Genomic DNA, 57671 nt, shown 5'->3' with positions numbered 1-57671 from the left:
TAAACAATAATGTATCCTCTTTATCGCTTTTCCCCATGATCTCTTTCACTACGTTAAAGACTATATTTTCCGGCAACATAGATAGAGGTCCTTCAATAACTGCTTTAGCTAGATCCCTTACTTTATTGTAGTTTAAAGCAATATCATCCCACAGCTCATCAATTAGACTTGATATATAGGCTCCTATACTATCATGAACTCCAACTATGGCGAGATACTCCCATATAGTTAGGAGACCCATTGACAAGTAGAAGTTTTCTTCATGAACAGAAACTATTGTTGTTGGACTCGTGTCCCTCAATAACTTGCCTCTAACTTCTCTCGTGAACATCTTCAATGCAAGCTCGAGTACCTTGTCTTCTTTGGCATTAGCTTTGAACGCCTTGATGAACTCTAGTGCCCATAAATACTCTCTAGACTTTACATCGCTTTCCATGAATATTCTTCTCAGAACCCGGGTAATCTCTTCGATATCGCATCTCTCCTTACTACACTCGAATGCTAGCTCCCACGGGTTTCTATAGGTGATAAAACTAGGCTCCTTCAATGCCTACTAGACACCTTCCCTACGAGACATTGTTTCCTCTGTCTTGTGTTGAAACTATTGCTTTAGAGGATATTAACCATTTAGTTGTAAGTGTTTCTACAATAGCAAGATAAGCATTATTACACCCGGCTTAATCAGAGAATTAACTGGGTCCCCCGCTCCCGGTTGACGTAGCCGCATAGGCTCTGGATGATACCGGGCTTCCTCTCCTCAACACCCTTCTCTATGGTAGTGTAATACCTGGTGGTATCATGTTTTTGTAGAGTGTGTAGAGTGCTGTTATGTATGTAGTGTAGTCTCTTAGTAATTGTCTGCTAGTATCGTTGAGAATGTCTACTAGTGTTGACTGTAGGAAACCCAGCATTATTATCCATAAAATGAGTACAAGGATAACAGTCTTGACGCTGAGAGAGAGTCTTTCTTTCTTGATTATTTTTGATGGGAAAGGCATATGCCATAGATGCTCGAGTACCCTCAAGTAACCATATGATGAAGCAACTGTAGAAACTATTAGAACAGATGCTACAGCATAATTGTTTGCTTCAACTAGTGCTTGGAATAATAGTACTTTGCTGAAGAACCCGCCGAAAGGCGGGAGACCAATAAGATGCAAGAACCCTGCTATCAACGCAAACATGGCGAGCGGGTAGACGTGCCCAACTCCCTCGAGAGCCCTGATGTTTCTCGTCCTATATCTCCTAACGAAGACACCGATGGCTATGAAGGCTAGTGTTTTCCCAATAGCATGGTTCATCAAGTGGTATAATCCAGCTGTGACTCCTAGTATTGTCCCAAGGCTTATACCCATGTATATGAAGCCTATATTCATGACCGTGCTGTAGGCCAGTATCCTCTTTACATCGTCTTCAAACCCCATCATCAACGCCCCATAGAATGTCGCTATGGATGCCAGTAGGAGAGTTATATCACGGACGCTAACCAGTTCCCTGGCGAAAACACCACCATTGTAGACAGTATACGTGATCCTCATGAAGAAGTATACTCCCATATTCACAGCGAGACCAGACAATATAGCACTTATAGGCGATGGAGCCTCGGAGTGTGCATCAGGTAGCCAGAAATGATTCGGAAACAACGCTGATATAAGGAACGATGTCCATAGAGCCATTGCTAGGTAGAACGTGAAATAAAACATTGGGCCATAAACCTCGTTATTGAAAAACGGGTCACCTATAGATCCCATAGTAATGTTCCTCGCCTTAAGAGCAAGACAACCCATATTCAGTGTCCCGGCAACACCATAGAGAAGTACCGTGGAGAAGAAGTACAGTGCTGTTATCGTAGCCGCTAGGATAGCGTACCTAGCCGCTGCCACAAGAGCTTTCCTCTTATGACTATAGAAGGCGACGAGAGGATATGTCGAGAGACCAATTACTTCAAGCATCACATAAATATTGAATACATCACTAGTATACAGGAACCCCATGAACCCTGCTTCAAGAATTAGCACGAGGGTATAGAGCATCAAGTAGTTCTCCATATGCCTACTATACCATTGTATATATAGCGAGACAACAAATATCGTTAAAGCAGTAATGAAGCCCAGTAATGCACTCAGCTTATCAGCAATATACGCTATACCCAATGGAGGAGGCCATCCACCAAAGGGGTAGACAAGGATTATGTTTTCTACAAACACCTTGTAGGCAATAATCGTGTTGAGTATAAATACGATTCCAGTCGCGACTATGAAGTATATGGTTTCGATAACCCTGTTCTTAACGATCTTGCCGAGGAGAGGGAGACTGAAAGCAAAAGCCATTGGGGCTATCGAGGATAAACCGAGAACAATAGATACTTCAACAGCCATGCTCTACACCATGCCCTACTCCTCATAGACTTCGTACTCGCTCTCAACATGCTCTATAGCCTCTCTCTTCAACGCCAAATGCAGGTTAACCGACCCAAACACCTCGTAGAGCCTCAGCGTTATCACGGACAAGAATATTATGAAGCTGAGACTAATCACGATAGCTGTTATCACCAGGGCTTGTGGTACTGGGTCAACACTTTTCTCCAGGAGCTCATACACGTAGTTGGGGTTAGAGGGCTCGAGATAAACAGGCGGCCATGGAACTACCTTTATCCTATAGCCTATTAGGACTGCCGTGATTGATGCTGTATCACTGAATATTGTAAGTGATATAATCTTCTTCACCATATTAGGCTTGAATATGAGGCCATAGAGAGCTATAAACAAGTTTGTCACTAGTGATACAACCAGTATGTTGATGAACAATAGCGTTGAATCCATTACTCTATAATCACCTCTTTCTTCCCAGCAGTATAGAGGATCATTAACAACAACGTGAATGCTGCTAGTACAGTCAAGAACTCGAATACGTTGAACAATAGTATTGTCAGAGATACTCTATAGTCTTCTATCGGATAGCTATACCCTATGGGGGCGTCCTCTTTAGGCTGGTTTTGCAGAATATAGCCATTAGAGCCAAGTAGTAGACCCAGTAGCACCGGCATCAATGCCACCATAGTTATTCCAAGGAGACCGCTCGTCCTCAGTACAAGCATTCTCGTTTGTGTAATACCGCGGATGTAGAGCCAGTATAGAGAGTAAGCCATAGCCATAACGTATACTATTGCTGCCGCAACAGCTCCTCCCTGGAATCCTCCCGCTGGAGTGATATGCCCCTTCAATGCTATGGCTAGTCCTAGTGCTATGGCTATAAACATTGTTAGTTTAACAATAGTCCTGATGATAAGCGACAACCCCCTGCCCTTACGTGGTTTCTCGTAGAAGTACTCGTAGTATATTGTTATAGAGCCTATTACTGCTGCAAACAACACGCTTGTCTCGAAGAACGTGTCAACCCCTCTGTAATCCCATACGACGGCATTAACTATGGCTGGTGTTAGCGACGTGAATAATGGGTATGCTGGATTATATGAGAAGTAGAGAATCCATTTGGACAAGGGCTTTAAGTCACTGTATACAGGGATAAGCGTCATGTTGTTTACTGTAAGCACTATAGACACCGTGACCACGATCGCAACCAATACCATTACTTGAATCCACTTTTTTACATACATACTATCAGCCATTACACTGTATCAAAGAGCCTTCTTGTGCAGAGAAGAGACTTCTGTGTGTAGTAGCTGAAAAATCACCTTAAAAGCATTACTAACATGAACAGCAGTAATGCTAGCGAGGCTAGTAGTGTAAGCCAGTAATTGTCTTCTATGACCTCCAGCTTAGCCACTATACCATATAGTGTCCTCCTTGTATACCTAAGGAAATACGCGTGGTAAACCAGATCAGCTATCTTGTGAAACTCGTAGCTAATCACCTCTATATGCGTCCAGAACCAAAAGCCAACAATAATGGACAACGGGGTTATAGCAATAGCTGCTACAACAGCTAAAACATTAGATATCATGTTGGCCCAGGGCGGGAGATATAATATTAGTATAGGTGTTACAACAAGATGCTCCAGCATAATTTCTTTCAGGACCCCAGCGTGGCTCGAGACACTATTTATCAAGGAGAATGTAAACCCCGTCCATAAGCCGAGGAACATAGTTGTCCCTATGAGGAGGTAGAGCGGGTAAGTCATTAGTTCGGGGATTTTTTCTTTATGTCTGGTAATTATCCCATAGTACTCCGTATGAGGAGCTTCTCTAACAAACCCTTTGTAGATTATTTTCAGTAGATAACTCGTAGTTATTACAGCGGAGAATACTGCTATCGAGACATCAAATACAAGAGCCCCCGGCTCCATCCCCAGGATCGATAAGTGGTATAGAGTCTTTGCTTGGAACCCTATTGCCGGCGGGAGACCTATCATTACTATTGAGGCTAGGACAACAGCTATGTAGTCAAGCTTCATCTCTTTAGCTAAACCACCCATTTTATTGAGGTCACGTGTACCTATATGCGATATTATGTTGCCAGCTATGAGGAACAAAGTAGCTTTTGCCACGGAGTGACTCAACATATACAATAGTATTGAGGAAAGCATTACTACACCAAGTACTTTATGGTACATGTTTTCGGAGCCTATGTTACTATACATGGTTGAGGTCATCATGAACAAGTAGCCCATATGGCTAATGGTGCTATACGCTAGAAGCCTCTTTATATCATCCTGCGCCAAAGCCATGATAGCACCATAGATCACCGAGATCATGCCAATAGCCATTGTTAGCAAAACTATTGTATCAAACACAACACCTATGCTAGTTAAGAGCACAAGCAACCCATAGACACCAGTACTAACAATGAATCCGCTTAGTAGAGCAGAGATAGGTGTTGGCGCTTCAGCGTGTGCACGAGGAAGCCAAGAATGGAATGGTACTATACCCGATTTTATGGAGAAACCAGTTATCCCCAGGAGTAATGCTAGGAAAAGTGATGCAGTTCTTGTTACGGTACTATACCTCATAATGCCCCTTAGTTCACTGAAACTATAAGCATTCACCTCAAAGTATATGATCGACAAGGACATTATTATCAAAGCACTTGCAAGCAAGCCCATTATAATGTATATTCTAGCAGCCGCCCTAGCTTTCACATATGTTCGATCAAAAGCTATCAAGAGACCAAGAAATATTATCAATGCATCGAGTGAGAACAAGAAGACCAAGAAGTTGTCTGACAGCAAGAACACCAAGACGAAGAAGTATGATAGACTCAAGTAGAGCCAGTAATGCCTGGGATCCTCGTGTCTATGATGATGTACCAGGTATTCTAGGCTATAGAATGCTACTGGTATACCTATTAGTGTGAAAGCTAGCAGGAAGACAGCATTCAATGGATTAAGATTGAAGTTTATGATGATACCTCTCCCAAGAGAATCCGTTATAGCTATATGTAGTTCCGTAGAGACATTATTCATAATAGCGTCTATGGACAAAACTCCTGTTATACACAAGTATATTGATATGAGTAATGGCACGTAGACATGGATTCTCCTAATTAGGGATATGAATATCGTTGCTATCGATAGAAACAATATAAACTCCACTATGTCGGTGTAGATGCCTGGCACAGCTACAATTACCCGCCTAGACTATTGTGTTGTAGCAAAATAATATTGTCTAAAATGGTTATTTAGGTGTTTCACCTTGTTTTTATTGATATAATCAAGTCCACATTGTATTTCCTTTTCACGTTCTCAACAATCTCCTCTATAATTCTAGCCACTTCATTTGCACTCATATCCCGGGGGACTACAATGATCGCTTCACCATGGTATAGCCCTTTTAGGATAGTTCTCATACGTAGCCGCTCAACACTATACCCCCTAGACTCGATAATGTTCTTGATCTCCTCTAGTAGCCCTGGTGGCGGAGCCATATCGCTTAGGTAGTAGAACATGTCTTTCGCAACATCGTATACCTCGTAGAAAATGTATGCTGTGAGTATTATCGCGCCCGCGAAGTCTATGTAGAAAGAGTATAGTGCACCGCCGAGAGAAGCCGCTATAACGGTAATGCTCTCGATTAATTCACTGTACGTGAACATGGCGTAGGGTCCGAAGAAGTAGCTTATCCTTTTCGCGACAAGTATTGCTCCCAGGTATAGTATGAAGCCTAGTCCAGCGAATACTGGTGCTAGTATCGATACAGTGTATTCGCGTGTAAACAAGAGATCCACTATAACCACGCCTGCTACAAAAGAATAAGCTAGAATGGATACAAGTGCTCCCCCGAAACCTAGTCTGGAATGCCCGAAGTGATGGTCTTCATCAGGTGGTATGAGGCTTATACGATAGTAGTGTATTGTAGCCACCAAGGCCACGAAGTTCGCTATACAAGTCATTGCATCAACGAAGAGTGCTTTGGAGCCATAGAGTATTCCACCAAGTACTTTCACAATCCCTCCCAAGAGCGATAACGCCAACACCAGTATGATCTGTATGACCGGCGTCTTCCTGGTTCCTGCTCCCGCCACGAAACCTCCTCCATCACTATTGTTTCCCTGTATAAACCACATTAACTAGACTCACTACATAGAAACTATATAAAGCATTACACCGAAACATGTTCAGCTAATCTACATCTATTAGAATAGCCTACCAGCAGATCTGTTCTTACACATGTTCTAGCCAATTCAATAATATCTTTACCGGCGTTTATTTTAGGTACGGTAAAAATCTTCATTCTTTAAGCATCATTTTAACCAATTGTAATAGCATTTACTATATGCAGGGTTCCTGATAAAATCTTCAATATAGCCTACTACAGCTTCAATGAGCTTTAATCCTTGGTTAGGCGAGGCTTTTAAGGGATCTCCAGCAACTCCATACCTACGGGGGTCTCTGCATTTCCTATAGAGATCTAGATTCTTAACGAGATTACTGTCTATGGCCATGATAATGCTTGTTTCCCACATACCTGCATGTTTATCTATGGATGTATCGACTAGATGTAGATCTTTAAGAATCTGTGATATATGGAAGACCGTTATTGTTGCATCATACTTTCTGCAAAGATAATTACATGCATTGACAACAGATTTTTTCATATCAGGGCCTCCATGTCCCATAACTATGATGAACATTCTTTGACCAAATGATATAAAATGTTCGAGAACAGCCTTTAAGTAGTCTCTAAAGATTTCAGGTGGTATATGCACGTTTCCAGGTCTTACGGGGACAGCTATGGTATAGGTTATAGGTGGGAGCGAAACCCAGTTATTTCTTTCAGCAAGCTTATCGGCCAAGAATGTTGCGATTAAGGTATCCGTATCTATAGGAAGATGAACACCATGGGCCTCAACAGAACCTATAGGAAGCACCAAAGGACCCCTACCACTTTCTATATACTCCTTAAGTTCAATCCAAGAAAGACTACGAGGGTACATAGTTTAAACCCCAATATAATTGTCTATAGTATTTCTTAGTAAATTCTCATTCCCCAGCTATGGAGTAACAATATGTTGTATTTACATAATCTAAGATCATTATTCTTCGAGTTTTTATCTAGTTGTCTACGGAATTCTTCAAATCCCTTTACATTAATCTCTAGATACGTTTAGAGAATATCAAGAAGAGAAGTAAAGAGAAAAAGAAAAAGTGCTTGGGGTTAGACAAGGAATTTTTCGAACGGGAATTTTGCTCCGAATTTTTCTCTTGCTCTATCGAGTATTCTCTGTGCTGTCTTCTCTGCTTCTTCCTTTACTTTTTCTTCATCGAATACCTTGACTACACGGTTCTCCATAATGATCTTGCCGTCGACGATAACTGTGTCGACGTCCTGGGCTGTTGCACAGTAGACTATGGCTCCAAGTGGGTCGTGGACTGGGGCTGTATGTGGTGCGTCAAGTCTTATAATGGTTATGTCAGCTTTCTTGCCTGGCTCTAGGCTCCCTATTTCTTTCTCGAGACCAAGCGCTTTAGCACCGTTTATAGTAGCCATTTCTAGTGCATCCCAGGCAGTTATTATTGATGGATGGCTTCTTGCTGCACGGTGTAATAGTACAGCAAACCTCATGGCCTCAATCATGTCGTTGTTATTGTTGCTGCCAGCGCCATCAGTACCCAGTGCAACGTTGGCTCCTGCCTCAAGGTAATCTGGTATCGGGGCGATGCCAGAGCCTAGGTACATGTTGCTCTCAGGATTATGTATGACGTGAGCTCCTGTCTCCGCGATGTACTTTACTTCCTGTGGGCTAACGTTAACAGCGTGGACAGCATGGTATCTTGGCCCAAGGATTCCTAGCTCATATAGCAGCGTTACATCGGTTTTACCATGTAGCTGTACAACGAGTTCCTGGTCTTTCTTGGACTCGGCTGTGTGGGTGTGATAGATTATATCGTATTTATCGGAGAGCTCCTTGGCTTTGAGCAATAGCTCCTTGCTAGCATTGTATGGGTGCATTGGAGCTACAGCAATCATTATTCTACCATTCTCCTTGCCGTGATACTTCTTAACAAGGTTCTCGACGTGATTCAATGCTTCCTCTGGTGTCTCGCGGAGCATGTCGATTAACACGTTTAGCTCATATATGCCTCTAGCAAGAACTGCTCTTAGCCCGGATTCTATGAGGGCTTTTATGACTGCCTCATGTCCACGTGGACCATAGTGGTTCTCAATAATGCTTGTTACACCACTCTTGATGTTCTCTATGAGACCCCATTTCGCAGCGACATAGAAGTCTTCATCGGTGAAACTAGCTAGTGTTGGGTGGATACTGGTTCGGAGCCAGCTAACAAGCTCCATGTCAATACCAATGTTCTTGAGTATACTCTGGAACAAATGGTTATGGGCGTTGACAAGCCCTGGTATGATTACGTGACGATAAGCCTTGATCACCGTGTCGCTATGGTACTTCCTCTTGGCTTCATCTCTCTTGCCAACAAAAACAATCCTATCATCCTCAACGACAACAGCGCCGTCCCTAATTATCTTGCCACGAGGTCTAACAGGAATAACGAAACCTCCTTCTATAATTAATGTACCCAAGAATATCCACCTGCCGAAGATACCTATTCACCTTAATAATAGAGTAGGCACCTATGTAAAAAACATGGTGTCTATAGCTATAATAGTTGCCGGGAAATAGTTTAGCATTCCAAGAATTATATGAACTAATTTACTAGCCAACGTTATTTAGCACGATCGAGTATGTATCCTAGACGGTAACTAGTCATTATTTTCAAGTAGATCGAAGCAGTTGTTTTTCTGCCTTGTAGCCTGTACTTTGTTGCTTTCAAAACATGTTTTGGTAGAGATAATATTTTCCGGAAAGCACTAGCTATTGCAGTAAATTTCCTTTTCTCAACATAGTATTTTATGAAAAACTCCGTGGCTCCTTGACTCCAAGCACGCCTAACTAAGTAGTCTTGCCTAAACCTATAGGGATACACTTTATGATACACTCCAGCTTTATCGTTATAACATATCGTAAAGCCGTTTCTGTAAGCTCTCCTTACAAACTCTGCTTCCTCACCCGACAACAACGTGCCTTTAATACGTCCTAAGTTGGGATTGAAGTAACCTATTTTCTCAAAGACCTCTCTTTTTACAGAGAAGTTTGTACCCCATACCAGGTATTGTATTATATCTTTTCTCGTCCTTAATTTATTGGCTAGATAGTAGTTGCCTATCGATACAAAGCTACCGAATATTCTCTCATCCCACCACTCCGGCGGTTCTTTTACGTAGAGAGGATAAACGGGGCCACCAACAATATCGCATCCAGTTGAATGGCTTTTCATTAATTCTTCAATCCAAGAACTATCAGCTATTGCATCATCGTCAATAAAACTTACAATACTACTTCTCGACAGCTTCACACCTAATGAACGCGCAAGCCCTAGCCCTAGTTCCCGGGGCGTCCTCACAACCCTGATCCTAGTTTTCACTTTTTCAAGAAGATTTCTTATATCATCGTTGATTACAAATGGTGTTTTAGAGTAATCATCAATAACTATTATTTCATCAGGAGGAGTTCTCTGCTTCAATAAACTCTCTATGGTCTCGCAAGCATCCTTATGCCTGTTATGGACTACTAGCACTACTGATACACTCATTTTCATGAATTTTGCACCCATCCAGCTATAGAGGGATTTATTTTTCAGCCCTATTCTTTTTTAGTGATTTAAACATTTTTAGTAATAAAACTAATTAAGTAAGCAAAAGTGATAAGTGTTAAAGGTAATTCTTGCAAAAAGGTGCGATCTAATGGTAACCAAGATTGCTTTAGTGGGTCTTGATGGCGTTGGCCTTGATGCTCTTGGAATGTTTTCTGATTATATGCCATTCCTTAAAAACCTCGTCAGACATAGCCCTGTATTTAAAATCAATACTACGCCGCCGTACACTCCACCAATATGGACGTCTATAGCTACAGGCGTGAACCCGGGAAAACATGGTGTAATAGGTTTCACCCAGGTGAAGTATACTGGTAATAAGTTTGTTCTTCATGCCGCCAATTCTTTTAATGTGAGGTATCCTAGGATCTGGGAGTATCTATCCTTACTGAATAAAAGAAGTATAGTGGTAAATTTTCCACTAACATACCCATTTAACGCAATGTATCTTGACAATAATGTTGTACTCGTCCCCGGATGGGACTCGCCCCGGATTGAAGCACATCCAAGTAATGTAGCTGAACGTTTTCCTGGTCTCCTCGTAGTAGGTAAGCACAAATGGGATAGATTTCTTGTTAAAAACAATGAAAAATATGTAAAAAGCTATTTGGACAGATTGAAGAAGGCTCTCCACATTAGGCTCAATGCATTGAAGAGGCTAATGAGTAGATTTGAACATGAACTACTAGCTTTAATCATTTCTGAAACAGATTGGATCCAACATCTCGTTGTAAGAACCAAAGCAGATATTGAAGAATACAGCACAATAGCCGATATACTGGGTATGATAGATGATTTCCTGAAACACGTCTCTGATGAGTATGACTATGTATTCATAACGTCTGACCACGACCACCATACTTATACTGCATGCTACAACATAATCTACCCACTAGTTAAAGAGAATCTTCTAGAAATGTATATTGAAGTCAAGAATAAGAAAAACAAAGATGCAACTACTCCATTAATACATGTCTTAAACAAGTTCATTAATATCAGTGTGTATAGACGAGTAGCATTGTCAACGATAATACTCAGAAAAGCATTGATTTCTTCAATAGCCAAGCTAGTTCATGGACGTGTAAAGTATAGGAATGTCTTTGTCGCAGAAGAGAACATAGGTCTTTACATGGCACCTGATATTAAAAAGAATATCAATGAGCTAAAAGATCTTTATCGTAGTGAACTAGGCTTAAGAGTCTATACTCCTAGCGAGGTCTTTTGGGGTCCTTACCTTAAAGAACTTCCAGATCTTCTAATAGACTTCAAGAGTCTAAGTAAATCCTATGGACTATTGAATAACCCTGTATGCAAGAAAATCTTTGAAACAAAGGGAAGAGACCATTATCCTGATGGACTGCTCGTGGTTGTGAGCAATAAGGAGAATCTACGAAAAGATAGAGACTATGTTGAACCATGGGATATAGGTGCAACAATCCATGGTTTACTAACGGGTCTTCTGCCGGATGATATGGACGGGGATTGCATGTCTGTATTTGACTGTAGTGTCAGAAGAGCTCCTCTATCAAGAAAGTTGATGTTAATCAAGAAGATTAAGAGATTAAGGAGACGTGAACCAAGATAGAAATTGTAATGAAACCTATTCTCCTATCTTATGATTTGATATATCTCGTTGATAAACAGGCTAGCCAGCTTATCATGATCTAGTTCTTTCGAGAACTCTACGGCACCATACTTTATCTTATTATACAGCTCTTTATCATGCATGAGTAATGTTATTGCTTCACATAATTCGTTTACATTATCAATGGCGTATATGTTGTATTTGTTCTTGAGACCCTTTAATGTATTCAGAGCATTTACTGTGGTAATTACTGGTACACCTAGTTGTAATGCTTCAACAAGTTTTATTGGAACACCATGGCCGTGATGAGGAGCTATACATACGTAGGCGTTTTTGGTAATTGCTGTTACTTCTTCTCTCGACAAAAGACCTGCTATAACAATGTTGTTCTCTTTGGTGGTATACTTGTCTAGTAGTTTTCTAGCAATAGGTGATATACTACCTCCTATGACTAGCTTGTATCCATGCTCTCGTATATGTATCCAGCATTCTAGGATCTTTTTTAAGAAGAATATATTGGGTTTATGTGGAGAGGCGATATAGAAGTAGTAGTTATTCTTCTCGATACCGATTTTCTCAAGGACATCTTCTTGCATTGGTGTTCTCGATATTAGTATTGGTGGTATGTATACTGCGTTAATATTGCCATAGAGCGTTTTTACGGTTAGGAAGTCATTATATGATAATGCATATATTTTACATGCTTTTTTAAGAACACTTTCTTCAAGCAAGCCTATGGTTTTTACAGCCTTCTTTTTTAATAGTTTTACCAAACTACTGATGTACTGTGCTTCAATATTGTGTATACGGACAACATGTTTTACACCAAGTTTCTCCGCCACTTTTTCGGCGAGAAACCCAGGGTAGATAGTTTCTGCAACAACTACATCAGGTTCCCCTAAGTGTTCCCTAGCGATCTTTATTGTATTCTCTACCACCTCTTGCGAAGCATAAGTTTTTGCAAGCCACAACAAGTGATAAAACAAGAACTCGCCCTTGCCTAGTCTCAATAGTGTTCTTGTAATAGCTAACTTCAAGAAAACCTTCAGAGGCTCATTAAGTTCGATATAATCTAGTCCATCAAGGTTCTTCTGCCCAACTTTTTTCTTCGGAACAATAGATACTATACACACCCGGTGACCCTTATCGGCAATAGCCATGTATGTATCAGTGATAACCCTGGAGTAACCGTAGACTGGCGGATATAGTGGTCTATGTGTGAGCACCAGTATATTCAATAGGCTTCATCTCCACTGTATCCATATCCAATAATGCCTTAACGATATATCAACTTATTATAGTACTCGATTGTATACCATAAAGTTTTTGAAAACACACAGACTATAGTAGCTTATATAGAAAACGAAATAAGGTAGATGATTGTTTTGCCCATAGATACAGCAGTCATACCAGCCGCAGGATTGGGTACACGATTACTACCCTACACAAAAGGCATCCCTAAGGAGATGCTACCAATAATAGTGAAAGAGGGCAATGAGGTTCACGTTAAGCCTGCTCTCCAGTATATTTTCGAAGCACTCTATGATTCCGGTATCAGGAAATACTACTTCATTGTCGGCAAGGGTAAACGTGTTATCGAAGACTATTTTACGCCTGATTACCAGTATGTTGAGTTCCTCGAGAATCTAGGTAAAAAAGAACTAGCCTCTATTCTCAAAAGGTTTTATGAACGCATAGAAAACAGTGAAATAATAATGGTCAACCAGCCTCTGCCAAGAGGGTTTGGAGACGCTGTTCTTAAGACAAAATCTTTCATGACAAGCAATGTATTTATCGTCCATGCAGGCGATGACATCATATACCCTAATCACGTTGAAAACATCAAGAACCTTCTAAGCCACTACGAGAAACATAGGCCGAAAATAGTATTCTTGTACGATTACTCAGATCACCCCGAGAGATACGGTGTTGTGATAGGTGAAGAAAAAGACAATTACGTTGTTGTTGAAGATGTTATCGAGAAACCCCGTAGACCCCCATCGAACAGAGTTATTGTTGCCGTATACGTCTTCGATAAAGACATCTACTCAGCCCTTGAATCAACAAGGCCTAGTAAAGGAGAACATCAATTAACCGATGCTATAAGGTTCTTGTTGAAGAAAGGAGAAAAAGTGCATGCATTAAGAGTAAAGGGGAAGAGACTGGATCTTGGTACTCCAGAGTATTATCTAGAAGCACTAAAGGTTTTTGTCCAGGAGAATAAGTAGAACAGGTGAACCACTTTATGCCTATGAAAATAGGTGTTATAGGGCTCGGATTTGTTGGGTTAACTCTTGCTGCAGCACTTGCTTCAAAAGAATACGATGTTGTCGGCATAGATCTAGATGTTGACAAGATTGATAAGATAAAGAAAGGCATAGCTCCATTCCATGAAGAGGGCTTGGAAGAGATCTTAAGGAGTGTTATTGGTAAACATCTCGTTGTGTCAAACGATTACAGCCTACTACGTGATGTTGATCTTGTATTTATAGCTGTTGGTACACCGCCGAGACCCGATGGTAGCCAGGAGCAAAAATATATTGTTGACGCTGTAAGGTCTCTCGCTAGAACATGGAAGAGAGCCAATGGCTATAAGGTTGTAGTGATTAAAAGCACTGTAGTCCCAGGTACAACGAGAAGACTCGCCTCGATTGCATCAAAAGAATCAGGCTTGGTGCTGGGTGAAAATCTAGGATTCGTAATGAACCCAGAGTTTCTACGTGAAGGAAAAGCCCTCTATGACACATTTTATCCAAGCCGTGTTGTAATAGGCTGTACTGACGAGAAATCATGTAGTATTGTGAAAAACCTCTGGGAGGAATTCTACAGAAAAGTAGGCAAGATCCCTCCAATACTAGTTATGAGCCCCGAGGAAGCAGAGCTTGTTAAGTATGCTAGCAACGTATTTCTTGCTATGAGAGTGAGTTTCGCTAACACTATTGCAAACATATGCGAACTAACGCCGAATTGTGATGTAATGAAAGTACTTGAAGCAACTGGCCTAGATCCCCGGATAGGAAGTAAGTACTTGAGGCCAGGGCTGGGCTATGGCGGTTCTTGTCTACCCAAGGATGTTAAGGCCTTAATACATTACTCAACAGAGAAAGGATACGATCCTATATTAATAAAAGCTGTTGATGAAGTTAATGAGAGACAGCCATTTAAGGCTATAGAGTATCTCATGAGAGAATACAGCAGTCTGAAGGGTAAGACCATTGCTATTCTTGGACTGGCATTTAAGCCTGATACAGATGATATACGGGAAGCTGTTTCACTAAAAATAATAAACAAGCTTCTTGAGCTAGGAGCCACAGTTAAAGTACATGACCCTAAAGCCATGGATAATGTCAGGAGGATTTATGGAGACAAACTAGTGTACTGCAACACTCCTGAAGAAGCCATAAAGGATAGTGATGCCGTAGTGATAGTTACAGAGTGGGATGTCTACAAGAGCCTCAAGCCAAGGGTCTTCAAGGACCTTATGCGGAACCCCGTGGTAATTGATGGTAGAAGAATATATGATCCATTAGAGTTTATCGCTGAGGGCATAAAGTTCTATGCAATAGGACTAGGTAGCCATAGCTTGTAGACTACAAGCTATTTTGATAAAACACTTGCAACGACTTCAGAGAATACTTTAGCCCACTTCTTTCTATCATACCTGAGCGCGAGCTCTCTAGCATTCTTTCTCAACCCGTCAGATCTCTCAACAAGCTCTACTAGTTTCCTAGAAAACATCTTCGTATCGTTATCCCATACATAGACGCCAATATTATTTGACGTAATAAACTCTCCATAAGCAGATCCCTTAGGCCCGTAGCCAGCGACAGGTAGGCCTGCAGCAAGGTAGTCATAGATCTTAACTGGTATTGTGTACAGATACTGAGGATTTCTTATGAATGGTCTTCCTACAACTCCTACTCTTGCTCTACACAAGTATCTCGGTAAATCACTATACTTTACTTCGCCTACAAACTCTACTCTATCACTAACGCCTTCCTTTTCAGCGATTCTCTTTAACTCAGCTAGGTATCTTCCACCACCAATAACTATTAGGCTCAAGTCGTTATTGGGGAGTGTATGTAAGAGGAATTCGAGAGCTTGATTCGGGTTGTTGAAATTCCCCAGGTAAACCAGGTCTTTATCTCTCTCGCCATCAATGCACTTTATGACATCGGGGTCGGTGCCATTACTTACGACATGTATTTTTTCTTCTTTTCCTAGTTTGCTGCTATAGTATTCCTTCATCTTGTCTGTTGTAACAGTGATGGCGCTAGCGTATTCAAGTGCTTGATAATAGTATTTTGTTATCAAGTCTATTACATTGAGTTTCGTGAATAATCTCCATGTGGTCTTGGCGTATTCCTCCCAGATATCTCTTATATCAACAACTAATGGTATGTTGTATTTCTTGGCAACACTGTGCCCAATGATAGTGTTTATCAATGGGGGAGAAGTTGTTATTATTAACTCGGCTTTTCCTGCAAGAGAAACAAGGTCTCTAGGTGGTTTCCTTAGTAAATATAATATGTATTTATTGTATCTTGTCACCTTTAGTTTATAGTCCTTGACAGTAAAGCCTTGTTCGACTAATGCCTTCTTGAAGTACTTTGCCCTGATTTCCTCGGCGGAAACATCTTGTCTCCACGTAGTCAAGTATACTATGTCTACAGGCATACTAGTCATCTCTCAAGATCAGTAGCCTATTCTAGTAGTAACTGAGGAGATATAAAATACCTAACCTATTCTACAACTGTCTAGTGAGACAACATTATGGTGCAATATCTTGGTAAACAAGCGAGTCGCGATAATAGGGCTTGATGGAGTACCTTATAACTTCATTAATTTAGCCAGAGATCTAATGCCTAACGTGTACATGCTTGCCAGTAAGGGAGTACACAAGCTATTGTATTCGATATTACCACCATACACTCCACCCGCCTGGACCAGTATTGCCACAGGTGTTAACCCGGGGAAACATGGGGTATTCGATTTCCACATAGTAAAGAAGACGAGCACGGGATTCTTATCAAGGATAGCTACTGCACTAGATGTAAAGTATCCTCGTATCCACGATATGCTTGAAGTACATAAGATGAAGAGTATAGTCTGTAATTTACCATTAACATACCCTCCATGGGTTGCCGGTGGAAAACATAGTATTGTAATAAATGACTGGATGGCCCCCGAGATAAGAATGCATCCTAGGGAGCTGGAGAACAGGTATCTCCATTATTTTAACAAGGGTTTAGAAGCACTGGACCTGAAGGGTAGTAGTGAAGAATCCTTCAGGATAATGGCTGAAAGAGTAGAACACATATCGGCGGGATTACTGGAGCTAATGGATAATATTGACTGGAATTTATTGTTCGTAGTATTCTCGGAACCCGACTGGAGCATGCATGGTAATACAAGGATTGTTAGAGGAGATTTCACGCCCGAGTCAAGAAGGGTTTTCCAGAAAATAGACTGGTTTGTTAGGAAAGTACTCGACTACACGGACAACATCATCATTGTAAGTGACCACGGTTTTACACTTTGCCCTTACATAGTAAATCCTGGATACATTCTCAAACAGCATGGACTTGCTTCTGAGTACAAGTTTAGTGAAACAATGATGCTAGAGATTAAGGGGAAGAAACTCCGTGTACCACCAACAATAATGAGGTTCATTAGGAAGCATAAGAAGCTGAAAGCGTTTATGAGAAAACTGTTGTTCAAGACGTCGAGTAGTTCTAGTAGAGAACGTAGGAGAGAAATTCCTTATCATGAAACAAAAACTATTGTCCCTGATGCAGGTATAATCTATGTCGCACCCGGGTACAAGGATGAAGTCAAGAATCTTCTCCTAAGAGATCCTGAGATAAAGAACGTGTACGAGCCAAGAGACCTGTATTGGGGGCCCTATGTTGATAAAGCACCTGATTTAATCATAGAGCCTGTTCACGATTATTGTATAGGTACTTCAACACAAAAATACATTACAAAGCAAGCGTCCATGCATAGTAGAGACGGTATCTTCATCCTAAACCATGATGACAACAACAGTGATGCTAGGGAAGTCTTGGATAAACTTGACAAGCTAATGTTATGGGATATAGTTCCACTAGCACTCTATGTTCTCGGGCTACCCTTACCCAATGATACAGATAGTGCCCTCTTACAAATGCTTAAGAATATTAGTAAAGAGAATTATCTAGCGAAATACAAGCTTATGATGAAACTGAGGAGAATATAGTTGATTTAATGGTTAGTTTAGCTCTCCGCTAGTGAATTATTGAGAAAAATTTTTGTGTCACCCTTATTGTTGTAATAGTGATTGCAAGTATAATGATATATTAAGTAAATATCGATGTTATGGTGTGAAGTAGTTGAACAGTAATGACGAGCTAGGTGTTAGAGTCAGATACTCCACTATTGTTAATTATATTGGTCAATTATACTGGCTTGTTATGTCAATATTATTCACAATAATTGTGACACGCAAGCTTTCTGTAGAAGAATACGGTTTGTTTACAACTATAATGGCTGTATTCAACATAATAGTGCTTATGTACAATCTCTGGATCTTCTGGGTTCCACGTGCCTATGCTAGGGGGCTCTATGAAAACGTTTCTTCGGCATTTGCATTAAGCCTGTTGTATACTCCCATAGGAGTTGCTATAATGATCATTATCGGTCTTGAGTATAATGCATTACTAGGCTTTGGTTTATCAGCCTTTACTCTGGCAAGTCTTCTTATTGTATCAGAAGCCTTGAATAGGTATTTGCGTGGAGTTGCACTAGGCTCTAAACCGTTTATTAATGGTAAAGTATTGATTGTCAGAGGTACTATGAGAGTAGCGATGGCTTATGTATTTGTTGTAATTCTTTTATACAAGTTAGTAGGAGCTGTTGCAGCAATTATTATTGCTGGCTTTATCGCCTCTGCTTCATACTATATACTGTTAAGGTACTATGGAGTCCACGTTCCAAAGCCTATGGTTTCTAGGAGAGAGTTTAAACGTATTTTCAAAAACAGCTATATACCATTACTAGTGGTTCTCTCGGGGCTAATGGGTTATCTCGAGAGACCATTGCTTACAGTTATAACCGTGAGCACGGTAGCAGCAGCGTACCTGGGTGTCTCATATATTCCACGTAACATAGTGTTTAAGAGCGCTCAGGCACTGGCATCGGGTCTCTCGGCGAAACTCCTTAGGAAACCTAATCGCGTTGATATAGAGGATGTTCTCCGTATAACATTCATCCTAGTTTTCGGCATGAACATCTTCCTCTTAACGCTATCGGTACCAGTGCTCAGCCTGTTTAGGGAAGAGTATGTTAATGCACAACCATTGTTTGTGTTATTTGTTGTTGAATCAATTATTGTAGCATTGGCAAATATAATGGCGTCAATAGCTATGGCTGTCGAGAGGAAAGACGTGTACTTCGAGGGACTAGCTCTTGCTTCAACACCTTTGTTCAGGATACCATTTATCAGGCTTATACGTAACACGCTATCGTTGGTCACAGCAGTTATCGTAATGTACTTGCTGATAATCTCTGGAGTTAAGGACGTGATAACTATAACTCTTCCCTACCCTATTGCATGGCTAGCCTCGTCAATACCATTCCTCTATTATACATACCGTGAAGCACGTAGGAAAATAGAGTTCAGTATACCGTGGAGAGAACTATTCTCAACACTGATAGCCGGCGTAGTTGCTTCACTATACTTGTTCATGACTGGCGTAACGAGCTTCGTGATCAAGAGCTTCTGGGCTGACTCTCCACTCCTAATAAAAGATGTTCTCATCGGAATAGCCATATATGCTGTAGTACTATACCTGTTATCGCCTTGGACAAGAGCTTTCGTGAAAAAATCACTAAAATATTATTTACAGGGGCGTGCCAGCACCTAGGTATTGAAGAGAAAAGCATGCCCCAGATTAAACACTAGTAGCGATCTAGGGTTACTCTATGTAACCTAGCGCTCTTAGTCTCTCCTTGACCTTCTCCTCGTCTTCTTCACTAAATACTTCGCCGCCACCTTCTTCCTCGCTCACAAGCTGCTCCAACACAAAAACAACGAACTCACTGAAACTGCTGAAACCTGCTTCCTCAGCTTTCTTCATAGCCTCCTCATAGAGCTTCTTGGGCAATTCTACCTCGACTTTTATCTTTTCGGACAAACCACTCACACCCGCTTAGGTTCTTGCCTACACTGTATCCACAGTAGAGTAGTTAAGAGTTTCCACCAGAAACACAACTACTGGTTTCAACGGGTTACACCATCCTAGCGATTATAGTCTTAGCCATAATTGCTCTATTGGTGGTATTTATTAGACGTGGAGAAAAGCGGTGGATATAAAAAATAAAGATCTTTCCCTTAGATCCCAGCTGTTTTCCTCTATGTCACGAATGGGTTGTCGAATTTTAGTATTGCTTGTGCTACCTCTGGTCTCATCATGTATTCTGGCGGGGTCTTTCCTTCCTGAAGCATTTTCCTTAGCTTTGTTCCGCTTATCCTGATCCTGTGTTCTTCGCTGTGTGGGCAGATTTTCTCGTTGACCATTCCACCGCATTTCTTGCAGTAGAATGCTTCCCTTATGAACAGCGGGGTTATCCCTAGGTCTGGGAATTCCTGGAAGATCTCCCATGCCTCGTATGGCTTGTAGTAGTCTCCTACGCCAGCATGGTCTCGTCCTACTATGAAGTGCGTGCAGCCGAAGTTCTTCCGGACTATAGCGTGGTGTACTGCTTCACGGGGCCCAGCATACCTCATGTTCATTCGTAGCCCGGCTAGCACCACGACGTCCTTGGGGTAGTAGTTCTTGATCAAGGCTTCATAGGCAGCAAAGATGACTTCGTCGCGGTAGTCGCCAGGCTTCTTCCAGCCTATAAGCGGGTTTATGAACAATCCATCGACGAACGTCAATGCTGCTTTCTGCACATACTCGTGCCCTAGGTGTGGCACGTTTCTTGTCTGGAATCCTGCTATTGTTCTCCACTTCTTTTCTCTGAACAAGATGCGTGTCTCAATAGGCCATAGCACGTACTTGTCTAGAGGATTCGGAACACTATTCACTAAGTCTACAGGCCCACCAATCAGTAGCTCCTTCATACTGTATACCTTGGCTACACCAGGGTGACCGGGATCTGTTGTCTTGTAGACATACCTTGCATACTCTTTCTTATCCCACCCGTATATCTCCTCGATCTTCATTACAGCGATCACGTTGCCATTGTATGTCAGTGCTACATCGTCACCTTCTTTAACACCCTCGATCTCGGTGGGGTCTACGTCGAGGACTATTGGTATAGTCCATGGAATATCGTTGCTGAGCCTCATATCATAGAGTACGTGGAGGTAGTCTTCCTGTACAAGAAATCCCTCTAGAGGACTATAGACTCCATGAGCTATATCCTCTACATCAACTGCTCTATCGAACGACAACTCTATCTTGGGTAGTTCACGGGCTTCCTCAAGCAGGTGTTCTCTTCTCTTACCCTTCACGACACGATCCACAAGCCGGCCTCCATGAGGTTTAGAAACCATACAAACACACCCCCGTTAACGATCATGATCTATATTGGTCTGGATCTTGTACCCATGAGGAATAAGAGCCCATAAGCGTTCAAACAAGTAGTATGCAGGTATTTTCACGAAAAACTCGACTACACTAAACTTGAGCGACAACACTAGGTTCTGTGTGAGAAAATAAGCTATGAGAGGAGTTACCAGGAAACTCTGGTAAACCCTATAGGTAATTGATTTCACAAGAGATCTTTTGTTTGATTCCCTGAATCTGTTCTTCAATGAAATCAGAACCACTAGAAACACCCTTCAGGCATTATTGCTAGATATACCCTAGCCTCTTTAGTTTCTCAATAATCTTCTTACGATCTTCTTCAGTAAACGGCTCCTCATATCGTGCCTCCTCATGAGCAGCAACTACTTCACGGAGAACATAGGTCACATACTGTGATACACTTGTAAACCCAGTGCCCTCAATGAGCTTCTTTATACGGTTGTAGAGAGTTACTGGTATCGATACCGTTGTGTACTTGCCTTTCTTCTCCTCGCTGCTCAACACTTCGCACCCGATCCCATTTAATTAAATCTAATTAATAACCATGTAATTAAATGTAATTAAAGCTTTCGGCTAAACATGCTATTCGGCAAAAACTATATATTGTTCTATTCCGTATATTATACATTCGGGGACGAACAATGGTCGCATATAGAGACGACGACATAGGTGAAAGGATAAGGAAAATAGTTGAGACAAGAATCCCGGCGATAGTATCAGTAATAACATCATCTATACCAAAGCTCGTCGACATCAAGGGGTACTATGGCAGGTACTATATTGAAGAAAAAGAGGACAAGTACAGGATCATAGTCGAGATCCCTGGAGCAAACAAGGAGGACATAAAGATCTATGCTCAGCCAAAGACTATCTATGTGCAGGCAAAAAATGCTGTTGAGACAAAGTATCTGCCGAGAGAATACAGAGTGAAAATCGAGGTTGAAGAGAACATTGATCTCGAGAACACCAAGGCCAAGTACATTAACGGCATATTAATCATCGATGCACCAAAGAAGACTGCCACAAGAGAAATCTCTGTGGAGTAACACTAGTGTTATTCAATAGAAACTTTTTTCCATTTACTAAGTGCTTTCTCTACTTTCTCAAGTTCTTTTTCTAGAAACCTCTTGTAGCCCTCGAGAACAGCCGGGTCAAGTCCACTATAGTCACTTGGCTCTTCTGCAACAATACTCAAAAGCAACATTATATTCTTCAGCCTGTCCACAAGTTTCTTCTTTAAACCAATAAGACCCCTAGTGTCTATTCTCTGTAGCCTAATTATCTTCCTGCCATCGGGAGCTATTGTGACAACTATTATATTCTTCTTCTGAAGCTCATCGACAGCCGTGTATATACTGCTCTTCGGTATCGATAACGAGGAAAGTATTTTCACTATCTCATCAAAATCCTTAACACCCTTATTGACCAACGTTACTATAGCCAGTTGAACCGGCCCTAGCCTCCTCAAGGACATATCGTACAAAACACCTCATTTCAACAAACTATTGTATTCATATAGAGAGTAATAAAGACATTGTATCCTATTTTCCTTTGGTATTCTACTATGATGCCTGTCCAGGACATGTTAATATGTTTAATAAGGTTAAGTTAATCTAGGCATGACTTGCTTATCTTCCTATTGAGGTGATTTAGTGAACAAGAACATTTACTACATAGTCGCCGTTTTGCTTATCGCATCAATAATTATTGCCTTACTCATAGTTACCCTACCAGGTCTAGAAAACCCGACAACAACGACAAGCAGCCCAATAACCACAACTCATGTACAGACAACACCTTCCCTTACCACAACAATATTAACAACGACAACCACTGTAACCACAACAACGACTACAACATATACAACGTATACAACACAGACCACAACACCTCCTTCAGCAACAAATCTTACGAAAAAGTATCTTCAAGTCATACAACTCATAGACAGACTTATCAGAAACAACTTTAGCCTGGTAAGCCCGTACAACTCGACTCTCCTTAGACCAGTGTTTGTTTCCGCCGAGTACATGTATAGAGCACAGCTTCTCTACGATAAGTATGGAGGACATGGGTTAATCCCGCTTGTATCACTTCGCCCTGATGAGATCCTGTACTACTTTAGCCCGTATAGTCTTGAGGTCTCGGAGTTCTCGGCAGAACTCCCATGGATTTATGCTTGGCTATACTGGGTTACAGGAAACACTACATGGCTTAACCTAACAAAGTATAGCGTTGACGCTGTCAAGTACTGGAGTGTAGACTATGTTCCCCTCGGTGGTTGTTGGGGGGTAACAGATCCAATAGTATATGATGAATCTTTGGGGAAATACGTTATTAGATGGAAGCTACTGACATGGTATACTCAAAGCCAGATCTCCTGGTGGTATGACGACTGGTTTAATGAAAGTACATGGCATGCTTGGAACTATACAGCATGGTATGACCCAAGATACGACTGGTACTGGTTTACTCCCTGGGAAATAGTACATTATGGTCCTCCAAGCGAGTACGAGAAATACAAGAGATCATTCATGAGTTTCGTGCACTCATGGATAGACCATAAATGGTGGCTGGACAATGCTCCCTACGCATACATATTCAACGCGTCATCGGTAACGCTCGGTCCCTATGTTTCACGTGACAATGACGAGATCGTGTTTGACTTCGATATACTTCAAACCAGGAGAACCTACGTCGTCGTCAACAAGACTGTTTTGCTGAAAGGTAATGCCGCTTATAGTTTCGTACTAAACCTGCTCAATACAGGCGATGATGTAAACATAACGATGATCATATACAACGATATGAAAGAGTACATCCTCAAATTCCCACGTCTACGCCCTACAAGCGAGTATGTGAACATAACCATGGGAAGCATATTCGTGGATGAGAATAGTGGCGGAGCATACCATGTCAAGATAATTGTGTCTCCCTCAAACACTATTACAGTCAAGTTGAGGATAAGAGGAATAGGGATAGTTGCTACTCCAAACCTTGGTGTAAGAGGTATTATACCATCCTACTGGTTCTGGGGAGACTCCATAGGGCCCTTGGCTACAGCACTTCTCCACTATAGGCCATGGATGCGGGATACCGTGGTGGAATGGGTTTCAAAAGCATTAAATGAAATATATCAATGGAGAACCGATGTAATGTTTTATCCACCGGATAAGAGATGGAGTTTCCTTTACTGGGACAAGGAGCGTCTCGATGTAGGTGTGTTGACAATACCTCGTCGTGGAGTTATTAATTATGCTAGTCTCGAGGAAACTCTTGTAAGTATGATACCACTATACATATTGACCGGAGACCAGAAGCTACTTGATGCCATAGCTCTTAATGCAAGGCTTCTCAACCACGATAACTACTGGAAAGGACTTGGCTACTGGAGTGCCTGGTTCGGCATATGGCTCCACATATGGTTATTTGTGATAACAGGTGATACATGGTACTGGGATGAAGCAAGCTATTACCTGGGAACAATGACACCCTTCAACCAGGCACTACATGAAGAGATCTCTAATGCCGCCAAGTTTATTGAAGCCAATATAGTTGCATACTACACTACAAACGATACCAGATACCTTGAGTTGGCGCGAGAAATGGCTAGAATCCTTCTGGAGGAGTTTGTGGACGAAGACTATGGTTTCCTGAGGACGTATATACGTGAACAAACTCTTGCACGACACGACATGTTCGCGTGGACGATCTCGCCACTCATCAGCCTACACATTGGTACCTGGGCACCAGACTGGATGCTATGGCTCTACCCAATAGCGTTAAACGACAACGGTAGACCCAACGGCTACTTTACACTCATGAACCTCACCTATACGGGCAACGCAATTATAATAAGGCAACGTATAGATGATAGCGTGTTCTTATTCAAGTACAATGGATTCATAATATACCCCTATGGGATCAAGGAGCTTAAGCCCGCGTCAAACGACGTATTCCCCTATGTGGCAATCCTCTATACAGTCAATGACACCTGCCCAATACTAGTTGGTTTCAACAATACATCGGGAACAGTGATTACATCAAGAAGCAACAACACGTTCTCTATAATCAGTGATAGGTCTAGAACATGGATAATATACATAGGCGATAGAGAATTCACCGGGAGAGTAGACGGTGAAGAAATTATCCTTGGAGTTAATGCTGTCCTTTACAAAGGATACTTGATCCTAGAGGGAACATGCATCGAGATAAACTTCAGTAGCCAACAATAGACAGTCACCATGTGATCTCATCAATATTTTCTACACATATGCAAGATTGTTGTATTATGTGGTCAATAAAGATTTATTATTTAAGCACGTGGATAACTAGTATCGTCATGTATTAACTTGGTAAAGGGTGTGCCTTTATTTGACCAAGAAACTTGAGCCGAAAGATTTCTCTAAGATAGTCTTTATCTCGTCACCAAGTATTCATCCAAGAGAAGACAAGGTATTGTTTGTCAGGACTAGGGCTGATCTCGATAAAGACAAGTATTTTAGCCAGCTATGGATCGCTGAGCTCGACGGCGAAGTATATCCTGTTACTCGTGGCGAGAAAGCTGTTTGTGGTAAATGGAGTCCTGATGGGAAGACTATAGCGTTCTTATCTGATGAAAGACCTGGCAAGAAGGAAAACGAGAAAGGTAATGGTCTATGGCTTGTTAAGCCCGGTGGTGAACCCTGGTTTATAGCGTGGTTTGAGAATGGTGTAAACAGGTATTCCTGGTTTAGTGATTCAAGGAGAATACTTGTCTCTTCAGCTAAAGGGAAGATCCATGAGGATGTCAAGGTAATTGACGAGATACCAGTGTGGTTTAACGGTGTGGGATACGTTTACGGCTTGAAGCCTAGGCTGTACATAGTCTATACTGATAATGGCGAGGTTGAGGAACTACAACTACCTATTGATGACAAGGCTAGTGTTATCTTTGGCGAGCCATCGCCTGACGGCAAGAAGATACTGTATGTGCTGAGGAGAGATAACCTTAAGCCTCTTGACAACGAGATTCATGTATACGATCTCGATACAGGCGAGGACATTAGCCTCCTTAGGAAACCCATGCGTGTTATTGAAGCCAAGTGGAGTCCTGATGGAGGAAAAATCGTCTTCAGGGGACATCACAGGGAGCGGGGTACAGCTACACACTACAAGGTATGGATTGTTTCTTCCCGCGAGGAAAACCAGGATCCTGTTCTCCTGGACAACATTGATAGAAACCATGGTAATGGCATGAACTGTGATAGCCGTGGACCCATGTGCCAGGATGACTTGTGGTGGGATACTAGCGGCTACATCTACTATCCATTGGCTGTTGGAGGAGAAGTATGGCTTGTGAGAACTCGTCCCGGAAACGAGCCCGAGGTGATTATACGTGGAGGTGTTGTAGACGAGTTTAGTGTCTCCAACAACAGGGTAGCATACACGTTCATGACTTTTGATCACCCGAACGAGGTCTACATGTATATTGATGGAAGACAGGTAAAGCTCACTGGGTTTAATGACAGGCTTGTCAAGGAGTGGGGGCTACGTAGACCAGAGAAAGTAGTTTTCCGGGCAAGCGATGGCGTGGAGGTTGAGGGATGGGTTCTAAAACCCTATAATAGCAATGGCGGTAAACACCCAGTGATACTAGAGATCCATGGAGGCCCGAAGACTGCTTATGGAGAAGGCTTTATGTACGAGTTCCACATGCTTGCCAGTAATGGCTTTTACGTAGTGTTCTCGAATCCACGGGGAAGCGATGGATATACTCAGGATTTCGCCGACATCAGGGAGCATTGGGGCGAGAGAGACTATATGGACCTCATGGAGTTCATGGACACTATTCTAGCTAGGTATAGTGGTGAAGTTGATGAGAATAGACTTGGCGTTATAGGTGGGAGCTACGGCGGGTTCATGACAAACTGGATTGTCACACATACAAAGAGATTCAAAGCAGCCGTAACACAGCGAAGCATAAGCCTCTGGTTCACTAGCTTCGGAGCCACAGACATAGGCTACTACTTCGACGTTGACCAGATCGGGGGTTATCCATGGCAGATACCAGGCAAGTACTGGGAGAAAAGCCCTCTCCGGTACGTAGAGAACGTGGAAACACCGCTACTGATAATCCATAGCACAGAAGACTACCGCTGCCATCTCGTAGAAGCAATACAGTTATTCACAGCACTAAAAACACTAGGGAAAGAAGCAAAACTAGTAATCTTCCCCGGAGAAAACCACGATCTATCCCGTCGAGGCAAACCAAAGCACAGAGCCGAGAGACTAAAACACATACTAGAATGGTTCAAGAAATACCTTCAAGAACAAGAAGACAAAAGCAAGACCACATAGAGAACATGTTTAACACCATGACTAGAATTATGTATTTTTCCTATACCTCCTCATTTTAATCAACCTTATTTTCATCACAATATCCCTTACCTCCTAAGTGATTTAAACCATAACCTAATAGCTAGATTTGCTGGAGCTAGGGTGCATGTAGTATGCACTGGATTGAAGTTCGTTCTCTTATTAGGGCGCCAGCTATTGAAGACGAGTACAAGAAGAAAGGTATTGACATTAGTTTTGCCGAGAGCAACTGGGTTGACTATGGAGATAAAGTTGTCCGTTTCCTTAAACACGTTGTACTTGAAGTCTATAAGCCTGAGAAAGATCTGTTGGAAGATGTTTATAATGAGCTCCTTGAGGCTCTGCCAAGACTAGATGATGTCTTGTACAAGTTGATGCAAACCTATAGAGACATCACGAGGAGTCTTAGAACAGACCTAGTACTCTACTACACAGTTGACGGAGCTATTGAGACCAGTTATGGAGGATTCCTTGAATGGTTCCACGGCCAAGAACTTGTTAACAACCTGCTTAGAGAACACGGCCTTGAGTTCATAAGAGACTATGATGGTGTGACAAGAATCAAAGTTACCGTCAACAGACCATACACCAGCGAAAACCTGGCAAAAGGACTACATCTCATCGAAACAATGCTCAAACTATACGAGACTATAAGAATAATCCAGGAGGCAGAAGCAGCAAAAACAACGTTAAGTTTCTTGAACACCATAACTAGTATCAACGACTACTAGAATAATGTCCAAGAGATAAAAATAACTATTAGCCAATGATTTACTGAGAAGCCAAATAATATCAGCTTAATGTCCACCCACCAACGCTAAGAGACATGTTGTCACAAGATATAGTTTATCGGGCTCAACAGTAAATGGTATAAGCTCGGATACTTTACCTTTGTAAACTACTAGTTCTCTACTCAATCTACCATGTACAATAAAGTTCCTTAGATCGCGAAGAGTCAGCCTATTGAACTCAATGTATTGTTCAAGTTCTTCTCTTGAAAGCCTTTGTAGGTTACTTAATAGCTTCTCAATGGGATCTACAGGTAATCCAGCACTTTTTAACTGCCTAATTATATGCTTTAGTTCTCCTCTAAACTGCTTAGTTGATGCTCTGGAGTTCTCTTTACTGATTATGCTCTTATATAACTCTAGGATGAATGTTTCAACGGTTTTAGCAGCTTTACCATGATCCTCTAGTTGCGTTAGATAGTCATAGATTTCCTTCTTTAATCTAACAACATATACATTATCCGCCTCCTCGATAAGCTCAGGTATTTTCTTGAAAACCCTTATCTTCTTCACATGACCCGGTAGGTTATTATAGCCCTTACTTAAAGCCTCTTTGAGTGGTTGGCTTAAAAGGGATCTTCCTTTAGGCCCAATATACTCTAGATGATTGAATAGGTTCACGAGAGAAGATAAATATCTTAGTCTATAATAGTCTGTTAGAGATCTCTCTAGAAATACTGTTTTAGAGTCGTTTATTTCTTCAACAACAAGTCCATGGTTGAGAAAGAGTTGTGCTACAAAAGCTATTGCTAGTCCAGAATAGTAGTAGATGTAGGCTATACCAAGTGCTAGGAAAGGACGTTCACTTGGGTGAAATCCGGGCAACATAGTGGTTACTAGAGCTAACGAGTAGAACATTATGATGAGTATTAGTGTGTAGATGAACTGGTCTGCATCATGTGTACGAACATGCTTAGCTAGTCTGATAGCTTTATGAAATAATAACTGGTCGAAAAATAGTAGAGCTGAGGCCATTAGCGATGATATTGTGGATATTACTAGTACTTCATAGATATTCAACGAGTTAAATGGTACGACAAGCAGGTAGACAACAACAGATAATGGTATACCTATAGATGATAGTATTTTGACTAGGTTCTTCACCCGCCTATACTCAAATGATAAGTTACTTGTTATAATCGCCGATGAAACAACCCATATGAGAGCTGAAATAAATATGAAAACACTATAGGTAGTCCATAAGATAATTGGATCACCGATCTTTGCTGTTCTCGGTCTCAAAAGCGTGAGACAACTAAGTATGCTTATGAATAAATACGTGTTAACTATACCCAAAATAGTTGATCTATTCACAACTACCTGTATAAGCATAAGTATAGCTGTCATGATTACTATAAAAACTATAAAGTACATTATCGGCGTGACGTACAGGTATGTATAGATGGCTAGAAGGAGGAGCATTACACCATATACAATACACTTAAGTAAAATCTCCCTGTTCTCAATCATGGTAAAAATATCCCCATTACCATAGACATACATAGGCTATAAAAATAATTTCCCGGGAAAATAATATTTCCAAGTATTTGTTTTGAATAGACTTATTACTCATTTTATTAATTTGCTGGAATCCCTCCAATTCCTAAAACTAATGCGGCAAGAACTGTATTGGCATGAAGCTAGTACAAAACACTATTTCATTGTTTGGACTTAGGCTATAGTAGTATAGGTCATAGTTTTAACGTAAACTTAGAATGATGAAACAATGAAGAGAAAAATATCGCCTAGTATTTGTGGTAAGGGTTTGTCTACATGCCGTGAAGACTTTCTGCTTTCAGGTAGTCTAGCCTGTTTACTTCAGCTATAATTGTTGGCTGTACACCCAGTTTCTTGGAGAGCTCGTCTATGATTTTGTGTGCATAAGATTTTGATGCACCTAGGTCGAAGAAGTCTATGAAACTTTCTCGCCCGCCACTAGTAATTACCTTGACTATTGTCCCTTGGCTGCTCTCTACAACTATAGTCGTTGCTACTAAGCCGCTCTTGGCTCTAAAGTAGTATTTTTCTCCAACAAATACGGCCATACGCGGCTTTGTACTATAGATCTCGCCGAATACGTTAGAGGCTATATTAATACTGGCAACAGCCTGTACTATGTTGTCAAATCCTACAGGAAATTTAACAGCTATACCATGTGCAAGCTTGCCCATGATATCACTCCAAGAAACCTATTGGCTTGTAAATAATGTTTACCTAATACATATTTTATTTTTCTTCTCTTGGAACTAAATAGTTTTTTAGGAAACATGAGTAAAAACGGTTATAAAAGAAAAGCCATTAAAAGACCTCCTGGTTTTATTCATGACCCCATTTTATTGCATATAATGCAATTACTATGCTTATTATAATCCATGTTGCGAATACTGTTGCTACGTATGTAAGTGATTCTGAGACACCGAGGCCCGCTAGTTGTCTTGCTAGTTCAGCTGCTGTTGCCGTGGGGACTAGTAGTGCTATTTTCCTAAGCGGTATGGCGATCCCTAATACCACTACTTGACTGGGCACGAGTTTTGCTGGGTAAAGTACTGGAGGCAGGATCGAGAATATGTTTGCAATAGGGTTTGTTATCGCCGAGACGTTTACTCCTTCACGAAGCTTCATCACTATTGCTATCCCGAGGAGCATTGATATGAATATTAGTGGTATTGATAATAGTAGTCCGACTAGTAGTTCTGTGAAGAACCCTAACATATACGCCATGAAGCCAACGACTACTAGTTCTACACCGAGGAACATCATGCTACTGATGAAGCTGCCTAGTATGTAGCTGAATGGTGTGATCGAGCTTGCTATGTACATGTGTAGTGTTCTACCAACACGGCTCCAACCAATCTCTTGTGCAATAAGGTTTATGCCTGTAGACCAGCCTCCCATTATCAGCCATGCTATGATAAGATTTCTGAGACCCTCAACTCCTCCCCAAGCATACATTATTACTATGAAGCCTAGCATGAACATTACTGACTGAAAGAGCCATGTAGGCTGTCTTATGATCCATCTACTTGTAAGGTAAGCTACGCCCTTAAATGACATAACAAGTCACCCCGATATATTCTTCACAATATACAGGTAGACGTCTTCAAGAGAAACAGTCTGTATAGACACGCTCTCGGCAATAGAGTCAGAAGCTATTGATAATGCTTCTCTATAACTGTTCGTATAGATGATCAATGTGTCTCCTAGCTCGAGAATCCTATCATTATCTATACTTGGTTTCATTCTAGGTTTCTTCAACACCACCTTGTGCGTATAAGGTAGCTTCTTCTTGATCTCACTAGTTTTTCCTTCATCAACTACTCTACCCTTATGTATAAGTACTAATTTATCAGAAACAGTCTCGGCTTCATTCATATCATGTGTTGTAAGGAGTATCGTCCTGCCATCCCTAACAGCTTCTCGTAGAGCCTTCCATACTTTATACCTCCCTTCGACATCAAGTCCAGCTGTAGGCTCATCAAGGAATATTACATCGGCTTCGCTAGCAAGCACCATCGCGACAGCTATTCTCTTGCGTTGGCCACCACTAAGTGAGTATGCAACCCTATTCCTTACATCCCATAGCTCTAGTTCTTCAAGCCACTTCTTTGCATAGACTCTAGCATCAGACTTAGGTATCCCGCGTGCCCACAAGTAGCCTACAACAGCTTCCCATGGAGTCCAGTTAGGGTCTATGTGTACATCCTGCGGGCATAACGCTATCTTCCTACGTACTTCACGTACCTGTTTCACCACGTCATAGCCGGCGACAAGACCGCGTCCACGAGTGGGCTTGAGTATTGTTGTAAGCATGCCTATGGTAGTAGTTTTGCCGGCGCCATTAGGCCCCAGCAGTACCGCTATGCTCCCCTCTCTTACACTAAAAGACACGTCAACAGCGCCCCAAACACCGTTCTTATACTTCTTCCCAAGACCCTCAGCTACAACAGCTTCTAAAACCACTGTGCCACCCGTTTCTAACAATAAGGCTTCTCCACAAGCATAAACCTCTTGTAGAAGCAAATCCACCTGATATGTGGAGAGTAGTCTACCCAATTAGAGCCATGAAAACCATTATTAGCTAGGTTTAGACAGAGTAGGTCAATTCTATAAACCTCTGGTTGTATAGCTTTACAAGCAAAAAAGAGCAGGTATATGATAGGGTGTATAATTGTTGAGGAAAACTGTTGTCATAGGTCTTGATTGTGCTCCCCCGAGGATACTTTATGATGAGATGAAAAACGAGCTTGAGTATCTCGGCAGGATCGTTGGTGATGGCGAGAGATATGTGTTGAAGTCAAGCCACCCTCCTATAACTATACCCGCATGGGCTGTTATGACCACCGGGAAGACGCCCGGCGAGCTCGGGCTCTATGGTTTTAGGCATAGGAAACCTGGGTCCTACGGCGAGATCTATATTGCTAACTCTAGGCTAGTACGCCACCCCCATATATGGGTTGAGCTTGGCCGCCTAGGCTACCATAGTATAGTCGTTGGTGTTCCCCCAAGCTATCCGCCCAAGCCGATCAAGGGGTATCTTATAAGCGACTTCATAACACCTGATGCGACAAAAATGTATACGTGGCCTCCAGGCCTCAAAAGGGAGATAGAAGGGCTTGTCGGCCCATACATCTTCGACGTTGTCTATAGGAGCCATGAGAAAGACAAGATTGTCAAGGAACTATGGGAGATGACTGAGCAGCACTTCAAGGTACTAAAGTATCTCGTGAAGAACAAGAAATGGGATTTCATGTGGTTCGTCGAGATAGGTGTTGACCGTGTACATCATGCTTTCTGGAAGTACTGGGACAAAGAACACCCTAAGTATGAGCCTGGTAACAAGTATGAACATGTCATACCGGAGTACTATAGGTTCCTAGACAAGAAGATCGGGGAGCTTCTCCAAGAGCTGCCGAAGGACACTCTCCTAGTAGTAGTCTCGGATCATGGAGCCAAGGCTATGAAGGGTGCTTTCGCTGTAAACCAGTGGCTAGAAGAAATAGGGTTCCTGAAGCTAAAGAGGAAACCAGAGAAACCATGCACCGACTTGAAGCCCGATATGGTTGACTGGGAGCACACCAAGGCATGGGGCTGGGGAGGCTACTACTCTAGGATATTCATAAACATCAAGGGCAGAGAACCCAAGGGCATAGTGCCCCCCGAGAAGGTTCCGGACGTCATAGCAGAACTACGTGACGAGCTGAAGAAGCTGCGTGGACCAAGTGGTGAGCAATGGAAGAACATGCTCTATACACCACAGGAACTCTACCCTGTCGTCAATGGTGATGCACCTGACACACTAGTGTATCTAGACGATCTGAACTGGCGTGCAGCAGGAACAATAGGCTGGCCAACACCTTACCTAGAGGAAAACGATAAAGGCCCCGATGACGCTGTCCATGACTGGTACGGTGTGTTCACAATATATGACCCCGAAGGCACTATTGAGTCAGGCGACAAAGGTGTGATAGACATAGTTGATGTAAAGAAGAAAATACTAGAAGCCATGGGTGTTAAAGAACTCACTAAAAACGATAACGTGGAGAACTAAAGTTTTTCACATGCCTTGTCTATAACAAATCTATACAAAACAATTTTTAGAGAAAACCACTCTTGATCTAACTAAAACCAAGAAGATACAGTATAGGGTGAATAACCATGAGAACATACCCGCCATGCATACAATGTATCACCGACGTTAGGCTCCGCGACATCAGATCAGCAGCTGCCGACCCAGATGAAGCTATTGAGAAACAACTTGAGCTATTGAGTGTGATACGCAACGAATTTGTCCGCGGCGGCGAGCTCACTATGATTGCCTCAAGGATTTTCTACAGATTGACAAAAATCATGCCAGAAGTAGTCGAGCACTACAGGATCATTAAGAGGAGAGCTATAGATGACTCATGGAAGATGATAAGTAAGTACAAGAAGCTCATAGAGGGGCTTGACGGGTACGACAAGTTCAGGCTTGCCGTGAAGATCTCCATAGCAGGTAATGCAATGGATACAGGTGTTGCTGGACACGAACCCCCTAAAGAGATCAGTGAAGAAACAATACTCTCAACACCCATAACAGTTGACCACACCAGAGAGATCTATAATCTACTTAAAGAAGGAGGACACAGGATACTTTGGTTGTTTGACAACGCCGGCGAGGCCGTGCTTGATACCATACTCATAGGCATTATAAGAGAAATGGGCAACAAGGTTGTTGGCGCCGCAAAAGAAGACCCAGGATTCCAGAACGATTTAACGATAAGTGATGCCGAGTACGCTGGACTCGACAAGTATCTCGATAAACTAATATCAACAGGATACATGGGGTCAAGTATACACCTAAACAGGGTATCAAATGATCTACTCAAAGAGCTGAAAGAAGCAGACATCGTTATAGCAAAAGGAATGGCTCATTTCGAGTACCTGCATGAAATAGATCTTGGTAAACCTACTGTATTCCTACTGATGCCTAAATGCGATATTATAGCACTCGTATCCGGAGGAAAGAAAGGAACCTATGTTGCCCTCCTGTCTAAACCAAGAAAGTAAGGGTAAAGGTTATGACAGAAGTACTTGATGTAGTACAAGGAGTACTTATGGCAGCGGCACTGGTTTCTCTCATAGCAGGATACGTATTGTATGCTAAGAAAAAGAAGGAATACACTGTGACGCTGATTCTTTTCTCAGCGACATTATTCCTCGTAACAACTGCTATTGCATCTTATAGAATCGGGAGCATAGAGTATCTTGTCTATCTAGCTATTGCCTTGTATGCAGGTTACTCATGTATCCAAAGACTTGTCTATACTAAAGGTATTGGCGATAAGAATATTATACGGAGATTGTTGTCTCTACCGCATATACCTTTGGCACTATTATTATTGATAGTTGTCTTAGGTATGGTAACTTGGTTTATCGAAGGATCGCTTGTGGGATTAACGATTTCTGTACTTGTAGGAATACTTGTAGTGATTGTCTTAGCGAGAAGCCGATGACCTATGGTAATCAATTTATGCTGATGCGGTTTTAGACAAAAAATATTGTTATAATTGTTTATCAAAGAAGTGAAAAATTGTTTTGAGGGTCTAATAAGAGATTATGTATCATGTTTTTGTCTCGTTTGTCGTTATTTCTTCTAGTATCTGTTGAAGCTGGTCTAGCTCCTGGTATAGCTGGTCTAGTTCTTGCTGGTACTCCTTGATCTTCTGTTTGATCTGTTCTATACGTTCTATAATCTCTTGCAGTGTTGTCGGCGGCTTTGTTACATTCTCGGGTATTTCTATGATCTGGAACTCAGTAAGCACTTTGGTCATTGTTACTTTTCCTGTCGGCGTTAGACTCAATACTTGATTTGTCTCTGTGTCAACAAGATCTATTGACACTAGTCCTCTACCATCTTTTGTTATTACTGTTACTTTCCAGTACAGTTTACCATTGATTAGTATGGGCAACGGCTCAGCGATCTCGAACTGCTCCCAGTCATATGTGGGGTGAGCCTGCTTTATTATTGATTCAACCTTGGATATACCCATGACTGGCTCGGGGAGAGTATATATCATTATATGTGGCTCGGGGTTGCTTGCATCAACATAGAATATGTATCTTGCCGCATAGGTCTGGCCCGGTGGCTCGACTATAAACACCCAGTATGGTCTGCCTTTCTCATCTACCATGAGATAGGGCTGTGGGTTTCTTCCAACATCTCTTATCTCATAGGTGTTATGGCGTAGTATGACTTCTCCAACACCAGTGTACCACTTGTATATCTCAGTCCATTCACGCGCTATGACGTCGGGGACCAAGGGTATGTTCTTGAATCTCGGATCGTTTCTTGCCTGGTCTACATTGAGAATCTCTATGTTACCGTCTTCGCTTACAACAGCATATCCATAAAGTACTGGCACTGATGTAAACATTGTTACTCTCCAGGTAGCTATTGGTACTAATATGTATATCTTATCGTTATACATGATCTCTATATTACAGTCCATAAGCACTCTTTTATCAAAACCAACACGTACCTTTATTTCTCTATAGAGATTGTTTAAGTAGAAGGGCGTTGCCTGTAAATTATGGAGACCCCACACTAGTTTACGGTTAATAATCTCCACCTTAGGTGGATACACTGAGCCATTTACGAATATAACTCCTTGAGGTGAGTACTTAATAGCGTTCCAAAATCCCTCAGGCTCAATAATCCAATTATAGACGATACTACCGTTAAGATAATAAACATAGGTCTCCTCCTCATAGATCGTATGTGTCGGCGTTTGTAGCATCGAGACAGCATACGCGTAGGCAGTATGAAGCGGGACAAGTCTGGCAGTACTAGTATTTATTGGTGTGTCTAACCTTACAATATTTATCTCATAGGGACTCGCGTCAAGAGTTCTTAATTGAGCAACAATAGAAAACGCTAACCCAGCTACAATAAGCCCTAGCGCCACTAAAACCATTACTCTATGTACGGGTTTAGTTGCAAGAATAGGCTTTAGGTCAGGATTTTTGAGAACCTCGGTGACAGTCTTTATTTTCCATATACTCCATATAATCATTAGGATCAAGCCTACGACAATTAATACAACACCTATTTTTACACTAATTGATAATGACGCCCACCATTCAGCAAACCCTGATACTATTGCAATGAATCCGTAAGATAAATAGAAGATGATGTACAGCACCATTATTGTTGTAACAATAAATGCTGCTTTACCCTTCCTCGTAACGGGGATACTAAACTCCATCTTGATCTTCCTTTTGTCTTTCAAAACAAGTACACCTTCCCCTCTACCACTTGAATAATATTAATTACATGGTCTTGTTTTTAAATATACTAAGAACTATTCCACTATAATACCGTGAGAGAGTAAGTATACAGAGTAGGTGTAAGGATCATTGTCTAGTAATGGAGGAAACATGTTTACGCTATGTTTTCTAGGCGTAACACTGCCCCCATGGCTTATCAAACTCTATGAAGATTCTATAGAGAAAGGTCTTCCCCTGGAAACCCAGCAGGTAAGATTATTTGTAAAACGTCTTGAGAACCGTGAAACTGATTTCTTCGACTACATATTAGAATCTGATTTAGTTAATTGTAGTAGAGTATTCCTTGAGACTATTGACGATGAAACCGTTGCCTGCTCTGTTAATAATAAGTTGCCCCACATGATTGTTTTCGACAAGAATATTCCTATTAAAGGCGAGACACCGCTATCAGAGGTGAAGAGAGAAATTGTTGTCAAAGCACCAAGGTTTGTACGAGAACTTCTTCTCGCACTCTACATGCTTCCCGATGAATATAGAGTTGACATGAATAACATTGTTACAAACCATATAATAGAAGGTAATCCATCAGTTATTGCACGCAGTTTCGTTTTCACGAACATCGTATACTTAAAGACTATAGACGAAATAGAGGACCTCCGCGATATAATCAGGAAACCTGACGCTATAACCGAGATAGGGCTTGTCATACCACGTCGTGAAATGTACTTCTATAGGCTCCTAAGAATACCTAGAATCAAGGGCTGGTCTGTAGAGCATTCCTCATCTATATCAAGAGGTCTGGATACCTATGTGATGAAAATACATTCTAGACCCGAAGACATACACATTGCTCTAAACATACTCCTACTCAACTCCTTGCTAGCATCTGTTAGAACTTATTTTGACATGTTCATAGATGTGTTTAGGCGTGCCCGTAACCTGTATACCAGCACTATAGCAATGCTTTACGAGAAACCTCTTATGAACATATTTATTACAAGCAATATACTAAAGAAAATGGTTAAAATGTATCCAAGCTATACTGACGCAATATCTTATCTCGACAGGTTTATACACGAGACTAAGGCCATGGAGACCCATATATCTGCCCCTATTATGGAGGAAGAAAAGCCAAGCAGTATAGTTGAAGCAGAGTCTCGTGCATTAATGTATGTTAACGAGAAGATACTTGACTACGTGAGAGGATTAAGGGAAGCAGTATCAGATACAGGTGAGACGCTGATAACTCAGATACACAGCCTTGGTACTCTCATCCAGTTACAGAGAACAGTATCAGCACTGATAGTCACCAGCATAGGTATATTAATCAATGTTCTTAGAATACTCCTCATAGAAATCCTCAAGCTATTCTAATGGAACACTAACGACGGCTTTTCTCCAGGGTTTCTATAACAGGTCTGTTTGATTACTCATAGACATCCTGTATATTACTTGAAGGTATTTCCGCGTACTGTATGTTAGCATGGAGTACCAATGAGTAGGGCATTACGGCCCCCATTGTGTATAAAATTAATGCGAACAAATGTATACAATAAAGTTCTTGTATTGAGGTTTATTAGTGTTTTTCTTCAGTTGTTTTAGGTAAAGTTTTTCTACTACAGGGTATCAACTAGCCTTATAGTTGTGATCAAGTAGTAGTGAAGGGTAGTTGTTTCATGAGGCTCTTCCCAAGGTCTACGAGAATAGAATTGAAACTATACTTCAAAATGCTGAGAAATAGAAGGAAGTACACTGGCCTCAGGAACAGCGATGTCGTTGATATATTTGATAGACTAGCCTATATTAGTCCAGAAATGCTTAACGTAGTTAACTGGATTAGAAGAAAACCTGTTGCAGCATTCAATCCTGCAGCCGTGGTTTCTGGAAGGAAGCTCTATGTGTTTCCAAGGATAATATTTGGATACTATCATTACGCATCTGTTGTTGGCGTATTCGAGCTGGACATAGAGGAGCTGCTTAGTGGCGTAAAACCGAGTGAACCTATTGACGCAAGGATCGTGATATACCCTACTGAGACCTGGGAACTTGCCCTCGGGTGTGAAGACCCCCGTGTTGTCATTGACAACAACATGTATATAGTGCTATATACTGGCGTATCCTTCTCCGAGAAGAACATAGGCGATAAACCACACATAGGCATAAGTAAACTGTATAGTCTACAGGCAATAGCTTTTCTAGACAAGGACATGAATATCCTCAGAAAAGACTACTTCAAGATCTCAGGGTACGGCCGATACCACGTGCCTTTAGTATGGAAAGACTCTGCATTACTGGGTAGTGGTATCAAGAGACCAATGCTTACACGTCCAATGGTTTTCGGAGAGGAAATTTGTTGGCGCTGTATAGCCGATCTAGATAAGGCTACAGCTCACATAGATACTTTCGAGCCAATATTCTACAATGAGTCTTGGGAGAGAAAAGTCGGGTGGTCAACAAACGCTGTAGAGCTGTCTTCCAACGAGTATCTTGTTGGATGGCATGGAGTATCGAAAACCGACGGTATATACAGAAACGGGCTAATGATTGTTAACAGAGAAGGCGAGCCACAAATGATATCTAAGTATTATCTACTAGCACCACGTGGTTTAGAGGAGATGTACGGAGATAGGCCAGCCGTAATATTCGGAGATGGTCTCGTGAAATACAAGGAGAAAATAATATGGGTTGGAGGAGTAAGCGACCACGCTATAGGAATATTTGCGGCAGACATTGAAAAAATAATGGAGCACATGAAGGATATTAAGTAGTTACATAAAGTATTCATTAGAAAATAATTAATGATGAAAAGCGTGGTACCGAGAGTTTATTATATCTAGAGACAAGATATAAAACAAAGTACGGTAATAGAGTGTTCCGAAAGAGGAGTAATCAAATGTTTTTGTCTCTAAAAATACTCATACTAACAAACATGATGACTACGCTCAAGACGTGGGTAGAGCCGTATATTATAAAGCTTTACCCCGTATACACTATTGTTATGAGGTCGGCATGCTATGTAAAAACATTATTGTCTTACATGTAATATGACTGGAGTTGGTGTTTTTGGTTAGAGGCTACGAGGTATCCGCTGAAAATATTGAGGACGTAGAGAGACTGTTAATTAAATTGAGAAGAATAATTGACTTTACTTTAGAAACCTACTTCTACAACATGATCATTAAGGCAAAGAAAAAGAAAAAACTAGTCGTTAGAAAACCCTATACTAGTAGGCCAGGGATCTTTAAATTAAAGAGCCTTATCACACCTGATAGAGTCCGGATCCGTATTGGGGAGATTATTACACAAGCATCAATAGCCACGAACCCCACAATAGCTGGATCAAGCAAGAAAGCTGTTCTCTACATAAGAGTCGCCACATTACCAAGTACTATTTCGGAGACCTTCATAGCACGTGCAGTTCTTGATATAAATGAGGAATTCTATGAACTCGTCGTAGAACCATACATCAATAGGGTTCTCCCAGGTGAAAGCATTGAAGATCCCCGTGTTGACCCACTTGATCCTAATTTACTGTATCACGTGAGAAGCTACCATTATTGGGATAAAGACTTTGTCTTCACTTTCAAAGCCTACGTGGATAGAAGGGAGGGACTTAAAATAGAGCCTGTTCTCTTCATGCACCGCGGAGAACCTAAAGCCTATAATGACCTTAGAGACACGTTTCCGCTCAACGATAGGTTCATGATCCTTAGACCATATATAAAAAGAAGAAACATCGGAGCAATATTTATTGGTCCCAGGAAAGAGAATTTCGTAGAGCTCAAGGACACTAATGTTATACCAGAACTTATCCCCCTCAAGTGGGAAGTGAAAACAGGAGGAGGCTTCGTAGCCAAGCTATCACGTGGAGAAAACCTCCTCTTCTACTATAGTGAAGACCCCTATGGAGTTCATAGACTATACGTAGCTGTTCTCAGTGATACAGGAGAATTCCTGGGAGGCACTATAGAGCCAGTGTTAACACCTAATCCATTGGTATACTCCGGTAGACGTGCATCAACAATACTTCCATGCGGAGCCTTAGTTGAAAGAAGAAAAATAATTATGGCGACAGGAATAGGCACTGAAGCTTTAGCATTTTATGAAGCATATATAGATGATCTAATGAACCTTATTACATATAAAAGATAAATTACATTTGTATGCTTAGCTAATTGTGCTTTAAATTCTCTAAGAAGTATACAGGCAATTATTTACTACAAAACTTTATTTTATTAAATGTTTTTAGGTTTTGTATGCCGAAATGAAAGTATAATATTTTACTTCCTTTCAACAGATAAGATATGATCGGTGGATGAAATGAGCTCAACAAGAGTTAAGATCTCATATTTAATTCTCGCTGTTTTAACAAGTATTGCAGCGAGAATTGCTAGTGATGCTCTTCATGTACCCGGTTACTATGATCTAACAGGAGTTGTGCTAGCTTACGAGCTCTTACCATTACCATGGGCTCTGGCAGCATCATTATTGATACCAGCTATACTTATATTATACTATAAGGTATACATGATAGCGTTTTGGATCTATGTAGTCGTGGGTCTTGCCTACTGGATTACTGCTAAGAAAATCAAGTACCTTCATGTATCATTTATTATAACACCGCTGATTTATGCTATATTATGGATTCTACTCTATGCTGTTATGACGAATACTCTTGATTACATGCCGGTCTTACTGAGGATGAAGGGGTTTACAGTACTTATTATGGATGCATTGTTCTCGATAACTATAGTAAGAATATGTACTGAAGTTACCACAAGACTTGGCGAGAAACATTCTTTCTCAATGAAACATATTACGATACCTATCATCATATTAGTAGTAGTCATTGGGATAAGCTACTACGTTGTACTGGATAACGAGTGGAGTGTCACACAAGGATTCAAAGACTACGACTGGCTCCAGAGATTCCATACAAAAATGGATTTCGTGTGGCTTCCACTTGGTGAGAAGGGTATAAACAACTACTATTATCCACACGACAGATTTGAACGTGGCAGTAAAGGATACCAGGTATGGATAGGAATGTATTGGATCCAGGGCAAACACGATGTCGCTGATGTAGGTCTCGTGTCACAGTTTGCAATATGGGACCAGAATTTCTGGCTAGGAGTCCATGGCTGCCCTAAGCCGTATACATATGTTGATGTTGTCTATAACATAACGAAGATAAACTATAAGGGATACGATGCCTGGCTCATGGAGGGAGGCATGATTTCACGTAGTGATGTACAGCCATACGAGGAAGTTAGGTTAAGAGGGTTCTTCATAACATTCTACGATCCAGTAAAAGATAGAACCGCTATAATTTATGCTTGCGCTACTGAAGACAACATAGGAGAACTAAAAGACAAGCTCTGGGAAGTGGTAATGAGCTGGGATATAGGCTGAAAACAAGTATTGAACCAGAGTCTACTTTGGCTAATCTTTTTCTTCCATGTAAAACCATTTGTTGAGTAGCAATAGTATTTCTTCTCTAATCTCATCAGATAACGACGTATCTTCGAGAAATTCCTCTAGCTCTTTCAACCTTCTCAAAACCCACTCTTTATTACCATCTTTTACTGCATGCTTAAGTTCTATGTCAAGAGCTTTTAAGTGGGCTCTCCAAAGGTCTTCTAGTTCTACTTCCTTAAACGTCCGTTCACCTATTTTGTACCCCATTGACTTCAGGAGACAAAGTTCTACAAGAACATGGAGTACATAGTACTTATTCGTTAGGACATCGTCGAGACTTATATTATCCTCGTCATAAGGCAATGTTGCAAGATGCTTCATAAGCTCTCTAGTGGAAACACGGCATTCAATATCATTGATTTTTATATAATACAAACCCCTCTTTTTGTTTATAACCACACGCCGCCCATTTGGTGGACACATTCTTGTCACCGTTTCTACTATTTTTATTAATGTAATCGAGTATCGAAATTACTGCCGTTTTCAGGATTTCTCGTCACTACGACTCAATGAATCTACTATAGTTTTAATCTTTAGCCCAACTATATATTTCTCTTTATACATTTACCAAATCTCTAGATAACTTTATTCCCCAAAAGATCTTCCCATAAGCGTGTACTTCCAAGCATCTTATTCCAATAAATTAATTATCTACTCGTATTCTATTTACACAAACTGCAAAAATTACTAGACACCATCTGCATAAGTGTATAAGTGTAAATGAAAACAAGTGTTTAAAGAAAAATATCTTTATAAGTCTATACACGATTATTTTGTGGTCTTAACTACTTTAGTACATAAATCTTCCTCCATTAATGCTTAATGTTACACCTGTTATGAATCTTGAAGCTGGTGTTGCAAGGAAGTATACTGCTTCAGCAACGTCCTCGGGGCGTGCTATGTCTCTCAAGGGGTGTAGCGCTTTTACTTTCTCTAGCTTCTCTGGTGTATCAATGTATTTCTTCACCATATCTGTTGCCACAAAGCTTGGTGCTACTGCATTAACTCTAATCTTAGGGGCTAGCTCGAGTGCCAACTTCTTTGTCAAGGCTATTACGCCGCCCTTGGCTGCAGAGTAAGCTGCTGATGCTACTCCCGCTGTTTGTCCAGCAAGACTAGCTATATTCACTATGCTTGCCCAAGGAGCTTTCCTCAAGAGTGGCAGGAATGTCTTTGTAACCAAGAATACGCCGGTCAAGTCCACTCTTATCACATGCTCCCATTCCTCAAGAGTAGTCTCATCAATACTCTTGTCATGAAATACTCCAGCATTATTCACTAGCACATTAAGATAAGGGATCTTATCTGCTATCTCCTTGTACGCTTTCTCAACACTCTCAGGATCACTAACATCCATTTGTACATAGAATCCCTCGCCTCCAAGTTTTCTTATCTCTTCAAGAACCTTCTTAGCAGTATCACGGTTACTATGGTAGGTGTATACTACATAGTAACCGCTACGAGCAAACCTTAGTACAATGGCCCTCCCTATACCACGATTGCCCCCTGTTACAAGAACATACCCTTCAACCACAGGAAATCACCAAAACAATATAGTTCCTTACTAGGAAAAAATAATTATTCTAAAACATCCTCAATACTATAAGCCCATTGATTAATCTTAAGAGATGCATAGATAGTAAAAGAACAAGATCATGGTGTAGAAGAAGCCAATAGTACAGAGCCAAACAGAGTTGATACAGCTATTAGGAGGAAACACGTTATTTTCATTATGGTGATAGTGTATGAGTCATAGAGTTATTGACTTAAAATGGGCTTTCCGCCTCCTCCATCCAAGACCAACTGTTATTGTTGTTTCAATAAGTAAGAACGGTGAAGTCAATGGCTGCGCAGTATCATGGATTACTCCTGTAAACGTTGACCCGCCTATTGTAGCGTTCTCTCTGGCGCCACGTAGGTACACTTACAAGTTGTTGAAGGAGTCTGGTGAAGCAACAATTAATATCATGAGCTTTGACCACATGAACCAAACCCATTACGTGGGCTCAGTGTCTGGTAGAGATGTAAAAGACAAACTAGTCAAAGCAGGATTCAAGCTAAAATCCTCAAAGAAAGTTAAGCCACCAGCTATAGAGGAGGCATTAGCAGTACTGGAGTGCAAAGTAGTAAATGAGATCGAGTATACAGACCATAACCTAATACTATGCCAAGTACTATACGCTGAAGCAAAAGAAGGAGTGCTCGAAAACGGGCTTGTACCAGAGGATATAAAACCATTATTACATGTAGGCAAAAATGTATACACTACTACAACAAAACACTATCAAGCAAAGGAATAAAGTAACACAACAATAGCGATTATATCGATAAACATTCATTCAATCCCTGTTATTCAAAATCTAATTAATAGTTTTCTCTCGATCAATGTTCTCCATTAATAATACTCCGTCAATGATCACTGTATTTATTAAGTTGTCGTGTATAAGTTATTTTGTGGTGGTATCTGAATGATATTGTTTGACTGGGGTACATATAATGCATTGAATACTTTGCCTAAAGCCGCTGCTCTCGGCATGAGGCTTACCGAGATCCCGCCGTGGGATTTTTCTCGTAGAACACGTGGACCAGAATACTTTGAAGCTTACAGTGACTTCGGGAAGAAAGCTTTCACAACCATTACTGCTCATGCCCCATACTACAACCTTATAAGTGATAGCCCAGCGATATCAAGCAGGATCCTAAAGATCATGAAGGCCGCCCTAGAGAAAGCCGTTAAGGCTGGTGCCGAGGTTTTCAACCTGCATCTTGGCTGGAGAGTCTATATGGATCAAAGAGACCTTGATGCCGTTGCTGATATCGTTAAGAAACTTCTTGAAGCCGCTCCTGAGAACGTGTACATAAGTCTCGAGACAACCTATACGAGGAGGCAGGTAGGTAGTCTAGATGAGATCAAGGCTATAATAGAGGCTGTTGGAAGCGATCGTGTAATACCCAGTCTGCAGCTAGAAAACATATTCATGTACGAGAAGAAGGTTGACCAGCACGGTAACTTCATAGCAGCCGACAAGGAGGTTACTCCTGAGTTCTGGCTAGACATACTCAAGAAAGACCTTGAGATAAGCCATGGATTCCTAAGCCTAAGGTTCAGCCAAGTAACTGGTGTATATTTCGGCAGGAGACTACTGAAGAAACGTGTACCACTAGGCAAGGGCTACCCAAGCCTAGAGCCGTTGGCAGAGGCGCTAGCTAAGTTCATGGTGCAGGAGGTTAGAAGCAAGAACATACCAATAAGAATGCATATAATCTATACCGGCCCACCCGAGACAAAGTATGAAGACACTATAATGCTTTATGCAGAGATAATGAAGCGTGCCGTACAGCATCTCTAGACTGCTACGATTAAAGTAATGACGATAAGTAAATGCTAGCAATTATTTTTTATAATAAATACTTGTATAGAAAAAGTCTTGAGTAATCTTTATAACGGAAGACAACGTATTTTCTGTTAAGAACATTCCAGACAGGATAGTATTTATTTGGTGTACATCTTGGCCCGTATTATCAATGTTGCATCCAAGACTTATGCTTCTAATGTTAAACATGTCTTCCTTGCTAGTACTATGATTTCAATACTCATCATTACCACCATAGTATATTTAACGTTATTTAAGCCACTTACAACAGGCATAAGTGCCTATCTTGGGTTGGTATCTGCACTTATATTATTGCTTCTCATAACTATAGGCTACCCCATTGTATATACACGGTCTGTAAACAAATACATTGAATTTAAGAGAATGCTTGAGAGAATAAAAATCGATAAAGACAAGATCATAGTTCCATCAAGAGCAAGAGTTAGCTACGGGGTTCTTGAAGCAGGGAGGTATCGTTATGGTGAGAGATCGGAGAAAGAAGTTCTCTCTTTTGAAGAGAAAGGTATTGCTGGTAGTGGTGAAGTAGAGTTAAGGAGTCTAGTCGCTCCATACATCTACTTCTCCTATGAATCCAACATAAGGAAAACGGCAAGCCAATTCTACATACTAAGTAATGCATTGAAGATAACTGAAGGTGAGAACAGTATTTATCTAGCTATACTAGGGCCTGTTGATATTAATGTAGAAAAGAACGTGCTATCAGTAAGAAAAGATGATGACTACGCTGAAGCTGTTATCGAAAAGAAAAACGATAAGATCTATATCAAGCTCAAGTACAACAAGAATAAATCGAGAGCGGCAAGATTAGTACTTTACACTAGGTCTAGAGACAAACTCTTCGATATAACAAAAACTATTGGAGAACTAGATGTTAGTGGAGAAAAAGAATTCGTATTAGACCTAGTTATTCCCAAAGAGATAATGATACTCCCATTACCTGATACTAAAAATGCTTTCCACTTACTCAACATAGACAATTCATGGATTAAACCCGTAATAAGCAAAAGCTATGCCACATACTACATGACAGGATACGAAAATGCTGTCATAAGATTAGTCTTAGATATACCCCATGCCAGAGACATTGTTGACGAAGCACGCATAAGAGCAACTGTGGAGCAAGGACTGCGAGAACTATGAATAAACTAAAAACGTGAAATATACCTACAGTTAATACTGTTCTTAAACAACGAACGTTCTATATCGTAACTCACTAAAACAATAATGGAACTGATGCCACTCATGTTTTATATTTTCTCCAACAATAAACTATGATGTGGAGTGTTGGTATTGGCAAACAAGTTCAAACTACGGGTAAAACCAAGAGATTACCAAGTTGAAGCTGTTGAATGGGCTCTTGAGAGGAAGGGCGCTGTAGTTGTTATGCCAACTGGCTCCGGGAAGACATTGATCGCTGTTCTCTGGGCCAAGAAGCTCTTGGAGACGGGTGAAGCTAAGAGAATACTCTTCCTCGAGCCAACAAGGATCATGGTGGAACAGACAGCAAAGTATATAAGGAATGTCTTGGGCGTTGAGGCAACCCCTATTCACGGAATGTACCCCCGTAGGAAACGTATTGAGCTCTGGAAGAAGGCCGTAATAGCTGTCGCGACTCCCGAGACAGCGTTAAGTGACCACGAGATTGTTGTTGAGCAGGGTTTCGATGGTGTTGTAGTAGATGAATGCCATCACACTACCGGCAAAGATGCTTACGCGGAGTTCATGAAGAAAACAAGGTTTAAACGCAGACTCGGCTTAACAGCGTATATCCCGAGGAGCCGTTGGGATGAGATCAAGGGGTATATTGGCGAGATAAGGGTTTGGAGCTGGGAAGACGAGAGGATAAAGAAGTATGTTCCACCATGGATAGGAGAGATCTATGAAGCCGAGCTCAATGATGCCGAGAAGAAGGTTCTAGACGTACTAGAAGAGACGAGAATGAACTATGCTGGGAGACTGCGTGGTCTCGTAAACACTGCTATCAGGTGGTTTGTACGTGATGGAGCACTTGCTCTCAAGGAGAGCCTTGAAAAGGAGACTAGTTTAGCTGGAATACTAAGTCATGTCAAGCCATTGCTTGAAAACCCTGGTGTCAGACCCCTGCATAAACTCGATGCATTGAAGAGGATTCTCCGTGACCACGAGGGGTTCGATAAGGCTATTATTTTCGTTGATAGAGTCATTGTAGCTAAGACTCTTGTCGAGGAACTGAGTGAATATAGCCCTGTTGCAATCTATGGGCGGGCAAAGATGAAGACTGATGTCAAGGCTGTGTTGGAGAAAGCACGTTTGCCGGACACGAGAGTGATCGTGTCTACTTCGGCTGGGGAGGAAGGAATCGATCTCCCGGAGGCGGATCTACTAGTTATATGGAGTAATGTGGCGAGTCCAATAAGGTTTATACAGAGGCATGGGAGGATCCTTAGGCTGGTCGGCGCCAAGGGGCTGAAGTTTGTTACATACATTGTTACACCAGATACCCCGGATATGGATAGTCTCCTGGACTCGCTTGAAGTTGCCCGAAAAGCTGGTGTAGATGTGCCTGTTGACCAGGAGGTGCTAGAGTCTCTATGGAGGAGGACCACGAGAAGCCGTATAATAGCACTACTTGAAGGAAGACCTATGCCCGCGGAGTGGATCAGCGAGATCGTGAACATGCCTATAGACCTTGTCCATAAGGCTCTGAAGAAACTAGAAGAAAAAGCACTTGTATTCTACATATACACTCACCTAGGCAAAACCTATGCTTTACCACAGGATATAGAAGTGGTTAACGAGCAATATCAAGAATACCTTACCCCTAACAAGGAGCTTAGAGCAAAAATAAAACCATACATAGAAACTAAAGAACTCAAAGCAATCACGGGAACATACGAGACAATACTATCGAGGCTAAGGAGTATACTAAGGAAGTACGGTAAAATAAGCAAACTAACAGCAAGCCTCCAAATACCATTGCCTACTGGTGCACTACAACAAGTAATGTTACATTATACATTCACTATAGAAGACGAGAAAGTACTAGAGACAGTGGTCAAAAATATCTTCTCAGCGGAAAAGTACATCAAATACATATACAAAACACCGTCCGATAAAGACAATACAGGTTAACAACATATAAACATCAGGAAGAGAAGACCCGGGACCCCTATTGCCATTCACACTATTCCACATAGGTCCAGGGTTATTCTTTGGGTTGCTACTGAGAAAACATATTCATCCACCAACTTTCCTCATAGCAAACCTGATAATCGACCTAGAGCCTATCATAATGGTGTTCATACTGGGTCTCGACTATCCACTCCATGGTTATGCACATACATTCCTAGCAGCAATAATCATAGGTATACTTCTAGGATATACAATGTATATACTAGAGAAGTATTTGAAGCCGATCTATAGTGTTTTCCTGGACAACATAGATTATGCAGTTGCCCTCAAAGGCTATATACTAGCCGGGATATTGGGGGCAGTACTACACGTACTATTTGACTCCCCATTATACCCGGACATAAAACCTTTCATTCCATTGCAATATAACTTCCTGTATAATCCATCACTTACCGACGAAATATACATGATATGTATGGCAACTGGACTCATTGGTATAATATATTATCTATTCATTGTTATGAAGTATAAAAAGAAGCCATAATATATTAGATATTTCCTAAGTATGTGGTGTTTAGGTCTAGCTTTCCTTATTCTCGGGTAGATTGTACATGTATATTGTGTCGCTAAGAATTAGATAAAAACTATTGTCTTTCCTGCTGTACAGTATTGGCTTCTTGTAGTGTTTAGCTAGTTTAAACAGTGATTCTATATTTTGTAACGATACTATTGGCTTGCTTCCTTTGTCAACAAGTTCTCCATAAATAATTTGAGAAGAGTGTTTGCTTAAGTAACTTGGCGGTTTACTTGTTAATTTTACCTTCCTTACATATGTTACTAGTGTAACAAGAAATAGGGCTGTAAAAGCTAGTACCATGTACAGAGATGTTTTTCTGGCGTCCACAATAGTCATGCCTATGGGGTTGAATATATTGGGTTTAACGTTTCTCGAATAACTTGAGTATTCTCTGCTTAAATCTTTTGAAGAAATAGATATTCTATTGGCATCTTTATTAAATGAAATTATTATTTTGGGGTTAAGGTTATACGTTTTCAATGCACCATTGCTATATTTCACTCTTACTACAATATTTATTGGGATTTCATACTCGAATTCTCGTGTACGTTGATTGATTTCGGAATCAATTACGTTAACTACTTTTGATATTTTATTTACATCAATACTTATTGTATACGTAAGCGGGTTATCTTTTACCTTCACATAGGTTACATCATAGCTTTTTGCCCATGAACCAGATTTTATTACTGAACCCATTGAGACACTAGTATTTGCGGATACTATCTTCCCCAAACTGGTTTTGCTATTTAATACTGTTTTTACCGATATATTCACCACTATTTCTTTAACTAGATTGTAGTATACTTGATTTGTATTGATAACAGTTCTGTAATCGTATATGAGAGCTGGCTTTACTTTTACAGCACTTTTTACTGTTGCTTTAAGAGACGCATACGTTATAGTATATTTGTTCTCAATATATTCTCTCTGCCTGTAAGCATACACCATTATTATAGAGGAGGCAACCAATGCTATGAGGAGAAGCAAGAGTATAATCTCGATGTATCTCCTAAAGTACAACATTATCTTTAACTCGATATTTTTATTCAAAAACAGTCACCACATCTCTTAGTATGTATATTATGAATAAACCCAGTATAAAAGTTATAGTTACACCAATACCTGTTACAGGACTTTCAAATATTCCAGAAAAAAGTAGCGACGGATATCCCATGTGTGGTATAGTAAATACTTGTTTACCAACAATATTTTCTTTCTTTAAAACCCATGGATCGGGAGCATCATTTGCGTCTCCTTGTGTTATATACATTTGCTCGCCGTTTCTCTGATAAGAAGCAATAACTCGGTGGATAATCATTTTATTTCCTACAATGAAAACTATGACATCACCTTTATTAGCATCTAGATCATTGATATTAATTACAACAATATCTCCTCTACTCAGTGTTGGTTGCATACTATTGCTAGCCACTACTATAGCACGGTATCCAACAAAGAAACCCACCATAAATATTATTGCTCCGATAAGCAGTATCTTGTTAACAATATTAACGAACTTACTTATCTTCGCCTTATAGAATGAGCCCGTAACTTGATCTATGCCTATTGATGTCTTTCTCTCAACAACGTTATATACATAGAATATTGATGCTTGGAGTAATGATATAAATACCAGTAATAACCATCTAATTACTCCAGTTAAATCAGGCATTATTGGTACAAGTTTTATCATAGTAGTATATGGTATACTGAAGAATAACTGAGCTTTAAACCCATATCTCCAAGCAATAATGGTTAATATAAGGTTTTGTGAAAATAATACCATTAACTCGGGAATGTCCTTGATCTCAAGACCTTCAAGCTTAGATAATGATACACTGAGCAATGTTGTTGCCAAGGAAACTAGAAGAAGAAATCTTTGGTTTATCCAGAGATAACTCATTTTCTTTATAAAGATGTTTCTAAGAACTTCTAATGAAATAACGTATGAAATCCTATACACTATGTATACAATATACTGGAAAAGCATTACCGCTAGTAAGTTAAAGCCAAAACCAAAGTATATTCCCGCAGCATACCATGGTATAAGACCTGCTAAGAGCATAAACGAGATTACGTTTGCATACTCTTTTTGCTCAAAAATATCATGTGCACTATTAGTAGCTATGAATGTAACAAACATTATGATCCATATAATTGAAGGAATTACGTAGAAAGTTAGCCCATAGAGGACTTGTAGATTTTGAAGCATGTATGCAGAAATAAAGAGCAGTATTATTGTAGTAGTTATTTTCTTCAAGGTTTACTACTACCTCAACCACGGATTGAGTTATTTGGTGAAAAAATATATTGGGTTTTGTGTGGTACGGGGCAGGTTTATGGGCCCGGAGTATATTCGTTCCATTGTACTGCTTCAAGGAATATATATAGAGTCAATGTTGTGTTCTCTGGTGCATCCTGAAGTACTGTTAAGTCAAGACTTATGTCAGCACTTTGACATGGATGAAGCTGTTCACCAAAGTTGTCGCCCCACCATATTAGTATGTCAGCTTTTCCATCGCTATTGAGGTCTACATAAACACCTTGTTGTAATACCTGTTCATTTAATTCATAATAAGACCACTCATGTGTTCCATTGCTTATTCTTACACGCCATATCTTCAATGGTATCGTGCCATCATTGTGTACTTTGAATGCTATGTGCGTATAGTACCATGGATACACGTTTACTAGTGTTATGTTCATCGTGTCAGAATCGCCGTCACTATCTGTATCAATTAATGACACGACTGTGCAGCCAACATCTTTGTCAAGCTGTAGTGCGCCTGGAGATGGTAAGAATGATGCATTCCAATCATTTCCAGCAAAGAATCCATAGCCTGGGGCTAATCCACATGCATCATTATAGATTATCGTACCATTTACAAATTCCCAGTCAAGCTCACCTGTATCAACATACGCGTTTACTTTGAGTGTATCGTACCACATAGCTAGGCCTACTAATGCCGATGACATTAGTGCCGTTATTATTAAACCTAATACTATATTCTTATATATCATATTTAGTTACACCTGATTATACGGTTACGAAAGATTTAAAAAACAATTATTTTAAACCATACTATTTAGACTATGGTTATGGTACTTCGTTCCATTGCGCAAACGTTAATTCTAAGTCGAAGTGATACGTAGCTGTCTCATTTGCCTGTTGTGTCACTATAATTTCGAGTATGTATACGCCTGTACCATTTGGTGGATCGATTTGCGTATTATTGGGTATTATGAGGCTTATATTAAGTGCCTCTTCATCCTGTGCACTAAGGTTTGTCCAAGAGTATGACAATAGTTTTACTGGTATTGTACCAATGTTATCTACTATGAGTGTTATGTTTACTGCATATCCAGGGTATACGTTGTCTAGTGTTATATTCATCTTGATCGGGTTTCCTTCTGCATCATATAATTCTGGTTTCACTATACATTTAGCCACATCTTTCTCCTCAGTGTTATTGAAGCCCGGTGCTTGAGGGTCTATCCCTACGTCACTGCATGACCAATTGCTCCATTTTACCTTCACTTCACCTGTATTGATGTACACGTTTATCCTCAGTGTCTCGCTCCACATTGCCAATGCTGCGCCGAAGCCTACTAGTATTATTGATAGCATGGTTATTCCGAGTATTTTACTGAAGGCTTTCACGTTTTACACCTTAGGTTACATAATTGTTTCTGTAATATAAGAAGATATTGTATGACAAATTTATATAACAAGTATCTACCTTACATACATAAGACAGATATGTACAACTTATACATATAACTTGTTTCGAATAATCTAGACTAAACTAAGAACAGACCATACATACTATTAGTGCATCCATAGACTATTTCACTCTAACAAAAAAATATCTATCCTCATCTATACCGATCTTATTAAACAAATTCTTAATAGAGCCTAGTACATGTGACCAATTATTGTTGTTAGCATTGCTAAGCAGCATTATACATTTATAATCAGTATCAAATAGATACAATAAGGCCTTACATATTGCGTTATCTATCTCTTCGCAATAGTTGTTGACAACGTTTACCACAGGTATTATAACGTACTTGTACTTAATGCCAACAAGTATATCTACATTATAAGTTAATCCCGAGTAACCTTTTATTCTCTCATTACGCGACTCAACTAATACATCTTTCGCAGAATCTTTGAGAACAGAATTCAACTTATTTAGAAATACCTCATTACCAAGCTTTAAAGCATAATCACGACTATTAAGGATAGTCTTTAATCTCACTATAAGTCTAAGTATATGCCTACCATGCGATGTTAAAGCGTACTTTACTCCATTGTCTTCAATAATCTCTACAGCATTAATGTTGACGAGATATTTTAGGAACTTCTCGAGGCTACGTGTATTGAGGTTCGTTGCATAGAGAATGTGTGTTTTCTTCGCGTAGCCTTCATTGTTTATGAATTTTAGAATAGCCAGCAATATATCTATTCTAGATCTATGATATGTATTTTCTCTCACAACTTAACAACCCTAAGAAGCCTATGTACAGACAGTATATACGTTACATAAGTATTAAATCTTCTGTACCTAAGATACACACTTACGATCAAATATTAAAATTAAATAAGCTACTTCTTTTGTAGACAATGAAACAAAAATAGTAATGAACTCCAAAACAATGCTTAACAACGTCTTGAACATGTATTAGCTAAGTATCTTCTTGGCTATTAATACAAGTACAATGATAACCACTACTATTAAGCCCGCTGCTATCATGGAGTTAGTGTTTGCCTGAACTGTTTCTGAAGGAGAACTATTGCTATCATTACCACCACTATTGACTGTCAACGATGTTTGGTTATACAATTTGTTGTTTATATATAATTCAATAACATAATCTCCCGGGCCAATACCAACTATAGTGTATGTATGTGTTTTCTTCATCACTGCCTGTCCTGACGGTCCCGTCCATTCGAGAACTGTTGTATTTATTTTTATTGTGTTGTCCTCAACTGTAGCATTACCCCAGTCCACTTGGAAGCCTAGGTGAGGGAAAGTCATCTCAATGGTTACATACACTATAGTTGTTCCATTGACTTCTTCATATGAAGTCTTTATTGTTACACTACTTGGTTGGCTTGGAACCCACTCATTGGCCTCAGTATTGTTGCCAGTAGTGGTATTGGTGTTACTAGTGTTTGTTGTGACATTAGTTGGTGGAATTACTTTAATTAGCAAGTCTCTTTCCAGTCCTTGGAACAACCTGCTGGACTCTACCAACATTACTTTATCATGATCACTATCTATGGTCATAGAGTACTCTGTTACCCCTCCTTCAAATTTTTCAGCTGGCGTCAGAGAGAGGCTTAGCTCGTACCCCTTTAGCCCAATTAGATCTATTGTTACGTAGGCAGTACATTGTTTTGAATAATAGTATCTTCCAGTACCCATAGCATATATTGTCTCGAATACACCATCTGTTTTCCTGATATTATACTCATATATAACAGTGATATTGAATTTAGAGACGTTTTTGAGACCATTTATACTAAATTTTATCATAGGCAGTGTACCGAGGACGGTATTGTACTCGAATTCATGGTCACTAATAAAGCCTTTTTCTACAATAGTCCAGTCTCTTATTGTTTCATTACCGTAAAGTATTGTTATATTGCCGTATACAGCTTCTCTTGGTATTGGGAAGTACATTACCACATGGTCATACATTATGTTTTCGAATGGGTAAACACCCCTTACAGAAACATGTAGCTCATCAGAACTTATCTTCTCTATTTCTATGTTAATGTATTCTTTCTCGAGAATAATAACTGGTACTGGAATAGGATTAGCTGATACTATGAAAGAAGAAGCAAGTACTAATACTACGAAGAAACCCAAGATTAAATAATTGTATACCATAGGCTTCAATTTTCCACCAATTCGAATAATGTAATCATCCCTACATAAAACTTACCATAAACGTAACTACGATGTTATACTTTAACAAACTCATTAAGCTCGCTAATTATTTCATTTATAGACCCCACTAATTTATAAACAATATATCACTTTAAAACATCAAGACATCCTTTATTATACACGATAAATAAAAGCTATGGCATAGAAAAGAGAGTTACCGTAAAAATAGCGATTTAAAACAAATACCTCATAGAATAATTGTGACATGCCTACGCATGGGATGATGAGTCAACTCCGTCGGTGATCGAAGAGTAAATGATCGATGCACCGGTTGCTGACCAACATATTGTGTCCGTGTATACTAAACACTATTTACGCCTGATCACTATAGCTATCACAAGTATAATCAATGCAATAAATGCTATCTCCATAAATGTCATTAGTGATATCCTGGGAAACCATGATGGGCTCCTGAATACTATTTCTACTTCAGCTAACCCGCTAGTTTTCGACACAAATATTTCTAAAGCACTAGCCCCAGTATCAGTCGTCACTACATTATAGTATAGCACATCACCCCTCACATAGCCAACATGAAGGTCTCCATTAAGGTACAACACTATTTTAGCAGGAGTCTCATTTACAATAATTCTTAATCCATTAGGGATCTTTCCTACAGATAAGATACTAGTATTGCACACAATCTTTACATTCCTATAGGTATTTCCCTCAACTACTACATCAACGTTAAACGTAGAATCAGCATATACTCCATAAGAGAACGAGATAAACAATATTAACACTAATGAAACCGGAAAGAACACAACACTATTTCTAAACACAGTATATCACCGTGAAATAAAATCTAGAAAACGCAAACATTATTTAAACATATCGTTATCAAGCCATACATAATAACTAGAAGATACAAACATCAAATCAATAAAAGATGAAAACAATAAAATGCTTCAACAAGTTTTGAAACAAAATAGTCTAGCTTGCAACATTCTTTCCCATGGCTTTCTTCATCCTAAATTTCTCATTGACCGTCTTTATAATGTTCCTTGCATCGACGATATCTATATTGTCCTTGGGATACTTCTTTACCTCTTCTTCAAGCATTCTAATGTATTCATAGACTTCCTCAGCACTTTTTGCATGTATAGCAAAGTCCATTATTGATTCAAAGAAAATCTTTTTCACTACAATACATAGTTTAACCATTACACATCTCCAATAGTTACTGTTTGTTAACAACTATAAGTGTATTTCAATGATTAAAACAGAATACTTTCGGCCAGCTCTCTCTCAACATGTTGTCTCCGGTATCCACCTAACCATGATAGTTTTACTAATTGTTTCCCGAGATCTCAAGGCTTTACATAGTTGCTAATGGCTAAAATTTATTTGAAGAAAAAATATTAGCTAGCTGGATGCCGCTATTTTAATGGTGTTGCCTAGGCTAGATGGAGGCTGGTATTATTGATACCATTGATAATGGTTTTGCTTGTAGTCTTCTTCTCAATTATTGTTGTTAGGATAGGCACTATTGCTCTTAAGATGACTGGTTTGTCGCGTGATATAGCTGCTTTCCAGGCACAATCGGCTTTCTCTGGAGTTGGATTCACTACATCAGAGTCAGAGTATGTGGTTTCTCATCCTGTCAGGAGGAAGATCATTAGAATACTGATGCTTCTTGGTAGCGCTGGAATAACGACTACTATGGCTTCACTGGTCCTCACTTTTGTTGGGCAAACGCCGGAGGAAATGATGATTCGTGGTATGTGGCTTGCAGTTGGTCTCTTCGGCCTCTACCTTTTTAGTCGATCTAAACTCGTTGACCGCGGGCTTAGCTGGGTTATCGAGAAAGCCCTTGAGAAATTCACGAACCTAAAGCTTTATGACTACGAGCAACTATTGGGACTAAGTCGCGGCTATGCTATAGCACAATTCCGTGTACGTGAACACAGCTGGTTACATGGCAAGAAACTCCGGGAACTAAGACTGGCGGACGAAG

The 57671-nt window shown here is 40.5% G+C and carries 53 protein-coding genes and 1 pseudogene (2 of these 54 cut by a window edge); 23 read left to right on the top strand and 31 right to left on the bottom strand.

Annotated features, from left to right (window positions below; translation table 11 throughout):
• The 9 genes from J4526_07005 to J4526_06965 form a co-directional block, all read right to left on the bottom strand.
• On the bottom strand, positions 1-547 hold the 5' portion of the coding sequence (locus J4526_07005) for a hypothetical protein (GenBank protein ID WFO74816.1). 305 nt of this gene lie to the left of the window's left edge; the window shows 547 of its 852 coding nt (coding positions 1-547); the start codon lies at positions 545-547; its stop codon lies beyond the left edge, outside the window.
• A 223-nt stretch (positions 548-770) separates the two neighbouring features.
• Positions 771-2378: a cation:proton antiporter gene (locus J4526_07000; protein ID WFO74815.1), complete on the bottom strand. Its 1608-nt coding sequence runs from the start codon at positions 2376-2378 to the stop codon at positions 771-773.
• 15 nt (positions 2379-2393) lie between these two features.
• Positions 2394-2822: an NADH-quinone oxidoreductase subunit K gene (locus J4526_06995; GenBank protein ID WFO74814.1), complete on the bottom strand. Its 429-nt coding sequence runs from the start codon at positions 2820-2822 to the stop codon at positions 2394-2396.
• A complete protein-coding gene (locus tag J4526_06990; GenBank protein ID WFO74813.1) occupies positions 2822-3628 on the bottom strand; it encodes a sodium:proton antiporter in 807 nt (268 codons plus the stop codon). The genes J4526_06995 and J4526_06990 overlap by 1 nt, the downstream gene beginning before the upstream one ends.
• 62 nt (positions 3629-3690) lie before the next feature.
• Positions 3691-5574: a hypothetical protein gene (locus J4526_06985; GenBank protein ID WFO74812.1), complete on the bottom strand. Its 1884-nt coding sequence runs from the start codon at positions 5572-5574 to the stop codon at positions 3691-3693.
• A gap of 71 nt (positions 5575-5645) precedes the next feature.
• Positions 5646-6521 (bottom strand): cation diffusion facilitator family transporter, encoded by an 876-nt coding sequence (locus J4526_06980; protein WFO74811.1) that lies wholly within the window; start codon positions 6519-6521, stop codon positions 5646-5648.
• A gap of 177 nt (positions 6522-6698) precedes the next feature.
• Complete coding sequence (locus J4526_06975; protein WFO74810.1) at positions 6699-7391, bottom strand: creatininase family protein; 693 nt, start codon at positions 7389-7391, stop codon at positions 6699-6701.
• Positions 7392-7612: 221 nt separating this feature from the next.
• The gene (locus J4526_06970; protein WFO74809.1) at positions 7613-8992 is read right to left on the bottom strand and encodes an amidohydrolase; all 1380 of its coding nucleotides are present in this window, start codon (positions 8990-8992) and stop codon (positions 7613-7615) included.
• Positions 8993-9135: 143 nt separating this feature from the next.
• Complete coding sequence (locus J4526_06965) at positions 9136-10068, bottom strand: glycosyltransferase (protein ID WFO74808.1); 933 nt, start codon at positions 10066-10068, stop codon at positions 9136-9138.
• Positions 10069-10213: 145 nt separating this feature from the next.
• Between J4526_06965 and J4526_06960 the strand changes: the two genes are divergently transcribed.
• Entirely contained in the window at positions 10214-11707 is a 1494-nt protein-coding gene (locus J4526_06960) for an alkaline phosphatase family protein (protein ID WFO74807.1), read from the top strand.
• A gap of 23 nt (positions 11708-11730) precedes the next feature.
• Here the strand turns inward: J4526_06960 and J4526_06955 are convergent, their stop codons facing one another.
• The gene (locus J4526_06955) at positions 11731-12945 is read right to left on the bottom strand and encodes a glycosyltransferase family 4 protein (GenBank protein ID WFO74806.1); all 1215 of its coding nucleotides are present in this window, start codon (positions 12943-12945) and stop codon (positions 11731-11733) included.
• A gap of 147 nt (positions 12946-13092) precedes the next feature.
• On the opposite strand from J4526_06955, the gene J4526_06950 reads away from it, so the two are divergent.
• The gene (locus J4526_06950; protein WFO74805.1) at positions 13093-13935 is read left to right on the top strand and encodes a hypothetical protein; all 843 of its coding nucleotides are present in this window, start codon (positions 13093-13095) and stop codon (positions 13933-13935) included.
• A gap of 17 nt (positions 13936-13952) precedes the next feature.
• A complete protein-coding gene (locus tag J4526_06945) occupies positions 13953-15296 on the top strand; it encodes a UDP-glucose/GDP-mannose dehydrogenase family protein (protein WFO74804.1) in 1344 nt (447 codons plus the stop codon).
• A gap of 8 nt (positions 15297-15304) precedes the next feature.
• Here J4526_06945 and J4526_06940 read toward each other — a convergent pair whose 3' ends face one another.
• Positions 15305-16384 carry a glycosyltransferase gene (locus tag J4526_06940; GenBank protein ID WFO74803.1) on the bottom strand — a complete coding sequence of 360 codons (1080 nt, stop codon included), beginning with the start codon at positions 16382-16384 and terminating at the stop codon, positions 15305-15307.
• 109 nt (positions 16385-16493) lie between these two features.
• Here J4526_06940 and J4526_06935 point away from each other — a divergent pair, with 109 nt between their 5' ends.
• Together J4526_06935 and J4526_06930 are read left to right on the top strand one after the other, a co-directional pair.
• Positions 16494-17945 carry an alkaline phosphatase family protein gene (locus J4526_06935; GenBank protein ID WFO74802.1) on the top strand — a complete coding sequence of 484 codons (1452 nt, stop codon included), beginning with the start codon at positions 16494-16496 and terminating at the stop codon, positions 17943-17945.
• 133 nt (positions 17946-18078) lie between these two features.
• Complete coding sequence (locus J4526_06930) at positions 18079-19611, top strand: hypothetical protein (GenBank protein WFO74801.1); 1533 nt, start codon at positions 18079-18081, stop codon at positions 19609-19611.
• 51 nt (positions 19612-19662) lie between these two features.
• On the opposite strand, the gene J4526_06925 is transcribed toward J4526_06930, so the two are convergent.
• The 4 genes from J4526_06925 to J4526_06910 all read right to left on the bottom strand — a co-directional run bounded on the left by J4526_06925 (position 19663) and on the right by J4526_06910 (position 21783).
• Positions 19663-19824 carry a CopG family transcriptional regulator gene (locus J4526_06925; GenBank protein ID WFO76370.1) on the bottom strand — a complete coding sequence of 54 codons (162 nt, stop codon included), beginning with the start codon at positions 19822-19824 and terminating at the stop codon, positions 19663-19665.
• Positions 19825-20099: 275 nt separating this feature from the next.
• Entirely contained in the window at positions 20100-21248 is a 1149-nt protein-coding gene (gene sat, locus J4526_06920) for a sulfate adenylyltransferase (protein WFO74800.1), read from the bottom strand.
• Between the two features lie 15 nt (positions 21249-21263).
• Positions 21264-21524, bottom strand: a complete 261-nt coding sequence (locus J4526_06915) for a DUF2061 domain-containing protein (protein ID WFO74799.1) — start codon at positions 21522-21524, stop codon at positions 21264-21266.
• 25 nt (positions 21525-21549) lie between these two features.
• Entirely contained in the window at positions 21550-21783 is a 234-nt protein-coding gene (locus J4526_06910) for a hypothetical protein (GenBank protein ID WFO74798.1), read from the bottom strand.
• A 140-nt stretch (positions 21784-21923) separates the two neighbouring features.
• Between J4526_06910 and J4526_06905 the strand changes: the two genes are divergently transcribed.
• Positions 21924-22328, top strand: a complete 405-nt coding sequence (locus J4526_06905; protein WFO74797.1) for an Hsp20/alpha crystallin family protein — start codon at positions 21924-21926, stop codon at positions 22326-22328.
• A gap of 8 nt (positions 22329-22336) precedes the next feature.
• On the opposite strand, the gene J4526_06900 is transcribed toward J4526_06905, so the two are convergent.
• Complete coding sequence (locus J4526_06900) at positions 22337-22756, bottom strand: hypothetical protein (protein ID WFO74796.1); 420 nt, start codon at positions 22754-22756, stop codon at positions 22337-22339.
• Positions 22757-22934: 178 nt separating this feature from the next.
• On the opposite strand from J4526_06900, the gene J4526_06895 reads away from it, so the two are divergent.
• The 3 genes from J4526_06895 (at position 22935) to J4526_06885 (ending at position 28367) form a co-directional block, all read left to right on the top strand.
• The gene (locus tag J4526_06895; GenBank protein WFO74795.1) at positions 22935-25514 is read left to right on the top strand and encodes a hypothetical protein; all 2580 of its coding nucleotides are present in this window, start codon (positions 22935-22937) and stop codon (positions 25512-25514) included.
• A gap of 139 nt (positions 25515-25653) precedes the next feature.
• Positions 25654-27618, top strand: a complete 1965-nt coding sequence (locus J4526_06890; protein ID WFO74794.1) for a S9 family peptidase — start codon at positions 25654-25656, stop codon at positions 27616-27618.
• Between the two features lie 152 nt (positions 27619-27770).
• Positions 27771-28367 (top strand): hypothetical protein, encoded by a 597-nt coding sequence (locus J4526_06885; GenBank protein WFO74793.1) that lies wholly within the window; start codon positions 27771-27773, stop codon positions 28365-28367.
• Between the two features lie 66 nt (positions 28368-28433).
• Here the strand turns inward: J4526_06885 and J4526_06880 are convergent, their stop codons facing one another.
• From J4526_06880 to J4526_06865, 4 genes are all read right to left on the bottom strand, one after another.
• Positions 28434-29894: a hypothetical protein gene (locus J4526_06880; GenBank protein ID WFO74792.1), complete on the bottom strand. Its 1461-nt coding sequence runs from the start codon at positions 29892-29894 to the stop codon at positions 28434-28436.
• Positions 29895-30193: 299 nt separating this feature from the next.
• Positions 30194-30595, bottom strand: a complete 402-nt coding sequence (locus J4526_06875; protein WFO74791.1) for a hypothetical protein — start codon at positions 30593-30595, stop codon at positions 30194-30196.
• Positions 30596-30740: 145 nt separating this feature from the next.
• Positions 30741-31478: a hypothetical protein gene (locus tag J4526_06870; GenBank protein ID WFO74790.1), complete on the bottom strand. Its 738-nt coding sequence runs from the start codon at positions 31476-31478 to the stop codon at positions 30741-30743.
• Between the two features lie 6 nt (positions 31479-31484).
• Positions 31485-32384, bottom strand: a complete 900-nt coding sequence (locus tag J4526_06865) for an ABC transporter ATP-binding protein (protein WFO76369.1) — start codon at positions 32382-32384, stop codon at positions 31485-31487.
• 211 nt (positions 32385-32595) lie between these two features.
• Between J4526_06865 and J4526_06860 the strand changes: the two genes are divergently transcribed.
• The 3 genes from J4526_06860 to J4526_06850 all read left to right on the top strand — a co-directional run bounded on the left by J4526_06860 (position 32596) and on the right by J4526_06850 (position 35416).
• On the top strand, positions 32596-33972 hold the full coding sequence (locus tag J4526_06860; protein ID WFO74789.1) for an alkaline phosphatase family protein: 1377 nt from the start codon (positions 32596-32598) through the stop codon (positions 33970-33972).
• A 107-nt stretch (positions 33973-34079) separates the two neighbouring features.
• The gene (locus tag J4526_06855) at positions 34080-34970 is read left to right on the top strand and encodes a DUF89 family protein (protein ID WFO74788.1); all 891 of its coding nucleotides are present in this window, start codon (positions 34080-34082) and stop codon (positions 34968-34970) included.
• 11 nt (positions 34971-34981) lie between these two features.
• Positions 34982-35416, top strand: coding sequence for a hypothetical protein (locus J4526_06850; GenBank protein WFO74787.1), 435 nt, complete (start codon positions 34982-34984; stop codon positions 35414-35416).
• 108 nt (positions 35417-35524) lie between these two features.
• On the opposite strand, the gene J4526_06845 is transcribed toward J4526_06850, so the two are convergent.
• Positions 35525-37192: a hypothetical protein gene (locus tag J4526_06845; GenBank protein ID WFO74786.1), complete on the bottom strand. Its 1668-nt coding sequence runs from the start codon at positions 37190-37192 to the stop codon at positions 35525-35527.
• Positions 37193-37319: 127 nt separating this feature from the next.
• On the opposite strand from J4526_06845, the gene J4526_06840 reads away from it, so the two are divergent.
• The 5 genes from J4526_06840 to J4526_06820 all read left to right on the top strand — a co-directional run bounded on the left by J4526_06840 (position 37320) and on the right by J4526_06820 (position 42602).
• Positions 37320-38564 carry a hypothetical protein gene (locus J4526_06840; protein ID WFO74785.1) on the top strand — a complete coding sequence of 415 codons (1245 nt, stop codon included), beginning with the start codon at positions 37320-37322 and terminating at the stop codon, positions 38562-38564.
• Positions 38565-38866: 302 nt separating this feature from the next.
• Complete coding sequence (locus tag J4526_06835; protein ID WFO74784.1) at positions 38867-39958, top strand: hypothetical protein; 1092 nt, start codon at positions 38867-38869, stop codon at positions 39956-39958.
• A gap of 125 nt (positions 39959-40083) precedes the next feature.
• Positions 40084-40233 (top strand): hypothetical protein, encoded by a 150-nt coding sequence (locus J4526_06830; protein ID WFO74783.1) that lies wholly within the window; start codon positions 40084-40086, stop codon positions 40231-40233.
• A 20-nt stretch (positions 40234-40253) separates the two neighbouring features.
• Positions 40254-41342: a hypothetical protein gene (locus tag J4526_06825; GenBank protein ID WFO74782.1), complete on the top strand. Its 1089-nt coding sequence runs from the start codon at positions 40254-40256 to the stop codon at positions 41340-41342.
• A 168-nt stretch (positions 41343-41510) separates the two neighbouring features.
• Entirely contained in the window at positions 41511-42602 is a 1092-nt protein-coding gene (locus J4526_06820) for a hypothetical protein (GenBank protein WFO74781.1), read from the top strand.
• 30 nt (positions 42603-42632) lie between these two features.
• Here J4526_06820 and J4526_06815 read toward each other — a convergent pair whose 3' ends face one another.
• Together J4526_06815 and J4526_06810 are read right to left on the bottom strand one after the other, a co-directional pair.
• On the bottom strand, positions 42633-43091 hold the full coding sequence (locus J4526_06815; GenBank protein WFO74780.1) for a hypothetical protein: 459 nt from the start codon (positions 43089-43091) through the stop codon (positions 42633-42635).
• Positions 43092-43458: 367 nt separating this feature from the next.
• Positions 43459-44202 (bottom strand): 3-oxoacyl-ACP reductase FabG, encoded by a 744-nt coding sequence (locus J4526_06810; GenBank protein ID WFO74779.1) that lies wholly within the window; start codon positions 44200-44202, stop codon positions 43459-43461.
• A 211-nt stretch (positions 44203-44413) separates the two neighbouring features.
• On the opposite strand from J4526_06810, the gene J4526_06805 reads away from it, so the two are divergent.
• The 5 genes and pseudogenes from J4526_06805 to J4526_06785 all read left to right on the top strand — a co-directional run bounded on the left by J4526_06805 (position 44414) and on the right by J4526_06785 (position 49718).
• Positions 44414-44968 (top strand): flavin reductase family protein, encoded by a 555-nt coding sequence (locus J4526_06805; GenBank protein ID WFO74778.1) that lies wholly within the window; start codon positions 44414-44416, stop codon positions 44966-44968.
• 174 nt (positions 44969-45142) lie between these two features.
• Entirely contained in the window at positions 45143-46018 is an 876-nt protein-coding gene (locus J4526_06800; protein WFO76368.1) for a TIM barrel protein, read from the top strand.
• Between the two features lie 159 nt (positions 46019-46177).
• Positions 46178-47203, top strand: a complete 1026-nt coding sequence (locus tag J4526_06795) for a hypothetical protein (protein ID WFO74777.1) — start codon at positions 46178-46180, stop codon at positions 47201-47203.
• 162 nt (positions 47204-47365) lie between these two features.
• Positions 47366-49174 (top strand): annotated as a pseudogene (locus J4526_06790) (DEAD/DEAH box helicase family protein).
• Between the two features lie 40 nt (positions 49175-49214).
• Positions 49215-49718 carry a hydrolase gene (locus J4526_06785; GenBank protein ID WFO74776.1) on the top strand — a complete coding sequence of 168 codons (504 nt, stop codon included), beginning with the start codon at positions 49215-49217 and terminating at the stop codon, positions 49716-49718.
• Positions 49719-49754: 36 nt separating this feature from the next.
• Here the strand turns inward: J4526_06785 and J4526_06780 are convergent, their stop codons facing one another.
• The 8 genes from J4526_06780 to J4526_06745 all read right to left on the bottom strand — a co-directional run bounded on the left by J4526_06780 (position 49755) and on the right by J4526_06745 (position 56878).
• The gene (locus J4526_06780) at positions 49755-50804 is read right to left on the bottom strand and encodes a hypothetical protein (GenBank protein WFO74775.1); all 1050 of its coding nucleotides are present in this window, start codon (positions 50802-50804) and stop codon (positions 49755-49757) included.
• On the bottom strand, positions 50797-52014 hold the full coding sequence (locus J4526_06775; GenBank protein ID WFO74774.1) for a signal peptidase I: 1218 nt from the start codon (positions 52012-52014) through the stop codon (positions 50797-50799). Before J4526_06775 ends, J4526_06780 begins: the two co-directional genes overlap by 8 nt.
• A gap of 77 nt (positions 52015-52091) precedes the next feature.
• Positions 52092-52775 (bottom strand): hypothetical protein, encoded by a 684-nt coding sequence (locus J4526_06770; GenBank protein ID WFO74773.1) that lies wholly within the window; start codon positions 52773-52775, stop codon positions 52092-52094.
• A 76-nt stretch (positions 52776-52851) separates the two neighbouring features.
• Positions 52852-53415 (bottom strand): hypothetical protein, encoded by a 564-nt coding sequence (locus J4526_06765; protein WFO74772.1) that lies wholly within the window; start codon positions 53413-53415, stop codon positions 52852-52854.
• 184 nt (positions 53416-53599) lie between these two features.
• Entirely contained in the window at positions 53600-54253 is a 654-nt protein-coding gene (locus tag J4526_06760; protein WFO74771.1) for a hypothetical protein, read from the bottom strand.
• 186 nt (positions 54254-54439) lie between these two features.
• Positions 54440-55663: a hypothetical protein gene (locus J4526_06755; protein ID WFO74770.1), complete on the bottom strand. Its 1224-nt coding sequence runs from the start codon at positions 55661-55663 to the stop codon at positions 54440-54442.
• Between the two features lie 359 nt (positions 55664-56022).
• Complete coding sequence (locus J4526_06750; GenBank protein WFO74769.1) at positions 56023-56496, bottom strand: hypothetical protein; 474 nt, start codon at positions 56494-56496, stop codon at positions 56023-56025.
• 151 nt (positions 56497-56647) lie between these two features.
• A complete protein-coding gene (locus tag J4526_06745; GenBank protein ID WFO74768.1) occupies positions 56648-56878 on the bottom strand; it encodes a hypothetical protein in 231 nt (76 codons plus the stop codon).
• A 261-nt stretch (positions 56879-57139) separates the two neighbouring features.
• Here J4526_06745 and J4526_06740 point away from each other — a divergent pair, with 261 nt between their 5' ends.
• Positions 57140-57671, top strand: partial view of a TrkA C-terminal domain-containing protein gene (locus J4526_06740; protein WFO76367.1) — the 5' portion only. 254 nt of this gene lie beyond the right edge of the window; the window shows 532 of its 786 coding nt (coding positions 1-532); its start codon is at positions 57140-57142; its stop codon lies beyond the right edge, outside the window.

This window comes from Desulfurococcaceae archaeon MEX13E-LK6-19 (genome assembly GCA_029637525.1).
GTDB lineage: Archaea > Thermoproteota > Thermoprotei_A > Sulfolobales > Desulfurococcaceae > MEX13ELK6-19.
Note: the sequence above shows the minus strand (reverse complement) of the source record. Positions and strands in the feature narration are given on the sequence as shown.

Coding starts and splice junctions, on each gene's coding strand:
- J4526_07000 (WFO74815.1), bottom strand. CDS start 2,378: ATGGCTGTTGAAGTATCTATTGTTCTCGGTTTATCCTCGATAGCCCCA.
- J4526_06995 (WFO74814.1), bottom strand. CDS start 2,822: ATGGATTCAACGCTATTGTTCATCAACATACTGGTTGTATCACTAGTG.
- J4526_06990 (WFO74813.1), bottom strand. CDS start 3,628: ATGGCTGATAGTATGTATGTAAAAAAGTGGATTCAAGTAATGGTATTG.
- J4526_06980 (WFO74811.1), bottom strand. CDS start 6,521: ATGTGGTTTATACAGGGAAACAATAGTGATGGAGGAGGTTTCGTGGCG.
- J4526_06975 (WFO74810.1), bottom strand. CDS start 7,391: ATGTACCCTCGTAGTCTTTCTTGGATTGAACTTAAGGAGTATATAGAA.
- J4526_06965 (WFO74808.1), bottom strand. CDS start 10,068: ATGAAAATGAGTGTATCAGTAGTGCTAGTAGTCCATAACAGGCATAAG.
- J4526_06960 (WFO74807.1), top strand. CDS start 10,214: ATGGTAACCAAGATTGCTTTAGTGGGTCTTGATGGCGTTGGCCTTGAT.
- J4526_06945 (WFO74804.1), top strand. CDS start 13,953: ATGCCTATGAAAATAGGTGTTATAGGGCTCGGATTTGTTGGGTTAACT.
- J4526_06940 (WFO74803.1), bottom strand. CDS start 16,384: ATGCCTGTAGACATAGTATACTTGACTACGTGGAGACAAGATGTTTCC.
- J4526_06925 (WFO76370.1), bottom strand. CDS start 19,824: ATGAAGAAAGCTGAGGAAGCAGGTTTCAGCAGTTTCAGTGAGTTCGTT.
- sat (WFO74800.1), bottom strand. CDS start 21,248: ATGGTTTCTAAACCTCATGGAGGCCGGCTTGTGGATCGTGTCGTGAAG.
- J4526_06905 (WFO74797.1), top strand. CDS start 21,924: ATGGTCGCATATAGAGACGACGACATAGGTGAAAGGATAAGGAAAATA.
- J4526_06900 (WFO74796.1), bottom strand. CDS start 22,756: ATGTCCTTGAGGAGGCTAGGGCCGGTTCAACTGGCTATAGTAACGTTG.
- J4526_06885 (WFO74793.1), top strand. CDS start 27,771: ATGCACTGGATTGAAGTTCGTTCTCTTATTAGGGCGCCAGCTATTGAA.
- J4526_06880 (WFO74792.1), bottom strand. CDS start 29,894: ATGATTGAGAACAGGGAGATTTTACTTAAGTGTATTGTATATGGTGTA.
- J4526_06875 (WFO74791.1), bottom strand. CDS start 30,595: ATGGGCAAGCTTGCACATGGTATAGCTGTTAAATTTCCTGTAGGATTT.
- J4526_06870 (WFO74790.1), bottom strand. CDS start 31,478: ATGTCATTTAAGGGCGTAGCTTACCTTACAAGTAGATGGATCATAAGA.
- J4526_06855 (WFO74788.1), top strand. CDS start 34,080: ATGAGAACATACCCGCCATGCATACAATGTATCACCGACGTTAGGCTC.
- J4526_06850 (WFO74787.1), top strand. CDS start 34,982: ATGACAGAAGTACTTGATGTAGTACAAGGAGTACTTATGGCAGCGGCA.
- J4526_06835 (WFO74784.1), top strand. CDS start 38,867: ATGAGGCTCTTCCCAAGGTCTACGAGAATAGAATTGAAACTATACTTC.
- J4526_06830 (WFO74783.1), top strand. CDS start 40,084: ATGTTTTTGTCTCTAAAAATACTCATACTAACAAACATGATGACTACG.
- J4526_06820 (WFO74781.1), top strand. CDS start 41,511: ATGAGCTCAACAAGAGTTAAGATCTCATATTTAATTCTCGCTGTTTTA.
- J4526_06815 (WFO74780.1), bottom strand. CDS start 43,091: ATGTGTCCACCAAATGGGCGGCGTGTGGTTATAAACAAAAAGAGGGGT.
- J4526_06805 (WFO74778.1), top strand. CDS start 44,414: ATGAGTCATAGAGTTATTGACTTAAAATGGGCTTTCCGCCTCCTCCAT.
- J4526_06770 (WFO74773.1), bottom strand. CDS start 52,775: ATGATATATAAGAATATAGTATTAGGTTTAATAATAACGGCACTAATG.
- J4526_06745 (WFO74768.1), bottom strand. CDS start 56,878: ATGGTTAAACTATGTATTGTAGTGAAAAAGATTTTCTTTGAATCAATA.